We start from the raw sequence: 55,189 nt of genomic DNA on the forward strand, positions 1-55,189 counted from the left end.
ACGGTGTGCGGTCAACCTGCGTTTCTTTGTCTCCCAGCCCCAAAAGCAAAGTCACCGCCGGAAACAGCTGCCGTTTGGGGGCCGGTGGAATGGCCCGCAGCAGAAACCATATGATCGGCAGCGCCAGCAGAGCAACCAACAACCAGGGGCTGGCAAAACCTATGCCATAAATCACGCTCATGTGGCGTGTCCTGCGCGCCGTCCAAGCGCGCCATGCAGCCACAAAAGCCCCGCTTGCGCGCTTTGTTCCGTATGGTGAAGACCCAGCTGCCAGCCTGTTTCCCGGCACAGGTGGTCCAGAGCGTCCCGTCGTTCAGCAAGCCGGTCTAAATACCGATCCCGCAGTCCGCGTGCCTTCAGGGTTTCATGGGCCAGTTCTCCGGTCACACTTTCAAATCTTGTGCGCCCGGCGAAAGGAAAGGCCTCTTCGCTAGGGTCGAGCACCTGCAGCAAGACGCCACGCACGCCTCTGTCGGCGGATTTGGCCAGAGCGGTTTCCAGTTCCTGCATGGGCCCCAAAAAGTCGGAAATACACAGGGCGCGGGCATGGGGTATCAACGCGCGGTGTTCCGGCGGTGCATAAGGGGTATCGTCGTCTTTGGTCCAGGATTCGGCCATCCGAAGGATCTGAATATTGCCGCGCCGGGGCGGCAGCAGCCCTCCGGTCAGGCCCACGCGTTCGCCGCCGCGGACCATTAAAATCGCAGTCGCCAGGGCCAGCAGACGCGCGCGGTCGGCCTTCGTGGGCAAGTGGTCGCTGGAGGCAAACCGCATGGATGCGCCGCGATCAGTCCAGAAATGCACCGTCTGGGCGATCTGCCATTCGCGTTCGCGCACAAACTGCTGATCCCCGCGGGCAGAGCGGCGGTGATCGATCATCCGTCGGGAATCGCCGGGTTGAACGGGGCGATATTGCCAAAAATCATCCCCCATGCCGGACCGCCTGCGACCGTGATCGCCCAGCAGCACGGCCCCGGCCAATTGCTCAGCTTGCACAAGCAGGGGCGGCAGCGGACTTGCGGCTTCTTCGGCGCGCAGCCTCAATTGCCCGCCGGGTCCGCGCAGGGCGGCCTCACGCGACGCGGCGCGCGGGGGAGTGTCTGGGCTCACGCGGCGGCTCCCTGTGGCAGCAGCGCCTCAGCTGTTTCGAGGATCAGTGCCTCGAGGCTTTCGCCGCGCGCACGGGCAGCAAAGTTCAGCTGCATCCGGTGGCTGAGCACCGGTTGCGCCATGTTGAAAACATCAGCAGGGGTTGGGGCCAGCCGCCCTTCGAGCAGGGCGCGGGCGCGGACAGCCAGCATCAGGGCTTGTGCAGCGCGGGGGCCCGGGCCCCAGGCCACGGTCTGCGCCACGTGATCTGACACATCCGCTTCGTCCGGGCGGAAGGCGCGCACCAGATCAAGGATCGCTTCCATCACGCTTTCCCCGACGGGCATTCGCCGCAACAGGCGCTGCGCGGCGATCAGATCGGCGGCGGTGAACACTTCCTTGGCCTCGTCTTCGGTGACCCCTGTTGTGGCCAGAAGAATGGCGCGTTCGGTGTCGCGGTCCGGATAGGGCACATCGATCTGAAACAGGAACCGGTCCAGCTGCGCTTCGGGTAGTGGATAGGTGCCTTCCTGTTCGATCGGGTTTTGCGTTGCCAGCACGTGAAACGGCGCCTCCAGCGGGCGGGTTTCGCCTGCGACGGTGACGTGACCTTCCTGCATTGCCTGCAGCAGGGCAGATTGTGTGCGCGGGCTGGCGCGGTTGATCTCATCCGCCATCAGTAATTGGCAGAACACCGGCCCTTCGAGAAAGCGGAAGGCGCGGCTGCCATCAGCTGCGGTTTCCAGCACCTCGGACCCCAGAATATCTGCGGGCATCAGGTCTGGTGTAAACTGAACCCGGTTGCCTTTCAGGCCCATGACGGTCGAAAGGGCCTCGACCAGTCGGGTTTTGCCAAGGCCGGGCAGGCCGACCAGCAACCCGTGACCACCGCACAAGAGGGTCGACAGCGTCAGATCCACGACCCTTTCCTGTCCGATGAAGCGGCGGGTGATCGACTGCCGCGCGGCCTGAAGGTTTTCCTCTAGAGATTCGATCTCCGCCACCAGATCTTCGGTTGTCTGGCCGGAGGTCTGCTGCGTGCCTGTCCCATGGTCTGCGTCAGTCATGGCGTCCCTTTCTCTGGGGGTGTATGGTCTTACTGTATCGCGCAAAGAGGAAATGGCAAAAGTAATGAGCGGACAAAAACCTGTGACCCCGAACGCAGACGCATTGGCAACGGCTGCAAAAGCAGCGTCCAAAGGCGGCCCCGCGCCGGTTCATTTGTGGAACCCGCCGTTTTGCGGTGACCTCGATATGGAGATCAAACGCGACGGCACGTGGTTCTACCTTGGGACGCCGATTGGCCGGTTCGAGCTGGTCCGGCTGTTCTCTTCGATTCTGAAGATGGAAGACGGCAAATACTTCCTTGTGACCCCGGTGGAAAAGGTCGGCATCCGGGTCGAAGACGCGCCTTTTGTTGCGGTGGACTTTGAGGTTGCGGGGGAGGGCGACGCGCAGAGCCTGACCTTTGAAACCCATGTGGGCGACGTCACGACCGCCAGTCCTGAAACCCCAATCCGGGTGCATTTGGATCCTGAAACCGGTGAACCTTCGCCCTATGTCATGGTCCGTGCGGGTCTAGAGGCGCTGATTGACCGCAAAAGCTTCTACCGATTGGTAGAGCTGGGCGTGCACCGGGAGGGGTGGTTTGGCCTGTGGTCCGAAGGCCAGTTTTTTCCGCTGCTGCCGTCTGAACAGCTAGAGGTCTAAGCGCTGCGGCAACCCGAGAGTTAAAATTGCGTGAACTATGATGCTTTAATGGTGTTGCGTCCAAGGTCCTAAAATATGGATTGAAGAGAGGCAGCCCCATTGGGGCGTAAGTGGAAAATCGGGAGGAAACCATGCCCAAATTCGCGGCAAACCTGTCCATGTTGTTTGCAGAACTGCCCTATCTGGAACGTTTCAGGGCGGCTGCAGAAGCCGGGTTTGAAGCGGTCGAGGTGCTGTTTCCCTATGACGTTGCAGCCAAAGAAACCCAACGCGCATTGTTGTCCAATGGGCTTGAACTGCTGCTGATCAATGCACCGCCCCCAAACTACACAGGCGGAGAGCCGGGCTGGGCAGCGCTGCCCGGCGGTAGCGATCGTTTTCAGCGCGATGTACGTAGGGTGCTGCGCTATTCAGAGGTGCTAAAAGCGCAGCGGATTCACATTATGGCGGGGGTCGCCAGCGGCGATGAGGCCCGCAAGACATTCGTGGAAAACCTGCGCTGGGCGGCAGATTTTGCCCCCTATCAGCAGTTCACCATCGAACCGCTGAACCAAGGGGATCGTCCGGGGTATTTCTTGGACGACTACAACCTTGCCGCCGAAATTCTGGACGAGGTCGGGCGCCATAACGTGCAGCTACAATATGATGCGTATCATGCGCAGATGATCCATGGTGATGCGCTGAAGGTTTGGGAAACCTTTGGGGATCGCGCGTCGCATGTGCAGGTCGCGGCGGCGCCGTCGCGCTGTGAACCGGGCGCGGGTCCGGTGGATTTCGCAGCCCTGTTCACCGCCATTGACAACAGTGGATACGAGGGCTGGGTCAGTGCGGAATACACCCCCAGCACCAAACGTACAGAGGAAAGCCTGGGTTGGATGCCTGCGTTTGAGGCGGCTTAAGTACTGCCCAACCCAAATAGACCCGAAAATCAGCGCGCCCAAGGGGCGCGCTGTTGTCATTATGGGCAGGGGTTAGTGCGCTTCGGCCCAGTTCTGGCCCTGACCCGCATCCACGACCAGTTTCACGTCCATATGCACCGCCGGATCTGCCGCCCCTTCCATGACCTTGCGCGCGGTGGCGATGGTTTCTTCCACGTGGTCTTTGGGGACCTCGAACAGCAATTCATCGTGCACCTGCAACAGCATGCGGGCGGGCAAATGGGCGATGGCATCGGGCATGCGCACCATGGCGCGGCGGATCACATCGGCGGCGGTGCCTTGAATCGGGGCGTTGATCGCGGCGCGTTTGGCAAAACCCGCCCGCGGGCCTTTGGCGTTGATCTCAGCGGTGTGGATCTTGCGCCCAAACAGCGTCTGCACATACCCGTGCTCTTTGGCGAATTCCACCGTCTGATCCATATAGGTGCGGATGCCGGGGAAGCGTTCGAAATAGCGGTCGATAAAGTTCTGCGCCTCTTTGCGCGGGATGCGCAGGTTGCGCGCCAGACCAAAGCCCGAAATCCCGTAGATCACGCCAAAGTTGATCGCCTTGGCCTGACGACGGATCTCGGGTGTCATCTCGCTCATCGGCACGTCAAACATCTCTGACGCGGTCATGGCGTGAATGTCATGCCCTTCGGCAAAGGCCTGCTTCAGCGCGTCGATCCCCGCCATATGCGCCAGAATGCGCAGTTCGATCTGAGAATAGTCGAGCGACAGTAGGACGTTGCCCTCTTCCGGCACAAAGGCCTCGCGGATGCGGCGGCCTTCCTCTGAGCGCACGGGAATGTTCTGCAGGTTCGGATCGCTCGACGCCATTCGGCCGGTGTTTGCGCCGGTCTGCACATAAGACGTATGCACGCGGCCAGTGTCGGGGTTGATATGGTCCTGCAGTGCGTCAGTGTAGGTGGATTTCAGTTTTTGCAGCTGGCGGTAATCCAGCACGCGAGCGGCGAAATCATGTTCCGTGGCAAGGTCTTCCAGCACATCGGCCGGGGTGGACCACTGGCCGGTCTTGGTCTTTTTGCCGCCTTCCAGCCCCATGTCCTCGAACAGGATCTGACCCACCTGTGCCGGGCTCTGGACGTTGAATTCCGTGCCCGCAATCTCGTGCAGCTCGGCCTCGAACCCGGCCATCTTCTGGGCAAAGGCATTGGACATGCGGCTCAGCACATCGCGGTCGACTTTGATGCCGTGACGCTCCATCTGCGCCAGCACCGGCACCAGCGGCCGTTCGAGGGTCTCGTAGACCGTTGTGACCTTCTGCACATGCAGCTGCGGTTTGAACAGCTGCCACAGGCGCAAGGTGATATCGGCGTCCTCAGCCGCATAGGGCACCGCATCGTCAATCGCCACCTTGTCAAAGGTGATCGCCGATTTGCCACTGCCCAACAGGGGTTTGATCGGGATCGGTTTGTGATCCAGATAGCGTTCGGACAGGGTATCCATGCCGTGGCCGTGCAGGCCCCCGTGCAGCGCATAGGACAGAAGCATGGTGTCATCGATCGGCGCTACATCGACGCCATAGCGGATAAAGATCTTGGCGTCATATTTCATGTTCTGCCCGATCTTGATGATCGCCGGATCTTCGAGAACCGGTTTCAGGATCGCCAGCGCCTCATCGAGCGGCATCTGCCCCTCGGCCAGACCTTCGCCGCCAAACAGATCATCGCTGCCCGCCTTATGGGTCAGCGGGATATAGCAGGCCTTGCCTGCTTCCACACAGAGTGAGATGCCCACCAGATCCACCACCATCTCGTCCAGACCAGTGGTTTCGGTGTCCACCGCAACCCAGCCCCGTTCGCGGATCTGGTCGACCCAGGTCTGCAGGGTCGCGGCATCGCGCACGCAGGTGTATTCGGCCTGATCAAAGCTTGGCGCTTCGGGGGCCTCAACCTCGCCTGCGGCAGCCTGCGGCGCGGCCTCGGGGATGGTCGGGGCCTCCATGCCCAGCTGATCAGCCAGACGTTTTGTCAGGGTGCGGAATTCCATCTGGCTCAGGAATTCCAGCAGGACGTCTGGCTCTGGGTCGCGCACCTCGAGGTCGTCGATGGTAAAGTCCAGCTCCATCCCGCAATCCAGCTGCACCAGCTGCTTGGACAGTTCAATCTGATCGCGTTTTTCGATCAGGGTCTGGCGGCGCTTGGGTTGTTTGATTTCCTCGGCGCGGTCCAGAAGCTCCTCTAGAGAGCCAAATTCGTTGATCAGCAAGGCGGCGGTCTTGATGCCAATGCCGGGCGCGCCGGGGACGTTATCAACGCTGTCGCCTGCCAGCGCCTGCACGTCCACCACGCGTTCGGGACCGACGCCGAATTTTTCGTGCACGCCGTCGCGGTCAATGCGCTTGTTCTTCATCGCATCCAGCATTTCCACACCGTCACCGACCAGCTGCATCAGATCCTTATCGGACGAGATAATGGTGCAGCGCCCGCCGGCTTCGCGGGCCTGGCAGGCAAGGGTCGCAATAATATCGTCGGCCTCGAACCCTTCGATCTCTTTGCAGGCGATATTGAAGGCGCGGGTCGCATCGCGGGTCAGCGGGAACTGCGGGCGCAGGTCTTCGGGCGCGGGCGGGCGGTTCGCCTTGTAAAGATCATAGAGATCATTGCGGAAGCTCTTGCCGGAATGGTCAAAGATCACCGCCACATGGGTCGGCGCGTCCGGGCCAGTGTTGCCTTCGACATAGCGGTGCAGCATGTTGCAAAAGCCCGACACAGCGCCAATCGGCAGCCCATCGGATTTGCGCGTCAGCGGCGGCAGCGCGTGATAGGCGCGGAAGATAAAGGCCGAACCGTCGATCAGATGCAGGTGGCAGCCCTTGCCGAATTGTGTTTGTCCCATGGGTGTCTCCTGCGTGTTGTGTTGGCGTGTTTCGTCGGCGTTTTGCGCGTAAATAGGGCGATTGCCGCGCCTGCGGGCAATTGTCTGAAACGACTTATCCTCCATCGCTTCGACCTCTGCAATTGCCCATTGCAGATACACCAAAGGGGATTGCCAAAATGGGGTGCCGTTAGGTAAGGGGGCGGGTGCCTTGACGTGTAGGGCAACCGTAGTCACTGTTTGAAACGACGCGAATTAGCGTCGGTTTGGACGTACCTTTTCTTGGTACGAGTTTTGGACAATTCAATTTTATGCGACTGTTACTTACTCATTTTTGTGCATTGGTTATTACGCTGTCGGGCTTTGCCTGGGCCCATGATGGCGCGGTTACACAGGCTGAAAGCACTGCTGTTTCGACCACAGCAATGCATTGTGCCACGCAACCAGGTCGCCCCCATAGCTGCACGCCGATCTTTGCTTGTATTGGTGAAAAAGGTGAATTTTTTCAAGGGCAAGCGCGCGGCTGGGGAGAGCTGGGTTTATTGCGGGGCCGCACTGGGTCTGGGGCGCATTGTTCTGGCTTTTGGCAGCGCGACGGCGAAGTCGGTGTCGGCAAAGCCAAGATCAACTGCTCCAATGGGACCCGAGCTGAGGTCAATTGGAACGCACGTCACCGCGAAGCCGGGTATTTTGTCGGCAGTGGTTCTGACAGCGAAAACCGTAAGGTTTTGGCCTGGACCGGGCGCGATATTATTGCGCGAATCTCGGCAGAAGGCCTCGGTTTCGATGTGTTTTGTTCGTCCCGCGCCCAAGATTTTGGCCGCAGACTGGACGCTCTTGATGGGTGAGACGAATTGACCCAAAGCATATTTTGCTTCGGGTCAAAGTCATCTCCAGACCAAAGGCGCACTGCAAACGTGGTGCGCCTTTTTCATTCCTTGGTTCAGGCCTTGGACAAACCCTCAGCCGAGCTGGGCGACAGGTTCAGAGCGAAGCAATATCCAGCTTATCGGCAAAATCGCGGTGGACATATTTGCAGCCGCAGTAGGGGCATTCGACCCAGCCGATGTCTTCAGGGATCTGCAGAAACACGCGGGGATGTCCCAATGCGCCTTCGCCGCCGTCACAGGCCACACGGTAGCTGTCCACGATCTTGGTTTCTGGCGCTTCAATGGTCATCGCTGGCGATCCTCTGGCTAATGCGTTAGGGGCTTTATGAGCCATGGTAATTCCGGGAGCAAGGGCCGCGATGACTGAGGACGCAATCCGTTTGGAAGCTTTGCGTAAAACCTACAAAGGTCGCAAAGGGCAGCCAGAGAAACAGGCCCTGAAGGGCATTGACCTGAGCGTGCCGCGTGGATCGGTCTTTGGGCTCTTGGGGCCCAATGGCGCGGGCAAGTCGACCCTGATCAATATTCTGGCCGGTTTGGTGCTGAAAACCAGCGGCAAGGTGACGATCTGGGGCTTTGATCAGGACCGAAACCCACGACAAAGCCGCGCCTCGATCGGGGTGATGCCACAAGAGTTGAATTTGGATCCCTTCTTCACCCCGCGTGGTGCGCTGGAGGTGCAGGCGGGCTTGTATGGGGTGCCGAAATCCGAACGGATGAGCGATGAGATCCTGCGGCTGATCGGTCTTGAAGACAAAGCCGAAGCCTATGCACGCACCCTGTCTGGCGGTATGCGGCGGCGGCTTTTGTTGGGCAAGGCGCTGGTGCACCGGCCTAATATCCTTGTGCTGGATGAGCCCACCGCAGGTGTGGATATTGAGCTGCGCCAGATGCTTTGGGAGAATGTGCGCCACCTCAACGAGCAGGGGATGACCATCATCCTGACCACGCATTACCTCGAAGAGGCGCAGGAAATGTGCGATCAAATCGCCATTATTAATCAAGGCGAGGTCGTGGCGCAGGACAGCACCGCCAATATGTTGTCGCGGTTGGATGCACGCGCCATGGTGGTGCAGCCCGCAGACACCTGCACGGCGCTGCCCACAGGCCCCGGCATCCAGGCCGAAGCCCGGGCAGATGGATCCATCGTCCTGCGGTATCACAGCAACGAAACCCCTGCCGAAGCCGTGCTGGAAGCGGTGCGTGCCGCCGGGATCACCATTCGCGATGTCAAAACCGAAGAGGCGGATCTGGAAGATGTATTCCTTGCGCTGACGTCTTCGAAATGACCTCGGGTCTGTGTATCAGGCCTTTTGAATCGCGTGACGCGGGCGACTGGGGGCGCATTTTTCATGCGGCTGTCCATGCGGTTGGTGCGCGGTTTTATTCCCCCGAGCAATGCGCAGCCTGGAGCCCGGAGGTGCCGCCAGTCGAACGGGTATTAGCCCATGTCGAAGGGAGGCAGGTCTGGGTTGCCGTGGATGACACGGACCGGGCACAGGGCTTCATTGAGCTGGAGCCGGATGGTCACATCGACTGTTTCTATCTTTCCCCTGATTGTTCTGGGCGCGCGGTCGGCGGGCTGCTCTATGCGCAGCTTGAGGCCGCAGCACGCGTGGCGTGCATGCCCCGCCTTTATGTCGAGGCCAGCGAACCTGCGCGTCGTTTTTTCCTGCGTCAGGGGTTTCAGGAAGACGCGCGGCGCGATTTCGACCTGCGTGGCGTCGCCATGTATAATTTTGCCATGTCGAAGCTTTTGAGGGGCTAGGGCGTCTGGGCAGTGAGGTGCCAGTCTTCGGCTTTCACCTCGAGCGTTTCATCGCGGAAATAGAAATGAAAGTGGCGTTGTCCTTGCCCGCGCAGTTTTGTCCATGGGGTGACGTCCATTTCGTCACGCGTGTTCCCGGAGATTTCGTAGAATTCCCCCAAGCTGGTGCCAACCCGCTAAAGCGGCACTGACCGCCGTACCAGCCGTGATCATTGACCGGCGTGATGCGAAAGCGACTACAATTCTGGAAGGTCAACGAGATTTGAGAGACGCCCTCGTAGTGTCCGTATTGATAAGTGTTTGGCGCAAAACTTACCGTTAGAGTCTTTCCTGCTGCAATGGCTTGGGGTTTCGGAGCATTGGGATGCGCGTTCCAATCCACATTGAGCTTTTCAAACTCTGGTAAATCGGCTTCGTGGAAATGCCATGGGGCGTCTTGCTTTGGCGTCCATTGCACCAATTGTTTTTTGCGGGCCCGGTCTGTGTGGCGAATGGCTGTGCTGTCGGTGGCGACGGCAATTTGGCCAAGCCCAAACAGGGGCCATCGCGTCAGACAATTGCGAGTGTTGCGTGTGCTTACTTCTAGAATTTCCAAGTTTGCGTTGCCCAGATGCAGAATGTCGCCGGGTTCTGGGAGATTTGTGAGTTTGTCCAACATCCAAATGAGTCGTGGCTGGCCGGTGGCCTTATCCTTGATCTCAAACACATCTGTCAGGCGGGCGCTGGGAAGGCGGCGAAATTTTAGCATTGGGGACCGAAAGAACCGCGTCAAATATGCGATGAAGCATATCCAGTGTTCCTTGCGCAAAACAAGAGGGGGGCGCTCTTGTGATGTTCGGCAGGACTCGCAATGAGAACAAAACGGGAATATTATACCTCCATGTTTGCTGAGCTTTCCTGCCTGTCCAACTTCACCTTCCTGACCGGGGCGTCGCACCCGGAGGAATATATGCGCGCGGGCCTTGAGACTGGCGTGGAGGCGCTGGCTGTTGCCGATGTGAATTCCGTGGCCGGGATTGTCCGGGCGCATGTCTGGGCGCGGGAAGTGGCGCGCAAGGTCAAAGAGCGTGCCGCTTGGGACGCAGAATACGGAGAGATTGGGCCGCCCCGGCCGCCGCATTTACCCGTGGTGCGCTCCTACCCTGTCACAGCCCAGCCGCGTTTGATCCCGGCGGCGCGGCTGCGGTTTACCGATGCGCCGGATGTGATTGCCCTGCCGCAGACCCGGATCGGTTGGGGGCGGCTGTCGCGACTGTTGTCTGTGGGGCGGCTTCGGGCGGAAAAAGGGGACTGCAGTCTTCAGATTGCGGATCTTCTGGAACATGCGGAGGATCTCCATCTGCTTCTGGTGCCACAGGCGCACCCGCAGCCCGACGGCGCAGGCGGATGGGGGCCGCATATGGATGCTTTGACGCGCTGCTTTGCCGGGCGGATACACCTGATGATGGCTCCGCAATATGACGGCCGGGACCATGCGCGTTTTGCCCATCTGACCGGCTTTGCGCAGACCTGGGGCATCCCAACCCTGGCCTCTGCCGCGCCCTGTCTGCATCACGGCAGCCGTCGCCGTCTGGGCGATGTGCTGACGGCGATCCGGTCTGGGTGCCGGGTCGAGGATCTGGGGCGCGCGGCCCTGTGCAATGGGGAACAGCGCCTGCGCTCCGAGGCCGAGATGCTGCGGATTTTCAAAGGGTTCGAGGATGCTGTCCACCGCGCCGGCGATCTGGCCGGATCGCTAACCTTTTCACTGGACGAACTGCGATATGACTACCCGGATGAGGGGCAGGGGGAAACGCCGACAGAACGGCTTGCCCGATTGGCGCATGCGGGGCTGCGCTGGCGCTATCCGGCGGGGGCGCCGCAGAAGGTGCAGGACATGCTGGAGCATGAGCTGACCCTGATCGGCAAGCTGAACTACGAGCCCTATTTTCTCACCGTGAACGACATTGTCGATTTCGCGCGGTCGCGGAACATTCTGTGCCAAGGGCGGGGATCGGCGGCCAATTCCGTGGTGTGTTATGCGCTGGGCGTGACCTCGGTCAGCCCCGAGATCGGCACGATGGTGTTTGAACGCTTTGTCAGCGAGGCCCGCGATGAACCGCCCGATATTGACGTGGATTTCGAACATGAACGCCGCGAGGAGGTGATCCAGTGGATCTATGAGCGTTATGGTCGCGAACGCGCCGGGCTCTGCGCGACGGTGATCCACTATCGGGGCAAACGTGCCATCCGCGAGGTGGGGCGCGCGATGGGGCTGTCTGAGGACACGATCTCTGCCATGTCCTCGCAGCTTTGGGGATTTTATGCGACCGACGCGGTGATGGACCACCGGCTGCGCGAAATTGGCCTCGATCCGTCGGATCGCCGGTTGCGCCTGACGCTGGATCTGGTCGAACAGATCATCGGCTTCCCCCGCCATCTGTCGCAACATGTGGGTGGGTTCATTATCACCCAGGGCCGTCTGGACGAACTGGTGCCGATTGAAAACGCCACGATGGAGGGGCGGACGGTCATCTGCTGGGACAAGGATGACATTGACGCGCTTGGCATCCTGAAGGTCGATGTGCTGTCGCTGGGCATGCTGACCTGCATCCGCAAGGCGTTTGATCTGATGCAGCGCCACCATCGGCAGGAGTTCAATCTGGCGACCCTGCCGCCCGAAGACCCCGCAGTCTATGACATGCTGTGCCGCGCCGACAGCATTGGGGTGTTTCAGGTGGAGTCACGCGCGCAGATGAACTTTCTGCCGCGTATGAAACCTAGGAATTTCTATGACTTGGTGATCGAGGTGGCGATCATCCGCCCCGGGCCTATTCAGGGCGATATGGTGCATCCCTATATTCGGCGGCGGAACGGGGAGGAGGCGGTGTCGTTTCCCTCTGATGCGCTGGGCGAGGTGCTGGGTAAAACCCTGGGCGTGCCACTGTTTCAGGAACAGGCGATGCAGATCGCCATGGTGGGAGCGAATTTCACGCCCGAACAGGCCGATCGCCTGCGCCGGTCGCTTGCGACTTTCAAGAAACACGGCACCGTCAGCGAATTTCGCGGGCTGTTCATGCGCGGCATGGCGAAGAACGGCTATGACGCGGATTTTGCCGAACGTTGCTTTTCCCAGATCGAAGGGTTCGGGTCTTATGGCTTTCCCGAAAGCCACGCGGCAAGCTTTGCGCTGTTGGTCTATGCCTCGGCTTGGATCAAATGCCATCATCCGGGCATTTTTGCCTGCGCGCTGCTGAATTCGCAACCGATGGGGTTCTACGCGCCTGCACAGATCATTCGCGATGCCCGCGAACACGACGTAGAGGTGCGCCCGATCTGCATCAATACATCCTATTGGGACAATGTGATGGAGCCTGACGGGCGCGGTGGGTTCGCGTTGCGGCTGGGGTTTCGGCAGATCAAAGGCATAAGCGAAGAGGACGCAGGCTGGCTCACGGCGGCACGCGGCAATGGCTACCGCGAGGTTGAGGACCTGTGGCGTAAGGCCGGGCTGATCCCTGCGGTGATTGAACGGCTGGCCGAGGCGGATGCTTTTGCGAGCCTTGGTTTGGGCCGCCGCGAGGCGCTGTGGGCGGCCAAGGCGCTGGCCAAAACCAAACCCCTGCCGCTGTTTGCCCGCGAGCTGGAGGGGGAGGGGATCTATGAACCCGACGCCCAGCTGCCGCAGATGACTTTGGGGGAAGAAGTGGTGGAAGATTACGTGGCCACGCGGTTCTCGCTCAAGGCGCATCCTTTGGCTTTGTTGCGGGACCGGCTGACGCCGCCTTGAAGAGGGGGCTCTGCCCCCTTGGCCTGTGGCCAATTCCCCCGGGATATTTCAGAAAAGATGAAAGCATGGGCCCTTGGTTGCGCGCGGTGAGATGTGTCGCGGCAAATTGGTTCCCCCGGCGCGACTGAGGCTGTAGAAGGCTTGCGAACATGTCCATTTCGAAGCGGAGCCCGAGCCCATGAGCACACCGAAACCTGTCGTCCTTTGTATCCTTGATGGCTGGGGCAGCGCCGAAGCCGGGGCCGCCAATGCGCCGCATCTGGCAGCGACGCCGACCTTTGATGCGATCATGGAGCAGGGCCCGCAGGCACGGTTGATCACCCATGGCCCGGACGTGGGCCTGCCGACCGGTCAGATGGGCAATTCCGAGGTCGGCCACACCAATATTGGTGCAGGGCGCGTGGTGGCGATGGATTTGGGCCAGATCGATCTGGCGATTGAGGATGGGTCCTTCTTTGACAATGAGGCGTTGCAAGCGTTTATCGCCAACCTGAAAGAAACCGGCGGTGCGGCGCATTTGATGGGTTTGGTGTCCGATGGTGGCGTGCATGGCCACGTGACCCATATCCTCGCTGCGATCAAAGCGATCGTTGATGCGGGCGTGCCGGTCTGGCTGCATGCGGTCACCGATGGCCGCGATGTGGCGCCGCAGTCGGCACTGGAATACATTGCACAGCTTGAGGCGCAGATGGCGGGTGGCGCAAAAATCGCAACCGTCACAGGCCGTTACTTTGCAATGGATCGCGACAACCGTTGGGAACGGGTGAGCCAAGCCTATGCTGCCATGATCAAAGGCGAAGGCCAGCATGTGGCTGCCAATGCAGGTAGCGCGGTAGAGGCGAGCTATGGCCGCGAGGCGCTCGATGAATTTGTTGAGGCCACGGTGATCGAAGGGTTTGCGGGCGTGCAGGATGGCGATGGGTTTTTCTGTTTGAACTTCCGCGCTGATCGTGCACGTGAAATCCTACGTGCCATTGGCGAGCCGGGCTTTGCGGAATTTGACACCGGTGTGCGCCCCGCACTGGCAGGCCTTTTGGGCATGGTGGAGTATTCTGCCGGTCACAATGACTATATGACCACCGCCTATCCGAAACGTGCCATTGTGAACACGCTGGGGGAATGGGTGGCGAAGCAGGGTAAAACCCAGTTCCGTCTGGCCGAGACCGAGAAATACCCCCATGTGACCTTCTTCCTGAACGGCGGGGTTGAGACACCTTATGAGGGCGAAGCGCGGTTCATGCCGCTGTCGCCGAAGGTTGCGACTTATGACCTGCAGCCGGAAATGTCCGCCCCGGAGGTGACCGAGAAATTCGTGGAGGCAATCGAGGCTGGTTATGACCTGATCGTTACCAACTATGCCAACCCGGATATGGTCGGTCATACCGGCGACCTGAAAGCGGCGATGGCGGCTTGTGAAGCGGTGGATCAGGGGCTGGCCAAGGTTGTGGCTGCGCTTGATGCCGCCGGTGGCGCCATGATCGTCACCGCCGACCACGGCAATTGCGAACAGATGCTGGACCCGGAAACCGGCGGGGCGCATACGGCGCATACCACCAACCTTGTGCCGGTTGCACTGGTTGGCGGCCCGGGCGGCGCAAGCCTGAAAGATGGCCGTCTGGCCGATCTGGCGCCGACCATTCTGGATCTGATGGGCCTTGAACAACCCGAGGAGATGACCGGGGAAAGCCTGCTGGCATGAGATGGCTCTGCGCCCTTCTGGTGATGCTGGGGCTTGCTGCGCCGGTCTGTTCTGCCGAAGATCCTGCGGTGGCGGCTGAACAGGCCGCCGCGCAATTGCAGGCGGCCGCGGATGGGTTGGCTGCTGCGCAAAAGGCCAGCGACCGGGTCAAGGCGCTGACAGAAACCGTGCGCGCCTATGAGGCGGGCCTTCAGGCCATGCGCGAAGGGCTGCGCCGGGTAACTCGCCGGGAAACCGCGTTGACCCAGCAGCTTCAGGCGCGCGAGGGCGAGGTTGCGGATCTGATCGGGGTTATTACTACGATCGAAACCTCAACCCCGCCGGTTCTGATGTTGCACCCTTCGGGGCCATTGGGCGCGGCGCGCTCTGCCATGATGCTGGCCGAGGTCACACCCGGCCTGCAGGCCCGTGCCGATGCGCTGAAAGGCGACCTGCAAGAGGTGCAAGAGCTGCGCCTGTTGCAGATGAACGCGGCGCAGCAGCTGGAAAAAGGGCTTGATGGGGCGCAGACCGCGCGCATTGCGCTGTCGACGGCCATGGCAGACCGCCAGGATCTGCCGCAACGCTATATTGAAGATCCGGTGCAGACCGCGATCCTGATGTCGTCGGCGGATACGCTCACGGGATTTGCCGATGGTCTGGCGATGATCGCCGAGGCCGAGGATCTGCCGGAAAGCGACGGGGATATCTCGGCGCGGCGCGGGAGTTTGGCGCTGCCGGTCCAAGGGATCTTATTGCGCGGCTATGGCCAGCGGGACGCGGCAGGCATTGCACGGCCCGGTTTCCTGATCGCCACGCGCCCGCGTGCGCTGGTGACCAGCCCGACGGCGGCGACCATCCGCTATCGCGGCCCGCTCTTGGATCTGGGCAATGTGGTGATCTTGGAACCGCAGGCGGACATGCTTCTGGTGGTGTCCGGTCTGGCCGAGGTTTTTGGCGACGTGGGGCAAGTGATCCCCGAAGGCACACCCATTGGGCTGATGGGCGGAGAGACGCCCGAGGCGGGCACGATTTTGCCATTGAGCGGTGAAGGGGCTGGTACTGACCGCACAGAAACGCTCTATATAGAAATCAGAATGGAAAACAGTCCTGTGGACCCGGCGACGTGGTTCCGGACCGGACAAGGTGGATAGGCATTCTATGAAGAAATTTGCGATGGCCGCTCTGGGCGGCACGCTGGCGGGGATCGTGGCGACAACCTATGTTGCAGCCCCCCTTCTGGCGCAAGAGGCCCGGGAGACCAATGTCTACGAACAGCTGGATCTGTTTGGCGATATTTTTGAACGCATTCGTGCGCAATACGTGGAAGAGGTCGACGAGAAAGAGCTGATCGAGGCAGCCATTGGCGGCATGTTGCAATCGCTGGACCCGCACTCCAGCTATCTGTCGCCCGATGATGCCGCCAAGATGCGCGTGCAGACCCGTGGCGAATTTGGCGGTCTGGGCATCGAGGTGACGCAGGAAGACGGCTTTGTCAAAGTGGTCTCACCCATTGATGGCACCCCTGCCGATGAAGCAGGCATCGAGGCCGGCGACTTTATCACCCATGTAGATGGTGAAAGCGTTCTTGGCCTTGCGCTGGATGGCGCGGTTGAGCTGATGCGCGGCCCGGTGGGGTCCGAGATCGTCATTACCGTGGTGCGCGAAGGCGAAGAAGAACCCTTTGACGTCACCATTATCCGCGACACCATCAAGCTGACTGCTGTGCGCACCCGTACTGAGGGCAGCACTGTTGTTCTGCGGGTGACAACCTTCAATGAACAGACCACCCCGAACCTTGTGGCCGGCTTTGAAAAGCAGGTTGAGGAACTGGGTGGCATGGACAATGTAAACGGCGTTGTGCTGGATCTGCGCAACAACCCCGGCGGTCTGCTGACCCAAGCGATCAGCGTATCAGACGCCTTCCTTGAAAGCGGTGAGATCGTTTCGACCCGTGGGCGCAATCCGGAAGATGGCGAGCGTTTCAACGCAACCCCCGGCGACCTGATTGAAGGGAAGCCGATTGTCGTGCTGATCAATGGCGGCTCGGCCTCGGCGTCGGAAATCGTGGCTGGTGCACTGCAGGATCACCGCCGCGCCATTGTCGTGGGCACCAAATCCTTTGGTAAGGGTTCGGTTCAGACCGTGATGCCCCTGCGCAGCGATGGGGCCATGCGCCTGACCACCGCGCGGTACTACACCCCGTCGGGCCGTTCGATCCAGGCGCTGGGTGTCAGCCCTGACATCGTGGTCGAACAGCCACGTCGCAGCCCCGAGGCAGAGGAAGAGGACGAAGCAACCGCAGCACGTCGTCAGCGGTCCGAAGCGGACCTGCGCGGTCGTCTGAACAATGACAGCCTGTCCGAGGACGAGGTCCGCCAGATCGAGGCAGATCGCGAGAAGGCCGAGAAGGCCGCCGAGCTGCGCAAACAGGACTATCAGCTGGCCTATGCCATCGACATCCTGAAGGGTCTTGTGGCGCTGGGTCCGAAGAACTGATCCGGTTCATTATGTCATGTCAGAGGGCGTCCCAAGCGGGCGCCCTTTTTCATTTTGGGGGGCTGTTTTTCGGCACAAAATCCGCAGGCAGCCCGGCCTGCGGCCAGGCAGAGAAGTCGCAGTAGATGATCTGCCAGTCTTGTCCCGTCATGCGAAACCGCAGCCGTGTTGGAAAAGGCGGCTGCAGCTGGGTGCCTGCATAGACCAGCCGTGCTTCGCAAGCCGCATCAATGTTCAGTGTATTGCGAAAGTCTGCGGAGACGCAGCGCTGATCAAACAGGGTCACTCCGAGAAACCGGAACTGATTGCGCAGGGCGACAAACAGATCACGCAGGTCAGAGCGCCCTTTGAGGTGCAATGGGCCCAACGGGCTGCGCAGGCTTTGCGGCAGATGAAACGCACGTTCAAAGTCGCCAAACACCCCATGTGTGAGCGCGAGGCTCACGGGATCGAGGACAGACTCACTGATTTGTTTGGCCGTAATCGAACCGGAAATGGCAACCACCTACTGGACACTCACAGAACAACTGAACAATCGTTAAATTACCACAATTTTCAATAGCATGCAAAGTTACACGTTTTGCGTGAACGTCTTGACAGGAAATCGAAATAGCTGCCCGATTTTCGGCGACACCGCCCTCTTTACCTGCGCTAGAGTAGCTTCATGATGTTTGAATTACCTGATCACGAAACCCTCTATGCTGCGTTGCTGGCGCGCGATCCCGACTATGACGGGCGCGCCTATGTTGGCGTGACGTCGACCGGCATTTTCTGTCGGCTTACCTGTCCTGCCCGCAAGCCTAAGTTCGAAAACTGCCGTTTCTTTCACACGCCAGGCGAATGCATTGATGCTGGGTTTCGTCCGTGCAAACGCTGCAAACCGCTGAGCGCGGCTGCTGGAAATGATCCAATGATTCAAGGGCTTTTGGCTGATTTGGAAGCCGCGCCCACCAAACGCTGGGCAGAGGCGGACCTGATCGCGCGGGGCCTTGACCCTTCGACCGTGCGCCGGGCCTTCCGGCTGCAGTTCGGCATGACATTCCTTGAGATGGCGCGCCAGCGCCGATTGCGCGAGGGGTTTACGACGCTCAAGGCCGGGGAACCGGTGATTGCGGCGCAGATTGACGCGGGATTTGAAAGTGCCAGCGCGTTTCGCGCGGCCTTTGCCACCTTGTTGGGGCAGGCACCGGGACATTTCCGCAAGGATGCTGAACTTCTGGTTGATTGGATTGACACGCCGCTTGGCGCCATGGTGGCCATTGGATGCCGCCATCGCTTGCATCTATTGGAATTTGTCGACCGCAAAGCTCTGCCGCGCGAGGTCGCGCGATTGCAAAAGGAGCAGCCGGGTGGGCTTGGCTTTGGACGCCCTGCGGTGATCGACCAGGCCGCCGAAGAACTGGAGCGCTACTTTGCCGGTCAGTCTGCAACGTTCCAGACGCCGTTGACCTTGCACGGCACCCCGTTCCAGCGGCAGGTCTGGCAGGCTTTGCGTGAAATACCCGCGGGGCAAACCCGCAGTTATGGGGCCTTGGCTCAGGATCTTGGCCGCCCGACCGCCAGCCGGGCTGTGGCGCGCGCAAACGGGTCCAACCAGATTGCCATTATGGTGCCCTGCCATCGCGTCCTAGGCGCGGATGGGTCGCTCACGGGCTATGGTGGGGGGCTTTGGCGCAAGCAGCGGTTGGTCGAAATCGAAAGCGAACTGGCGCGCGCAGTGCAGCTCTGATTAGCCGTCGTGCTGGGTGTCGCGGCAATGGCGACGGAACGCGCCTTTCAGCATGTCGAGTTCCGCGCGCAACAGTTCGACCTCGGCGCGCAGATCATCGGCAACTGCATCGCCCGCAATCAAGGTCAGCTCGCCCAGTGTTTCATTGCTGCTCTGATCGCAGATCAGAAAGCTTTGGACGCCATCGGTCAGTGCCGAGTTCGGCACTTTGAAGGACAGTGACCATTGGTTGCCCTCTGGTTCTGGGGCCAAGTTTACCTCGGTCAGGGGACGATCGAGATGCAGGACCTGAACGGCGGGTGCATCGGTTGCATCTGGCGCTTCGAGAAGCCCTTCCCAAAGCCCGTTCTGAAAGCGGATTTTATGCAGCTTGAGCGTGCTCATCAGGACCTCATTCAAAAAGTCGCACGCAGATAGCGCGCAAAGGTAATGTCGCGGATGATCACCTGATTCATGTCCGGAGCTTCAAAAATCAGGTCCACCCAGGCTTTCTCGAGCCGTTTTTCGTTCATGTCGCTGTGGGCGAGATCAAATTCCGCAGACACTGAAGTCTGGGACTGAGGCAGTTCCTGCACGATCTGAACGGTGTTGGGGCCGTGTTGCAGATTGAGCCGGGCAAAGATTTCAAGCGGGCGCTCGCGCTCGACAATTGCATCCACGCGAATGACGTGCTGGCGTCCCAATCCCTCGAGCGCGGCAGAGGGAAGGTCCAGCACCAGCGACAGGAAAGAGCCATCAAACTGGAACACATCCATCCGCAGGCCAAACGGCGCGAGGTCCTCTTCGCGGGTGTTGCGCAGCTGGCGCAGGGTCAGCTCTGAGATGCGGCAATCGTGGAACAGCTGCACCTCATGGCCAAGCCGGGCCTTGGAGGGAACAGCGGCGACGCCTGCGACAGGCAAGGGGCCGCGCCAGGGTTCCGGCCGCCAAGACCAATCGGTGCCATGGGGGCGGGAAAAACGGTCCGAGCCAATGTGAGGCATGGCAAGCTTCCCGTCGGCGCGGTGGATCAGCTCGCTCAGGTGTTGGCGCAGCTTGCGGGCCTGATTGCGCTGGCTGCGCAGCCGGTGCAACGGCGTGCGGTCGGCCAAAGCCGTGTCCCGACGCCAACGGCGCAGGGCTGTGGTGTGCACCAAGCGGTCCAGAAAGCTGCCCATTGAAATCCTGTTTTGCCTGTGGATGCCCGCCAAGCCTGCCGTTTTGGAGGCGGCGCGGGTCGGTTTCCGTCACAATAAATCAGGGCGACTGGAAAATGAACGGGGAAACTCACAACAGCTGCGGCGGTCGTGACGTGATCAGCCGTTTTGGTCGTCTGCTGACGCGCTGGTGGTTTCGCTTTGCTGCAGCTGCGGGCGCAGGCGAGGCCGTGGCGAGCTGCCTGCCGGATCCACCGTGGGTTTCGACAGCTGGGCCAGCTCGGTTGCGCTGCGGCTTGCGCGCATGAAATCGCGGATCAGCTTTGCACCGCGATCCCCAAGGTAGCTGCTGCCTGCAGGCGCATAGAGCGCGACGGCGACCATATGGCTGTTTTGGACAAAAGCGCCGCGCCAATGGGTCGGGCTGGCGCCGGGGGTCGTGTCGTCCGGCTGCATATGCAGCTTCACCAGCGGGATCTGCGCATCTTCGCGCTGTTCCAGAAGCCGTGCGTCGCTGCGGGCGCGGGTAAAGGCCTTGTGCAGCGCAGTGGCAGAAGGCGTCGCTGTATTGGCGGCAACAGATCCAATGGAAGCGGTGACAATAACCCCTTCCCCACGACCCAGCCGACGCGCGCCGCGCATACGGTCACAGCGTGCAAGCAGGGCGAAACCGCCTTTGCTGGTGTGCTGTTCCATCTGCGAGTCAAAACAGAACCCGTTTGGGGCCGCGAGCACAAGCTGGCCTTCGTCGAACGCGGTGGTCACCACAGGGTTGGCCCGGCCAAAAAAGCCGCCGCGTTGCCCGCTGTTTGCGGTTGAGGGGTCGGGTGCAAAGGCAAACTGACTGCCTTCCATGCAGCAAGCCAACACCAGTGGCATCATCACCGCGGCAACGGTCAGGCCCAGACGTCGGAACGTAAGCCCGCGCGGCGTAAGTGCTTTTGAACCGGTCGTCCCTGTCATGTCTGTCCCTTGTGTGGCCCCGCGACCTGATTTCTTTCGGGCGAGGGCCATGATCAAATGCGTCAATTTTATTCCAATTAACGTTTGCAAAAGGTGTAGACCTCCCGGTTTCAACGGGCAAGGACATTCCCGGCCAAAGGCTGGCAACAAAGACGCGCTGTGAAAGAAGGCTTGAAGATCAGCGGATTGGTGCCTACCTCCTGCGGTCTTTACCGGCTAAGTTGACGTTAAGGCGTCACAAAGCGGTGTTTCCTGTCCCTGCGGTCAGGGTGCGAAATGCCAGAGGCCGACAACCGATTCGAGAGAGGACGGGGTATGGAGCCCAGCCTGTTTGCCTTCATTTGGCGCTATTCGCGCCCGCAGCAGATTGGTCTGCTGTTGTTCACGTTGGCAAGTTTTCCCTTTCTCTATGCCACGCTGGAACTGCCCAAGCGAATCGTAAATGACGCCATTGGCGCGCCGGTGTCCGTGATCGATGTCTTCGGCTGGCAGCTGCATCCGGAACAATACCTGCTGGTCTTGTGTTTCGGATTTTTGGCTGCCGTCTTGGCGTCGGGGCTGATGAAAATGCGGCTCAATACGCTCAAAGGTATCCTGTCCGAACGGCTCTTGCGGCGGCTGCGGTATCAGATGATCGCACGTATGATGCGGTTCCCATCAACGTATTTCCGGACCACCTCTCAGGGCGAAATGGTCGCTATGGTCACCGCCGAAAGCGAACCCATGGGCGGGCTGATGGGCGATGCGGTGGCACAGCCGGTGTTTCAGGCGGGCCAAATGCTGACCATTGTCAGCTTTCTGTTCATGCAAAGCGTCTGGTTTGGCCTTGCATCGGTGGCGTTGATCCCGTTGCAGGCCTGGCTGATCCCCTTGTTGCAGCGCCAGATCAACCTGCTGAACAAAGACCGCATCCGCGAAGTGCGCGCCCTGTCGGCAGAGATCGGTGAAACGGCGGCGGGTCTCAGCGATCTGCGCGCCAATGGCGGCTGGCGGTATCGGCTGGCCCAGGTTTCCAATCGGCTGGGGCATCTGTTTGAAATCCGCCGCCGGATCTACATGAAGAAGTTCTTCATGAAGTTCCTCAACAACCTGATCGGCCATCTGACGCCGTTCTTTTTCTATGCAATCGGCGGGGTGCTGGCGATCCGCGGGGAAATCACCGTCGGCGCGCTGGTGGCAGCTTTGGCCGCCTACAAAGACCTGTCGTCGCCGTGGAAAGAACTGCTGACCTATTACAATCAGGTGCAGGACATGTCCCTGCGCTGGCAGGTGATGACCGAAAAATTTTCCCCTGCGCAGATGATCAAGCCCGAGTTGTTCGATGGCGAACCAAAGGACATTCCGCATCTGCGCGGCGATATTGAGCTGCGCGATGTGGTGGTCAAAGACAGCGAAGGCAATTCGGTTTTGGATGGTCTGACCCTGACCTTGCCTGCGGGGGGGCGGGTCGCAGTTCAATGCAGATCGGAACGGGAACGCGCGGCTTTTGCCCAGCTGTTGACCCGTGAAATTCTGCCCTCGAGCGGCACGGTGACCATTGCTAACCACCCGCTGAACGACCTGCATCAAGGGGTGATTGCGGCGCGGATTGGCTATGCCTATTCCGACCCTTACCTGTTTGATGGGTCTGTCGGGGACAATGTGCTGATGCCGCTGCGCAACCGCCCTCGGGGCGATGCAGCGCAGGAGCTGATGGGACGGATCGAGGCGGTGAAGGCCGGCAATAGCCCCGATACGCTGGATGCGGACTGGATTTCACCGGAACTGGCCGGGATTGCGGATCAGGACGGCCTGCGGGATTGGTGGTTCCAACTGGTCGAGGCCATGGGCATTGATGGTCAGCTGTTTCACCGCACCCTGCACACGCGTTTGCAGGAAAACCACCGCGGGTTGGAAGAACAGATCACAGCGCTGCGTCCGCAGATCGAAGCCAAGCTTGTCGAGAAGGGCATCCGGGACGCGATTTTCCGCTTTGTGCCCGAGCGCTACAACCCGACCCTGACCCTCGCGGAAAACCTGCTGTTTGCTTTCCCGGTTCAACCGGTGCCCGAAACGCTGTTCACCGACCCCGACGGCCCGTTTCAGCGGCTTCTGCGCGCCGAAAAACTGGATCTGGAGGTGCGCCAGATCAGCCTTAACCTGCTGGATATGCTGGAACGGACCTTTGGACGCGATGGCACCAACCACCCGCTGTTCCAACGCATTGGTCTGGACGAAGCCCTGTATCGCCGCATTCTTGCGGCGGCCGAGCGGTTGCGCTCGCAACGCATATTGACCGACGAGGAAAAAGCGCTGCTGTGCACGCTGCCTTTCCTGCTGACCGAAGAACAATTCCGTCCGGGCCTGCCCGAGACTTTCAAAGATCTGATCCTCCGCCTGCGCAAAACTCATGGCGATCTGCTTTTGTCGCAGTGCAAAGGCGTGTTCCGCCGACTGCGGGTTGACGAATACGCCCGCAAACTGACCGTTCTGGAAAATGCCCTGTTTGGCCGGGTTTCCGATTTTGCAGGGGCGCGGTCAGAGGCCGTTGAGGATGCAGTGGCCGAAGTGCTGGCGGCCCATGATCTGCGCGCGCGTCTTGCGCTGATGCTCTATGATCTGCCGACCGGTCTCGGCGGGAGCTTGCTTGAACCCGTCTTTCGCGAACGCGCCGCGTTTACGCGCGCGGCGATCAAGCGACCGGATGTACTGATCCTGGACCGTGCCCTGGCCAGCCATGATGCCGAAAGCCGTCTGGGTACGCGCCGCAAATTGCAGCAGCTGTTGCCGCATACCACCATGATTTACATGGAAGATCATTTTGCCCATCCGGAACGCTATGATGTGTTCATCGAAATCAAGAAGGGGCGGCTGGACGGTATCCCTGCATTGCGCCAACCGGTCAACGAAGGGGATGTTGCTGATTTTGATCGAAAGCTTGCCGAACTGCGCAATGTGGAGCTGTTCTCCAAACTGGATCCGCGCAATCGCCGTCTTCTGGCCTTTTCGGCGCAATGGTGCCCGGTCGCTGCGGGCGAACCTGTCTTCCTGAGTGGTGAACCGGGGGATGCGGTCTATCTGTGTTTGTCGGGGCGCGCGGAAATCCGCTGGGCCGGGCGCGATGAGGCATTGGATGATGTGCTGCCGGGGCGTCTTATTGGCGATCTCGCGGTGATCCTGAATGCCCCGCGTCAGCTGGATCTGGTTGCTGGCGAAGACAGTCTGTTTCTGCGCATCGGGGCAGAGGAATACCGCGCCGTGATCGAAAGCGATGCCAGCGTCGCGGTGGAGTTGCTGAAAACCGTCTCCACCCATCTTTTGAATGTCACAGATGCCTTGCGGCAGGTGCACGGCGGTCCGGAGGCGTTAGAAAACGGCGATACAGGCCGCTCTGAGCCCTCCTGATTGCAATTGACGCAAAGTCGCCTTATCTGAGGGGCAAATGCCCCCCTTGAGCAGAGGCTCCTGATGAACTGGATCACCAATTACGTCCGGCCGCGGATCAATTCCATCTTCTCGCGCCGCGAAGTGCCCGAGAACCTTTGGAAGAAATGCGACTCCTGCGGCACCATGTTGTTTCACCGCGAACTGAGCGACAACCAGAACGTCTGCACCAGCTGCGGCCACCATATGAACATCACCCCGCGCGAGCGTTTTAACGCGTTGTTTGATGGCGGTGTGTTCGCCGAGGTCGACGTGCCGGAGCCGATCACCGACCCGCTGAAGTTCCGCGACCAGAAGCGCTATCCCGACCGGATGAAAGCGGCGCAGAAGAAGACCGGCGAAAAAGAAGCCATGCTGGTCGCTGCCGGTGAAATCGGCCGCACCCCGATCGTGGCCGCCGCACAGGATTTCTCGTTCATGGGTGGCTCCATGGGCATGTATGTGGGCAACGCCATCATTGCTGCCGCAGAAGAAGCTGTGAAACTGGGCCGCCCGCTGGTTCTGTTTTCTGCCGCAGGCGGCGCACGTATGCAGGAAGGCATCCTATCCCTGATGCAGATGCCGCGCACCACGGTCGCGATCCAGATGCTGAAAGAAGCAGGCCTGCCCTACATCGTTGTGTTGACCCACCCCACCACCGGCGGTGTGACCGCGTCTTATGCGATGCTGGGCGACGTGCATATTTCCGAACCCAATGCGCTGATCTGTTTTGCCGGTCCCCGCGTGATCGAACAGACCATTCGTGAAAAACTGCCCGAAGGCTTCCAGCGCGCAGAATACCTGCTGGATCACGGCATGCTGGACCGTGTGATCCCCCGCACCGAGATGCGCGACGAGCTGATCACCATTATCCGCATGCTGATGAACCTGCCGCCGCAGGTGGTGGGCGATCTGCCCGCACCAGAGCCCGCCGCTGCGGAAGAAGACGGAAACACACCCGAGGCTGCCGCCTCTGAGGAAGAAAAGGCAGGCTGAGCCTGCTAACCTGACACCAACACGGGCCCGCCTTATCAAAGGGCGGGCCTTTTTCGGTTCAAGAGCTGAGACCATGACCCAACAGAACTCTGACGCGATCCTCGCCCGCATGATGGCGTTGCACCCCAAGATCATTGACCTGACGCTGGACCGGGTCTGGCGCCTGTTGGCTGCGCTGGACAATCCGCAGGAAAAGCTACCGCCGGTGGTCCATATTGCGGGCACCAATGGCAAGGGGTCGACCCAGGCGATGATCCGCGCGGGTCTCGAGGGCTGGGGCAAATCGGTGCACGCCTATACCTCGCCGCATCTGGCGCGGTTCCACGAACGTATCCGTCTGGCAGGCGCGCTGATTTCCGAGGATCACCTGACCGAAATCCTCGACGAGTGTTATGTCAAAAACGGTGGTGAAAACATCACCTATTTCGAGATCACAACGGTGGCAGGGCTGTTGGCGTTTGCGCGAAACCAGGCGGACTACACTCTGCTCGAGGTCGGCCTTGGCGGACGTCTGGATGCCACCAATGTCATCACGCCGGAACTGTCGGTGATTACTCCGATTTCCATCGATCATGAACAATTCCTGGGCAATACCCTGACCAAGATCGCGGGCGAAAAGGCAGGCATTATCAAACGCGGCGTGCCAGTTGTGGTCGGCCCTCAGTCTGAAGAAGCCATGGATGTGATCGAGGCGACGGCAATGCGCCTTGGTGCGCCGGTGATCGCTTATGGCCAGCATTGGCATGTGAGCGAAGAACGAGGCCGTCTTGTTTATCAGGATGAACGCGGCCTGTTGGACTTGCCGCTGCCCGCGCTCTTGGGCAAGCACCAGGTCCAGAACGCAGGTATCGCGATCGCTGCCCTGCGCCATCTGGGGGCGGATGAGGCTGCCTGCGAAGCGGCGATGGTGGATGCCATCTGGCCCGCGCGGATGCAGCGCCTGAAAACCGGCCCACTGGTCGATGCCGCGGGCGAAGCCGAGCTGTGGCTGGACGGTGGCCACAATGCAGCGGCTGGCGTGGCTTTGGCAGAGGTTCTGGCAGGTCTGCCCAAACGCCCGACACATCTGATCTGCGGCATGCTGAACACCAAGGATGTGACCGGCTATATGGCGCCACTGGCGCAACAAGCCACCAGCCTGACAGGAGTGTCCATCCCCGATGAGATGAACACGCTCTCCGCCGAGGAAACCTGCGCAGCGGCAGCCGAGGTCGGCCTTGACGCAAGTACCGCCGAGAGCGTCGACGCTGCGCTGCGCGCAATTGTGGCCAAAGACCCCTCCGCACGCGTTCTGATTTGCGGATCCCTTTACCTTGCAGGCCATATCCTGCGCAGCAACGGTTGACCCAAAGGGGACGCGGCCATTGGACCGTGTCCCTGTTTCTTCTTTTGGCGGCAAATACTCCGGGGGTGAGGGCGCAAGCCCGAGGGGGCAGCGCCCCCTATTCCCGGCCCCAATCCTTGTCCTGCATCTCCCGCAGGCGCGAGGCCGTGCGCTCAAACTCGAACACCCCTTCACCTTCCAGATACAGGTATTCCGGCTCCGCAGAGGCCGAACAGATCAGCCGCACCTTCGCCTCGTAAAGCGCATCAATCAGGGTCACGAAACGCTTGGCCTCGTTGAAGTTGCTGCGGCTGAGCGCAGGGATATCATCCAGAACAAGCACTTTGACTGCCTCTGCCACCGCCAGATAGTCACCGGGGCCCAACATCGTGCCGCATAGATCAAAGAAGCTTGCACGCGCCACGCCATTGCGGAACGCAGGCAAGGTGACCTCGCGGCCCTTGACCGTCAGCGTCAGCGGGCTGGCAGCGCCGCCGGTGAGGTCTGTCCAGATGCCGTTCATCTCTGCGCGGGTTTCCGGCCCCAGCGGCGTGAAATACACCCGGCTGCCGGTCAATCGATCCTGCCGGTAATCGGTGGGAGAGACCATCTCCCAGACATCCAGCTTTTCTTTGATCAGCGCGATAAAGGGCAGGAACAGCTGTCGGTTCAGACCGTCTTTGTACAGGTCATCTGGCACCCGGTTCGAGGTGGTCACAACTGTGACGCCTGCCTCGAACAGCGCCTCGAACAGGCGGCCAACAATCATCGCATCGGTAATGTCGGTGATCTGCATTTCGTCAAAGGCCAGCAGCCGGACGGATTTTGCAACTTCGGCAGCCACGGGTGCCAGCGCGTCTTCGACCCCGTTTTGGCGGGCTTCGTGCATTTGCGCATGAATTTCCTGCATGAAGGCATGGAAATGCACGCGGCGACTGGGCACATCCGGCAGGCTGTCGACCAGCAGGTCCATCAGCATGGATTTGCCGCGTCCCACCCCGCCCCAGAGATAGAGCCCAGAGACTGGCTCGTGCACGGCTTTGCGGAAAAAGCCGCGTTTCACCGGCTCGGCGCGCAGGCCTGATGCGATGCGATCAAAATGGGGCAGAACCGCCTCTTGGGCCGGATCCGGGCGCAGCTCGCCCGCGGCGATCTTGGCCTGATACTGGTTTGAAATATCCGTCATGGCACGTCAAATACCCTGCGATGGCGCGCATTTAAAGCGCCGCTTTCAGGGAGTTTAGCGCCATTTGGTTCAGAAATCCTGATGTGAGCGTCCAAACATCCTGAATTGACCCATGGGGTGAAACCAAAGATGGTGGCGACAACCTCCGACCTGCCCCAGAAGGGACCTCTTATGGACCAGCCCAAAGCAAATCTGTTCACGCCCGTTCTCATCGTGGGCTGTCTCATTATCATGGTGAGCTTTGCCGTGCGGGCGTCCTTTGGTGTGTTCCAGATCCCGATTGCCGAAGAATTCAACTGGCTGCGGGCCGAGTTCTCGCTGGCGATTGCGATCCAGAACCTTGCCTGGGGCATTGGTCAGCCGATCTTTGGCGCGCTGGCGGAAAAGATCGGGGATCGCAAAGCCATTGTGCTGGGTGCCATCGTGTACGCTGCCGGTCTGGTGCTGAGCGCAGGGGCGACGACGCCGTTTGAGATGCAAGCCTATGAATGGCTGGTGGGCTTTGGCATTGCGGGCACCGGTTTTGGCGTGGTGCTGGCGGTTGTGGGCCGGGCAAGTTCGGATGAAAACCGGTCGATGTCTTTGGCGATTGTGACGGCTGCGGGCTCTGCCGGGCAGATCGTCGGCGCACCGGTGGCGGAATTCCTGCTGACACAGATGAGCTGGCAGATGGTGTTCTTTGTCTTTGCGGGGGCTGTTCTGGCGTTGATCTTGTCCCTGCCGCTGATGCGTGCGCCCGAGATGGCCAGCAAATCCGAACTGGAGGAAAGCCTGGGCCAGATCTTGGTCAAGGCCTTCAAAGACCCCAGCTATACAATGATTTTCCTTGGCTTCTTCAGCTGCGGCTATCAACTGGCCTTTATCACCGCGCATTTCCCGGCCTTTGTGACCGAGATGTGCGGCCCTATTATGCCGGGCGGTATTCTGCATTCGGTCGGTGTCACCACCACCTCGGCCCTTGGGGCGGTGGCGATTTCGCTGATTGGCGCGGCCAATGTCGGCGGCACGCTGCTGGCTGGTTACTTGGGCAAACGCTACACCAAGAAATACCTGCTGGCGGGGATCTATACCGCGCGTACCGTGGTTGCGGCATTGTTTATCCTGCTGCCGATCACGCCCATGTCGGTGATCATCTTCTCGGTTGCGATGGGATCGCTGTGGCTGGCCACTGTGCCGCTGACCTCGGGGCTGGTCGCCCATATCTACGGCCTGCGCTACATGGGCACGCTTTATGGCATTGTGTTCCTGAGCCACCAGATCGGCGGTTTCCTTGGCGTGTGGCTCGGCGGGCGCATGTATGATGTTTATGGCGACTACACCATGGTCTGGTGGATCGGCGTGGGCGTCGGCGCGTTCAGCGCGATTGTCCATCTGCCGATCCGGGAAAAGCCGCTGCAGGCACAGGCGGCTTAAGCGGCGGCTTCTTCGGTCAGCAGACCTTCAGCCACCAAACGCGCGGCAAAAGCCTCGGGCTGGTCAAACAGATGGGTGTGCCAACCCCGCGCTGCGGCGGCCTCGATGTTTTCGGGGCGGTCGTCGGCAAACAGTAGGGATGCACCAGCAAGACCGGACCCCTCTTCCAGTTTCTCATAGATCGCCGCATCCGGTTTGATGCAGCCCAGATAGCCCGAGATATAGGGTTGGTCGAATTCGGTCAGCACCGCGTATTCGCGCGCTGCCAGTTCAAAGGTGCCAATGCCAAAGTTCGACAGGGCAAAGACCTGTACGCCCTTGGCTTTCAACGCCCGCAGCAGGCGCGCAGTGTGGGGAATGTCTGGGCTGGCCATCTCTAACCAGCGGTCGTGCCACCAGCGGATTTCAGTCGCCCAGTTGGGGTGCGCCTCGGCCAGCGCGTAGACGGTTTCCTTCCACGGTGCGCCGGCATCAATGTCGAGGTTGGTCTGATGCATCGGCACCTCCGCAAAGAAGGCCTTGCGGCGTGCCTCGCCGATCTGGGCGTCATAAAAGGCTTCTGGCTCCCAATGGATCAGGACGCGGCCAATATCGAAAACAACGGCTTGGATGGTCATAGTTATCTACCTTTTGAAAACTTATCCGGTGTTGCGGGGATTGGGGCGCGTTGGCGGTTTGGATACCCGTGTTTCGCGCCATAGGGACAGAAGGCCAGCGCTGACGATCAGGCCCGACCCAATCCAGACCGGCAAGCCCGGCCATTCGCCAAAGATCAGAACACCCCAGATCACCGCCATCGGCATGGCAACATATTCAAAAGGCGCAACAAGAGCGGCCTCGCAGAGCCGGTAAGACTGGCTGATCAAATAGACGGCGACCGATCCGGCGACGCCGGAAAGCAGCATCAGAAACAGCTCGAACGCATTGGGCCAGACCCAGGGGCGCAGGACCACATCAAAAATCGGCACGCCGGTCTGCCATTGTCCCTGTCCAAAGGCGAGCCCGGCGAGGGCGCTGAAGATCAGGAACCCAAAGGCCGGAAAAAACGCCATAGTCGCCGCTTTGTCCGCGCCGCCAATATGCCGGGTCAGAACGTGCAGAATGGCATAGGAGCTTGCCCCGATCAGCGGCAAGAGCGCGATGGGCTGGAATGTTTCGGGCCCCGGTCGCAGAATGATCAGAACGCCAAGAAACCCAATGGCCACCGCACCCCATCGCCACGGGCCCACATGTTCGCGCAGGAACACCGCCGACAGGACGGTGACGACCAGAGGCGTGACAAAGGTGATGCTGACGGCCTCGGCCAGTGGCATCAGGGCAAGGCCGGTAAAGTAGGTGATATTGGCAATCAGAACAGCGGTCACGCGGGCCAGATGCAGCGGCAGATGCGCGGTGCGCAGGATGTGCAACCCGCCGTCAATGGGCACCAGCACAAACATCACAAAGGACAGCGCCACAATCGAACGGGTGAACACCATCTGATACAGCGGGTAGTCTCCCGAGAGGAACTTGAACAGCAGGTCAATAACGGAAAAGCCAACAGCGGCACCGGCAGCGGCAGCCATGCCAAAGAGCTTCAGTCGCTGCTCCATCCAGGTGTCCTTTGATCAGGCGTCTTTTCGCGCTGACCCTAGGTCGGGCAGGGGCGGCAGACAAATGCTTCCGCCCCTTTGGTACAATTTAGAAAGGATGCGCCCTTAACGGTGCGCCTGCGATTTTGCGGCGCGGATCTCGCGTTCCAGCGCATCGAGAAACCGCGAACGATCGGCTTTGGAAAAGGCCTTGCCGCCGCCCTGCATGCCCAGCGGATTGGCCGCGCGCAGGTCGGCCATCAGGTCGCGCATGGCCAGCTGCTGGCCGATGTTGGCCTGGGTGAAAGCCTCGCCATTGTGGCGCAGCACGCGGGCGCCGGCCTCGATGCATTTTGAGGCCAGCGGGATGTCGCCGGTTACGACCACATCGCCCGGCCCGCAACGTTCGGCGATCCACATGTCGGCCACATCCGCGCCTTCCGAGACGATAACCGTTTCGACCAGCGGATTGGGCGAGGGGCGCAGACCGCCGTTTGACACAACGAACATGCGCCACCCATGACGGGTGGCGACACGTTCGGCCTCGGCTTTCACCGGGCAGGCATCGGCGTCAATATAAAGCGCGCTCACTCGGCGGCCTTATCTGCCTTCTCCCCGGCCTTTTCTTCGGCTTTCTTCTCCGCCTTGGGGGCGGCTTTCTTGGCCTTGGAGGAGCGCGCGTGGACCTTGTATTCTTCGGGGATCGGCATGCGGTTGAACGCATCCAGACCCGCGATTTTATAGGCCTCTGCGAGGGTCGGGTAGTTGAAGGTGTTCTGGACGAAGTAATCCACGGTGCCCTGCAGGTTCAGAACGGCTTGGGCAATGTGGATCAGCTCGGTTGCGCCTTCGCCGACAATCTGCACGCCCAGAACCCGGCGGGTCTTGAGGCTGAACAGCATTTTCAACATGCCATGTTCCAGACCCATGATGTGCCCGCGCGAAGTTTCGCGGAACCGGGCAACGCCGACCTCGTAAGGCACGCCGCGCTCTTTCAGCTCTTCCTCGGACATGCCGCAGGTGGACATTTCCGGAACCGAGTAGATGCCGTAAGGGTACCAGGGGCTTTCCGGCACGGTCGGCACTTCCATTGCGTGGCAGGCTGCAACGCGCCCCTGCTGCAAGGAGGTTGACGCCAGCGACGGGTGGCCGATCACATCGCCAGTGGCATAGATATGCGGCACGGCGGTCTGATAGGTTTTACGTTCCACCTCAAGACGGCCACGGTGGTCGGTTTCCAAACCCACAGCCTTGAGGTTCAGCTTCTCGGTGTTGCCCATGCGACCAGCCGCAAACAGCAGCATCTCGCCACGGATGTGACGGCCGTTTTCTAGGGTTACCTCAATGTGGGAGCCTTCGTCATCGATCGTCGAAATCGCCGACCCCAAACGCAGATCGACACCGTTTTCGCGGATCTGATGGGTGAACTCATCGATCAGCGTGCGGTCGATGAAATCAAGGAAGCTGTCGCGCGGTTCGATCAGGGTGACGCGCACATCCAATGCGGCAAACATTGTGGCGTATTCAACGCCAATGACGCCTGCGCCCACAACAACCAGCGAACGCGGGATTTCGTCCATTTCGAGGAACTCATCGCCATCCACAACGGTCTTGCCGTTGAAAGGGACATAGTCCGGGCGATAGGTGCGGGTGCCGGTGGCGATCAGGAACTTTTCGCCGGTCACGCGGGTGGTGTCGCCTGCCTCGATTTCCACCTCGACCTCATTGGGGCCGACAAAATGCGCCATGCCCGCCAGTGTTTCCACGTGGTTGCGGTTGAACTGGTGTTCCAGCACGTCAACTTCGTAGTCGAGGGTCATATGCAGGCGCGCCTTCAGGTCGTCTGCTTTGATCTGGTCTTTCACCCGGTAAGAGCGGCCATAGAAGGACCGCTCGCGCCAGCCAGTGAGGTTCAGCACGGTTTCGCGCAGGGTCTTGGACGGGATGGTGCCGGTGTGCACCGACACACCGCCCAGACGATCCTTGCGGTCGATCACCAGTACCCGGCGCTTGAGCTTTGCGGCCTGGATTGCCGCAGTGCGTCCCGACGGGCCGGAGCCGATGATGATCAGGTCATAGTCAAAATCAGTCATGTGTCTTTACTCCCCATAAAGGGCCTCCGCATGGAAGGACACGTGGTCCTCCATGAAGGTGGAGACAAAGAAATAGCTGTGGTCATAGCCCTTCTGCAGACGCAGGGTGGCATGTTGACGTTTGGTGGCGACGGCGTTCGCCAGTGCCTCGGGTTTCAGGAGGTCAATGAACTGGTCATTGGTGCCGGTGTCGACAAGAACAGGACCGTCAAAGCCAACTTCTGCCATCAGAAGGCTGGCGTCATGTTTGGCCCATGCGGCCTCATCATCACCCAGATAGGCAGACAGCTGCTTGCGGCCCCAGTCGCTGGCGGTCGGGTTGGAGATCGGCGCAAAGGCCGAGACCGATTTGAACCGGCCCGGCAGGTTCATCGCCAGCGTCAGCGCGCCATGACCGCCCATGGAATGGCCGGTGATCGCCTGGCGGTCCATATCGAGGTTGAATTTCTCGCCCAGCAGGGTGGGCAGTTCTTCGGCGATATAGTCCCACATCTGGAAATGCGGCGCCCAAGGTTCCTCAGTCGCGTTCACATAGAAACCAGCGCCCTGACCCAGATCGTAGGCGTCGTCATTGGCCACCCCTTCGCCGCGCGGGCTGGTGTCGGGGAACACAATCGCAATGCCCTGCTCGGCGCACCAGGCCTGCGCGCCTGCTTTGGTCATGGCGTTTTCATGGGTGCAGGTCAGACCCGAGAGATACCACAGCAAAGGCACAGGGCCGTCCTTTGCTTCTTCCGGCAGGAACAGACCGAAGGTCATCTCGCAGTTGGTGGATGTGCTGGTGTGACGATAGACGCCCTGTGTGCCGCCAAAGGCCCGGTTCTCCGAGACGGTTTCCATGGGGTGACCTCCTTCTAATGTCTTTGCCCCTTCGCTACCTGCGTGGGCGACGCAAATCCAGTGTCGTCACGTCAGCATTTGTGCTTTTCGCGTCATAAGGTTGCAAAACATTGAAGGCTGCGTTTCCGATTGGCACGTCAGGGCAGGGTATTCACCCATGCGACGACCAACGGGAAAGAGACAATCGACACCACGGTAGAGATCAGGATCGCCGCAGATGCGCGCTGCGGAGCCACGCCATAATGCTGCGCCAACATGAAAACATTGCCCGCAACAGGCAATGCGGCGGCGGCGATGGCAATCCCTGCCACATAGGTCGGCACCGGCATCAGCCACAGAACGCCCACCGCAACCAGTGCCGGATGGAGCGCCAGTTTGGTAAAGGACAGCCAAGCCGCGACCTGCACCCGCTCTGCCGATTTGGAAGCAAGCGACGCGCCAATGGCAAAGAGCGCTCCGGGCGTGGCCGCGCCGCCCAGAATAGCCAGAAAATCATTCATTGGTCGGGGGATCGGCAGTTCAGAGGCCGACCACGCAAGACCTGCGACAATCGACAGAATCATCGGATTGCTGACCAGCCCCATGCCCACCAGCCGCAGGGTGGTCAGGCTGGCACCTGCGCCGCGATGGGTGTTGATCACCATGACGATCAGCGAGGAGAACACCACCAGATCTACGGTCAACACGGTCATCATCGGCGCCACAGCAGCCTCACCGAACAGCAGCACCATCATCGGCAGACCTAAGAACCCCACATTGCCAATGGCGGCGCATTGGGCCTCGACCGCGGCGGTCGACATGTCCTGACGGCGGATGAAGGCGATGAAATTGGCCACCAGATAGGTCGCCATGGTGCCCGCCAGATATCCGATGATCAGATTGGGCTGAAAAATATCGTCAATCGACAGGTTGGCCGCAAAGCGGAAAATCATCGCCGAGAGCGGGAAGAAGAACACAAACCGGGTCAGATAGGCCGTGGCTTCTTCGGTGAAAAACCGACTGCGCCCGGCCCAAAAACCCAGGCCAATAATGGCAAAGAACGGAAGCGTGCGCAGAAAAATCTCGATCATGGGGCCAGTGGTAAAGACTTTTGACCACTTCGCCTAGTCACCTATTACATGTCGCGTAAAACGGGTGGCCGGTTGTGATCCCTTTGAGCGAATTGCGCCGCAGGTCACTTAGTGCGTGGTGAATTCCCGGTCATGATCGCGAAACCCCTGATGGCAGCTGATGCAGGCCTGCACCATGGGTGGCAGGGTCTTGCGCAGTCGGATGACATTTCGTGTTGCGATCCCACGTGCGGCCTTGTGGGCTGTGACAGCACGGGCTTTGAAATCTTTGGGGTGTTGCCAAATCTCGGGCAGCGCATGGGACTGCAGCCCTTGGCGATTTTTCTTGAATGCCTTGGGAATGGCCTGTGTCGTGTCGATCAGGCTTTTGCGGGCGGCGCGGGCCAGTTTGGGGTCAAAGACGTGACGCCCTGCGGCCATATCGCTCAGCAGTTCCATTGCTTCTTTCTGACGGTTCATCAGGGCAATGCGCTGGGCCATTGCCGGGTGCATCTGGCGCGGCTCGCTGGCGTGGGTGCCATTGGACGCGGGGACAAAGAGAGTGGCCAACAACAGCAGCGGCAGGATTGATCGAATCGCAAAATAAGAACATAAAGAGAACAAACTGCCCTCTCTGCTCTTGCTGCTCTTCTTGTCCCGGTCGATCTGATGGTCCATCGCCGTATCCTTTCCCTCTGGTTCCCGCATCTTGGGGCCGACCGCATCCTCCGTGGAGCGCGCGGCCATATTGACGCGCCATTGGCCGTCGTGGCCGAAGTGTCCAATGCACAGGTTATTTGTGCGTTAAGCCCGGCGGCAGAAACGGAAGGTCTGTATGTCGGCCAGCCTTTGCGCGATGCCCATGCCCTGTGTTCACACCTGCTGACACGTCCGCAGGACAAGTTGGCCGAGGCCCGGTTTCTGGCGGCATTGCAGCGCTGGGCAGGTAAGTTTTCGCCTTGGGTTGCGGTGGCTGATCCGGACGGTCTGACGGTGGATCTGACGGGGTGTGCGCATCTTTTTGGTGGCGAGTCCGAGTTGATCCTGCAGGTTGAACGCGATTGCGCTGAGATGGGGTTATCCGTGCGGCTGGGGCTTGCGGATACGCTGGGGGCGGCCTGGGCTTTGGCGCGCTATGGCGGGGCCGAAGTGGGGTCGGACCGCACAGGTGACGCCATCGACCAAGAGGCCCGCGCCACGCGGTCCCGCGCGCATCCGCGCAAAAAGGGCAAAACCCGTCACTGGACCCGCGGCGGCACCGCACCTGAGGTCGCGGTTCATGGTGGCGCGGGGCGGATTATCCCGGCCGGTCAGGCCTATAGCGCGCTCAGCCCCTTGCCTGTTGCGGCGCTTCGGTTGGAGGCAGGCATCGTGGCGCAGCTGAACCGGCTGGGGCTGCGGCAGATTGGGGATCTGCTGGGGCAGCCGCGCGCCAGTCTCGCCCGGCGCTTTGGGCGTGGTCTTGTTGATCGGTTGGATCAGGCGATGGGCTCAGCACCGGAGCCGATTTCCCCCGCCCGTGCTCCGGATCATTTCGCCGTGCGCATGGGATTTCCCGACCCGATTGGGCTGATCGAGGATCTGATGGCGGGAGTGGACCGGATGTTGCCCCGGCTCTGTGCACGGCTTGAAGCACGCGGCAAGGGCGTGCGGCTTTTGCGGCTGGAGGCGCATCGCGCGGATCAGGAAACCGAGGTGCTGACACTGGGGCTGGCCCGTGCCACACGCGACCCCGCCCGCATCCGCCCGCTTCTGGAGATGAAACTGGATCAGATCGATGCCGGATTTGGCATCGACATGCTGCGCCTAGAGGGGCTGCAGGTCGAAGCGCTGCATGATCGCGCGCCCGCCGGCCATGCGGATGCGCGCCGGGCCGCCCGCACCCGCCAGGAAGACGGCACAGCGCTCGAAGATCTGATGGGGCGGCTGGGCGCACGGGTGGGGCTGGAAAACCTCACCCGCCTGCATCCAGCCGACAGCCATATTCCTGAAAAGACGTCCAAAACTCTTGCCGCAGCGTGGTCAGAACCTGCGCAGGACTGGCCCACGCCGCCGCGTCCCCGCCCGCTGCTGCTGTGGCCCCCCGAGCTGGTCATGGCACCCGATGTGCCGCGTCTGGACGGTACATTTCGGTGGCGTGGGCGGGACTGGCAGCTGGCCGGTGCCACAGGTCCAGAACGGATCGCGCCGGAATGGTGGCTGGATGACCCCAACTGGCGCAGCGGGGTGCGGGATTACTGGTGTGTCGTGACCACCTGCGGCGCGCGGCTGTGGCTGTACTTTGCGCATGGGGGCACGATGTCGAGGGGATGGTTTTGTCAGGGCAGCTTTGCATGAAACGCTTCGATGGTGGGCGAAGTGATTTCCTTGGGCAGATGTGCCTGCTGCGGCTAAGCTGAGGGCATGGTAACCCCACGTTTCGATATCATTGGTCAGGCTCTTGGTGATGCCAGCCGGACCCGTATGCTTTGCGAGTTGATGGAGGGGCGGGCCTTCACCAACAAGGAACTGGCCAGCGCCGCCAGCGTGACCCCGCAAACCGCCACGGCGCATTTGCGCATGCTGCAGGATGCAGGCCTTGTGGTGTCAGAAAAACGCGGCCGCTGTGTGTTTCACCGGCTTGCAGGCCCCGAGGTTGCACAGGCGCTTGAACAGCTGGCGGCCTTGGCGCCCCGTGACAGTCTGCACCGCGCGCAGAAACGCAAAGCGGGCGGGCTGGCGCAGTTGCGCAGCTGTTATGACCATCTTGCCGGGCCATTGGCGGTGGCCATGACGGAGAGCTTGCAAGTGCGCGGGCTGTTGCGGCGTGACGGCGGCCGCTTTGTTGCCCAAGACAGCGCGGTCTGGGCCGGGCTTGGCGTGACGCTTGCGCCAGACAAAGGCGCGCGCCCCTTTGCCCGTCCCTGCATGGACTGGACCGAACGACGCGATCACATTGCAGGCCCCATGGGGACACAGATCCTCAACCACGGGTTAGAGGCAGGTTGGCTGCGCCGCGCTGGGCAAAATCGAGAGCTGCTGCTGACCACGCCGGGGGCGCGGGCGTTCCACCAGATGCTGGGGCTGCCGGTGGCCGATCTGCCACATGTGACGCAAGAGGCTTGATTTGCAGCGCAAGAGCGACGACCCTTGGGGGCATGAGCTACCAACCCATTGAACCTTTTCCCCGTCAGACCTTTCCGACACAGGTGCATTTCGACCGGAGCGAACTGTCGGTGATCATGTCCCTTTATGGCCGCATGGTCGCTGCCGGAGAGTGGCGGGACTATGGCATGTCATCGCTGCGAGAACTGGCGGTTTTTGCCGTGTTTCGGCGCACCGCTGAACATCCGCTGTACCGGATCGAGAAACGCCCGAAACTGCGCCACAAACAGGGGCAATACGCTGTTGTCGGCACGGATGGTCAGATCCTGAAACGTGGCAAGGACCTCAAAGCGGTGCTGCGCGTCCTGGAACGCAAGCTGATCCGGTCAGTCGAATAACCGCTTATGGGCCGTCACCGGCCCGTCGCCCTGTTCCGCGATCCGTGTGATCGCTGCGTCGAGGGGTTCCAGGGCCACGGCCATGGCATGCACATTGGCATGAAGCAGCGTGTCCGGGTCCCGCACCCAGGCCACATGGCCTTTCCAGAACAAAAGATCGCCGCGCTGATAGGCGCTGCCCTCGGGCAGGCGGGTGCCAAGAGCGCGCTCTTGCGGGCCGCTGTCGCCGGGGCAGGGCAGACCACAGGCAAGGCACGCCACCTGCACCAGTCCCGAGCAATCGATACCAAAGCGGCTGTTGCCGCCCCAGAGATACGGCGTGCCGATCAGCGTCTCTGCAACAGCGACGGGGTCTGCAAGGGGATCGCCGATCGCGCGCAGATGTGCCTTGGGGACATACCCCTGATCGGTTTTGGCAAATCTATCGCCTGTGCTCTGCACCCGCAGCTGCGTGCCAAATGAAAAACTGGCGCGGTCTGGGGATTTAAAATCCTCGGCCTCGTAGGCATGTGTCGCAGGTGCACTGACCCAATGGGTTGCCCGCGCAGTGTCCCGCACAGCATCCGAGGGCAGAAAACCGCGATAGCCGTCCTTTGCAGCCGCCACCTCGACCCACCCTTCGGTGCGCGCCAACACAGTGACGTCATCTCCGAACAACAGCTGTCGGTCACGCGGCCCATTGGGGGTGCGCAGCAGGTCGACAACGGGATGTGCGATAGACAGGCTCACAGGTTCAGCATGTCTGGCAGGGCCGCAAACAGCGCGCGGGTGCCTTGGCCAACACCGCCTTTCCGGCGGGCGGGCTGGTTGGACTGGCACCAGCCGTAGATATCGAAATGCATATAGCGCGCCTCATCCGTGAAGCGGCGCAGGAACAGCGCGGCAGTGATCGAACCGGCAAACCCGCCCGACGGTGCATTGTCCAGATCCGCAATGCTGGGTTCAATCTGTGCTTCGTATGGGGCGTGGAAGGGCATGCGCCAGACCGGATCAGCCATCTCTGTCGCCGATTTGGACAGGGCCGCGGCATCGCCTTCGTCATCGGTGTAGAACGGCGCAAGGTCGGCGCCCACCGCAACACGGGCCGCACCCGTAAGCGTTGCCATTGAAATCAGCAGATCCGGCTTATCCTCTGTCGCCAGTGCAAGCGCGTCTGCCAGCACCAAGCGCCCTTCGGCGTCGGTGTTGTTGACCTCAACCGTCAGCCCCTTGCGCGAGGTCAGGACATCGCCGGGGCGGAACGCGGGGCCAGAGACAGCATTTTCAGCCGCCGGGATCAGAACGCGCAGGCGCAGCGGCAGTTTCGCGGTCATGATCATCGACGCCAGCCCCAAAACATTGGCCGCGCCGCCCATGTCTTTCTTCATCAACCCCATGCTGCCGCCGGGCTTGAGGTTCAGGCCCCCGGTGTCAAAACAGACGCCCTTGCCGACCAGCGTCAGGGTCGGGCCAGAGCTGCCCCACAGCATCTCGACCAGACGTGGGGCACGGTTTCCGTCACCGGCGGCGCGTCCCACAGTATGGATCAGCGGGAAGTTCTGGGTCAGCAGGTCTTCACCGGTGATCGTCTTGACCGTCGCCCCATGGGTTTCCCCCAAGGTTTCAACGGCCTGCTGCAGCGCGCCAGGCCCCATGTCTTCGGCAGGGGTGTTGATCAGGTCGCGGGTCAGCCACTCTGCGGCGGCGAGAGCTTCGACAGTCGCGACCTCGATCCCGTTTGGGGCCACCAGCTGCGCACCAGAGGGCGTGCAGGATTTGTAGCGATCAAAGCGATATTGGCTCATCAACCAGCCGAAAGCTTCGGTTTCGAGGTCAAACCCTTCGGGCAGCGTGTCGGTCAGGGCGTAAGTGCCCGCAGGCAACTTTTCAGCCGCAGCCGCTAGGGCAAACCGCTGGCGTTTGCGTTGTGCGGCGGTGCCAAATCCAACCAGCGCCCGTTCAATATGACCTTCGGTGTTGGCGATGGTCAGGCATTGCCCCCAGCCGCCCGTGAACCCCTGCACTTGCGCCCAGTTGCGCACAGCCTCAGGTTGGCCGACGAGAAATTCTTCGCAGTGATCGGCAGAGACCACATGAACCGCAATGGCCTGATCTGAGGGCAGGGCGAAGGAAGGCGTCGGCATGGAGGATACTCCGATCAAAGGGCGTAAGGGTTCTTTTGCCCACAGAGTATCCGCCATAGCTGCAGCCGCAAGCCCCAGCGGGCCTCAAAGCTGTGTGAAAATCATGTTCACTGCTAGCTAAGCATATGTTTTCAAAACAGCTGTGCCCAGGTCGCTAAAAGCGCCCGGGCACAGATCCAGTCTGGACGAAGTGGATTAGACCGACAGGTCTTGCTGTTCCCAGACGGCGGTCAGAGACCGCTCCCCCACGCGGATCAGACGGAACAGCGTTGCCGCTGTGGCCGGATGGTCGCTTGCGTCGATCGCGACGGTCACGTCGCGTGCAATGCTGGCCATATCGGTCAGACCGATCTGCTCTGAGATCGCGATCAACGACCGCGCGCTTTTGCGGAGTTTCTCCACATCGTTTTGTCGCCAAAGACGTTCACAATGCGTCAGACGCACGGCAAGCTCTTCAATGGCGCGACAGACAACGTCCTCTGCGCTGACTTCGCCCAGCTGTCGGTAGAGTTCCGAAAGCTTTTGCGAGTCCAGATGGACGTTTTCCCTATGATTGACTGTAAGAATATTAGCCACCACGATTCACCCCGTATTCGGTATGCCCCCACGGCACGGAACCAATCTGACGTTGAACGGTTGTCAAAAGGTTGCTGACGGATCTTGATATCTGTCGAATTTGGTAACAATTGCGGCAAAGAGGGGCGCACCGCGCGTTTGCAAGGAAAGACGAAAACATGAATCATGCCAAACCTTTGCCCGGATATCTGGTCACGCGCTATCAAGGGTGGAAAGCCACCGGTTATGCAGAAAACCAACATTGGTATCGCCGCCTTGCCGAAGAAGGACAGCGCCCGCGTGCGATGGTGATTTCCTGCTGTGACAGCCGGGTGCATGTGACCTCGATCTTTGGCGCTGATCAGGGCGAATTTTTTATTCATCGAAATATCGCCAACCTGGTTCCCCCCTATGCGCCTGATGGGGATCATCACGGGACCTCTGCCGCAATCGAATACGCGGTGACAGCTTTGAAAGTGTCGCATCTTATTGTGCTGGGGCATTCCCAATGTGGTGGTGTGCAGGGCTGTATTGACATGGCCAAGGGCAATGCCCCGCATCTGGAAGCAAAGACCAGCTTTGTTGGTCGATGGATGGAGATCCTGAAGCCAAAGTTTGAGCAGGTGGCTGACATCCAAGATCCCGTCGAACAAGCCCGCCGTTTCGAACGCCAAGCTGTTGTTGCTTCATTAGAAAATCTGATGACCTTCCCGTTTATTGACAGCGCGGTACAGGCCCGAGAGCTGAGTTTGCATGGGCTGTGGACCGATATTGGCGAAGGCGATCTGGAGTATTATGACGCGGTGCAGGACAGGTTCCTCGCGGTCTGATGTCCGGTGGTCCAGGGCAGCTATTTGCCTTGCGCCCGAAGCATCTGTGCAGCCCGTGCGTAGCCACCCGAAGCGCCGTCCACAAAGTGCATATGATCTGCGCGCATGGCCGACGGTACGATGCAGGTCACCATCGCTTCGTCCTGTGCAAACAGCCCATAGCGCACCAGCCCCGCAGCCCTTGCATCGGCAAGCAACCCTTCGATCTGATCGTGCGTTTCTTGCGGGCAGTCCAAGGTCAGTTTCAGCCCGTCGTCATACTTGCGGAAATCCGCGTTGGCGGCGATTTCGGCGCGGTAGCTGACGGGGTCAAAATTACCCAGTTTTCGACCGCGCCAAAACAGCACTGCAACCAGTGCAGTGCCCAGTGTCAGGGTGACTTTTCGTAAAATCGCCGCGGTTTTGCCGCGGCCCAAACGGGCCTCCAGCATCAGGCCTTTGGGTGGGAATCGGAAACCCGGCCCCTCTTTTGGCAAGGGGTGGCCGCCGCGATCCAGGCCATTGGCCAGTTGCAGAATCGCCTGAGTGACCTCGGCAACCGCCGCAAAGGGGGCTGTGGGCTCTGGTTTCACGAGCACCGATAGGATCATGTCATTGCGGGCTTTGACCGAATCCCAGCGACACGACAGCCCCGTCAGATCCGGCGGTGTGCCATCGCTTTGCGTGCTCAGCGTGCGGTCGTTTCCCTTCATCTGGCTTTCCAGCCAATTGAGCCCCCCGCCATCAAACATCGCATAGTCGACATCGCGCGACGCGCCAAAGCGTGCCACGCGAACGTCCTGCCCGCTGGCGCGCACATCTGCGACAGGGGCCAAAGTGGCGCGCAGATCAATCGCAAATTCTTGGGCCACCCAGGCCTGCAGACGGGCCAATTCGCGTGCGGCCAGATCCGCGCAATCCGGCGGCAAGGCGAAACCGGCCCCATCGCCGCCGAAAACAAAGGGAAAAGCCCGATCCGGCAACGTATTGCGCAGCGCCGCAATCGCGGCGGCCCCAATCATGTTGACGGTTTTGAACTGCCCCCGATCGATCAGCGCAGTGGAGTCTACAATGTCGCAACATCCAAGCAGCCAGTCGTCTGGCAATGGGGTGAACGCGTCCTGTTGCAAACCTGAGAACTCTGCAAAAAGCGGCAGGTCATCGTAGAAGGTATCTGGGTTGGATTGGGTGTCTTTCATGGTCTCACAGGGCTTGGGGGCTGCCATGGTCTATGTGGTGCAGAGCGAAAGCAGGGCAAGTTCAAAGGGAATCACGCTTTCGTTGGATCCAATTTCGCAGGAAATTTCGGAGCCGATAGCGATCAAATTTTGCGGAAATCGACGAAAACACCGGAAAACCTCCACCAGCGCTGCAATCGCGGCTTTTCTAAAGGGATGAGGTTCTATATCACACGTCAGCCGGTCACGAGGCCGGATCATAGTTGGAGAAACAAAATGGGTTATCGCGTCGTTGTCGTCGGCGCCACGGGCAACGTGGGCCGTGAAATGCTGAACATCCTGGCCGAGCGCCAGTTTCCTGTGGACGAATTGGCCGCACTGGCGTCTCGTCGTTCGCTGGGGACAGAGGTGACTTTTGGCGACAAGACGCTGAAGACCCAGGATCTGGATACCTTTGACTTTGCGGGTTGGGACATGGCGCTGTTTGCTGTGGGCTCTGAGGCAACCAAACAGTACGCGCCCAAGGCGGCAGCGGCTGGCTGTGTTGTCATCGACAACTCCTCGCTCTACCGCTACGATCCGGAAGTTCCGCTGATCGTGCCGGAAGTGAACCCGCAGGACGTTCACGGGTACAACCAGAAAAACATCATCGCCAACCCCAACTGCTCGACTGCGCAGATGGTTGTGGCCCTGAAGCCGCTGCATGACCGCGCGACCATCAAACGTGTGGTTGTGTCCACCTACCAGTCGGTTTCCGGTTCGGGCAAAGAGGCGATGGAAGAGCTGTGGGAACAGACCAAAGCGGTCTACAATCCTACCAAAGATGTCCCGCCGACCGTCTACACCAAAGAGATCGCGTTTAACGTGATCCCGCACATCGACGTTTTCCTCGACGATGGGTCCACCAAAGAAGAGTGGAAGATGGTTGCCGAGACCAAGAAAATCGTCGATCCGGCGATCAAGGTCACCGCGACCTGCGTGCGTGTGCCCGTGTTCGTTGGTCACTCTGAATCCATCAACATCGAATTCGAAGACTTCCTCGATGAAGATGAAGCCCGCGACATCCTGCGCGAAGCGCCGGGCATCATGGTGATCGACAAGCGTGAAGACGGTGGCTACGTCACGCCGAAAGAATGCGTTGGCGATTTCGCAACCTTCATCAGCCGCATCCGTCAGGACTCCACTTTGGACAATGGTCTGAACCTGTGGTGTGTGTCCGACAACCTGCGCAAAGGCGCGGCCCTGAACGCCGTCCAGATCGCAGAGCTGCTGGGCCGTGAGGTTCTTAAGAAGGGTTGATACCGCTAACCCTGACGAGAATTCGAAAGGCGCTCTTCGGAGCGCCTTTTTTTGTGCCTGCGCAGTGGGTTGGGGTGAGGTGCGATTTTTCGTTTCTTTCAAAACTGTTGCGGGAAGATTGGTCGTATTTGAGATGTTTGAGGGGTTAAAATATTTCATAAATTTGAACTCGGCTGCCTTCAAAAGGCTGTATCCTCGACCGTCCAAGGACCCATTTGTGCCTTAAAATGGGAGTTGTTTGTTAATGAGTGTTTTTGGAGGGTAAAACGTGAAACAGGATGGGGACTATACACCTGAAACCGAAGTTCACGACGATCTGTCTTACAAGCAAACGCCATGGGCCAGCGCGCGACAAAGGCAGGGGCTTGATTCTGAAGCCCTGGTTCAGTTGCGGGTGAACCTGAATGAGTCGTTTGGTCTCGCCAGTAACTGGCCGAGCCTGAGGCAATTGCTGCGACAGAAGGGCTTTGATATGCGCCCGCGCGCTGGCCGACTGCGTTTGGTGGATCTGCAAAGCCAGGTGGAAATTTGCACCTTTGGCAAGCTGGGTCACCCGCGCCTAGAGCTGGAGCGCCGGTTCGGTTCCCTGCCGAACGCGCACTGACGTTAGGGATCGACGACATCGCGGTCCGGGGGACGGTTTTTCTAGACTCCGCCCCTCGGGCATTTTGTAGCTAGGGTTTTATCAGCAGAACTTGGACATCGGCCACATTGGTGCCAGTCCCGCCCGTGCGGATCAGATTTCCGGCGGCGTGAAGCGCATGATGACTGTCATTATTATCCAAAAGCGCCTGAGGATCTTCGCCGGCGGCCGTTATCCGGGACCAGCTTGCGGCATCGACCAAAGCGCCCGCAGCATCCGTCGGACCGTCCCGCCCGTCGGTTCCGCCAGAGAGAAAGACCCAATCGCCATCGTCGTTCTGGCACAGGCGCGCAATATGCAGGGCAAGTTCCTGATTGCGGCCCCCCCTGCCATTCCCGCGCAGGCGAACCGTGGTTTCACCGCCAAACAGCAGCGCGGTGGGGCGATCAGCCTTTGACGCGCGCAGAGACGCCGCGATTTTCTGGGCGGCCTCTTCGACATCGCCTGTCAGCGCATTGTCCACAATCTCTGCCTGCCATCCCTGAGCCTCCGCGCAGGTTTTCATCGCCAGCAAGCTCTGTTGGTTCGAGCCGACCAAATGGTTCTGAGCCTCCGGTAAGGCCTCGCGCTGCGGTGTCGCGGCCTCGAGGCATGTTTGAACGGCATCGGGCAGTTGGCGCAGCAGGCCGTGGGTACGCAGCAAGTCGCGGGCATCCGTTGGAGTGCCCAGAGGGGCAACCGTGGGGCCCGAGGCAATGGCCCGCAGGTCGTCGCCGATGACATCCGACAGCAGAAACGCGTGCACTGTGGCTGGGGCTGCGGCGTGCAGCAGTCCACCGCCCTTCAGCGCGGACAGCTGCTGGCGCACAAGGTTCATCTCTGTGATTTCCAGCCCCGAAGCAAGCAGCAGCGCATTGGCTGCAGATTTATCCTGAAGGCTCAGACCTTTGCGCGGGGCGACCATGAGGGCCGATCCACCGCCCGAGATCAACGCCAGAACCTGATCCCCTGCTTTGGTCTGCGCCAGCAGTTCCAAAACGGCGTGACCTGCTGCGGCGCTGGTTTCATCTGGGACCGGATGCGCGCCCGCGATGACCTGTGCACCGGGCAGGTTGCACAGGTTTTCGGGGTTTGTGACCACCAAGGCAGCGGTTGGTGTTGGCAGAATTTCCAGCGCTGCCCGCATCATCGGCACGGCAGCTTTGCCCACTGCAATCACAAACCGGTGCGCTCCGGGGGGCAAAGGGGGCAGGGGGTGCCGGTCCAGCTGGCGTTTGACGGCGGCTTCTGGATCAGCGGCTGCAATCGCGGCTTCAAACAAGGTCATTGCCGTTTCGCGCAGGCTGCTCATGATTTGCTCTCCTCCTGTTTGCACCCACTTTGTGGAGCAGAGGGCCTTGCCGCAAGGGGCTTTGCCGGGGCTTTCAAATTTCCCCCAAAAATCCTTCATGCGTTCGGGCAATTCTTTTGCGTTGGCCTGAGCTTGCACACAGGGTTTGATGGGGCGAACAACAGTGAATGGCGAAGCGATGACCAAACCGACCTATTACGCCCCGCAAGGTGGGCTGCCGCCGCAGACGCAGCTTTTGACCGACCGGGCCATGTTCACGGATGCTTATGCCGTGATCCCCAAGGGCACGATGAGCGATATTGTCACCAGCTTCCTGCCGTTTTGGGACAAGGCGCGGTTCTGGGTGATCGCCCGTCCTCTGTCTGGCTTTGCCGAAAGCTTTTCGCATTACATCGCCGAGGTGCAGCCCGGCGGTGGCAGCACCCGTCCCGAGACCGATGTCGGCATTGAACATGTGCTGTTTGTGGTTGAAGGCGGCATGACGCTGACGCTGAATGGTGAGCAACATCAGCTTGCGGAAGGTGGCTATGCCTTCCTGCCGCCCGCGGCAGAGTGGTCGGTGGCCAACAGCACGGATGCGCCGGTCAAGTTTCACTGGATCCGCAAGGCGTACCACGCGGTCGAAGGTCTGGATGCGCCCGAAGCCTTTGTTACCAATGAAGCCGATGTGCCCATGAATGCCATGCCGGATACGGATGGCAAATGGGGTACACAGCGCTTTGCCGATCCCGAAGATCTGCGCCACGACATGCACGTCAATATCGTCAATTTTGAACCCGGTGGCGTGATCCCCTTTGCCGAAACCCATGTGATGGAACACGGGCTTTATGTGCTGGAAGGCAAGGCGGTGTATCGGCTGAACCAGGATTGGGTCGAGGTCGAGGCGGGCGATTACATGTGGCTGCGCGCCTTCTGCCCGCAGGCGTGTTACGCAGGTGGTCCGGGTCGCTTCCGCTACTTGCTTTATAAGGATGTGAACCGGCACATGCCGATGACCCCATTTCGTTGATGAAAAGGGCCGCGTGATGTGGCCCTTTTGTTTTTACGCGTCCTTGGTGCCCGAAAGGCCGCCCGAGATTTCCTCGGTCGCCTCTGCCGCAAGTTCTTCAGGGAGGATCAGGTTCAACACAATTGCCAGAACGGCCGCAGGCAGCAGGCCGCTCGACAGCAGGATCTTCAGCGTCGACGGCAGATGTTGCAGCGCGCCAGGCTCCAGCTGCAGGCCCAGACCGATCGAGATGGAGATCGCAAAGATCACCCCATTGCGCCGGGTCCAGCTGACATCGGACAAGATCGAAATCCCGGCAGAGACCACCATGCCGAACATCACAATCACGCCGCCGCCGAGAACTTCGATCGGGATGGTGCGAATGACCGCGCCGACTTTGGGCACCAGCCCACAAAGGATGAGGAACAGCGCGCCAATGGTCACCACATGGCGGCTCATCACGCCGGTCATCGCAATCAGGCCGACGTTCTGGCTGAAGGATGTGTTCGGCAGGCCGCCAAAGATGCCAGAGACTGCGGTGCCAAAACCATCGGCAAAGGTCGCACCTTCGATTTCCTTGTCGGTGGCTTCGCGCCCTGCGCCGCCTTTGGCAACGCCGGATACATCGCCCACGGTCTCAACCGCGGACACAAAGGCCATCAGGCAGAAGCCAAGGATCGCGGCGAACGACAGCTCGAACCCGTATTTAAAGGGCTGCGGCAGGGCAAAGCTTGCGGCGCGCTCCCACGATAGGGACACGGCCTCGACCGTCAGCATGCCGGTGGCCAGCGCAAAGACATAGCCCGCAAACAGCCCGATCAATACGGCGGATACCGACAGCATCCCACGGGCAAAGAACTTCAGCCCCAGTGTCACAAGGATCACCACAATCGCGGCAGACCAGTTCAGGAGCGAGCCATATTCCGGCGTGCCAATGGCCGGAACGCCGCCTGCCGCATATTGGATGCCCACTTTCACCAGTGCCAGACCAATCATGGTAACCACCAGCCCGGTGACGAGCGGCGGCAGCGCAAAGCGGATGCGGCCAATAACCAGCCCCAGGGCGGCATGAAACAGCCCGCCAATCAGAACGCCGCCAAAAAGTGCGGCCAGCCCATCAACCCCTTTGCCCGCCACCAGTGGAATCATAATGGGGAGAAAGGCAAAAGACGTGCCCTGCACGATCGGCAGCTTGGCCCCAACCGGGCCAAGGGTCACCGTTTGCAAGAGGGTGGCAAGACCCGCAAACAGCATCGACATCTGGATCAGATACAGCAGTTCGGGAAAATCCGGGCTGTTCGAACCAAAACCAAACCCGGCCGCGCCTGCAACAATAATGGCAGGTGTCACATTGGACACAAACATGGCCAGCACGTGCTGGATGCCAAGGGGAACCGCCTTCTCGAACGGCGGCATATAGTCAGGGTCGCGCAATTGCGACGGTGTTCCTAAGGAAGTCTCGGTCATTTGAAATAGTCCCTGTTGGGAGAGCCGCCCCCGCCTCGTTTGATGGGCAGGGATCAGCCCCTTGGATTATGGCATCGGGCTAGCCCTCCGCCGGCGAAGTATCAGTGGCGATTTCGGTGACGACCCAAGGGGTGTCGAACCAGTGCTCTTCGAGATTAGCGCCTGCGCCAATGCGGTCGATGACAATGTATTGGCCCTGCGCCTGGTAAGGGGCGAGCACCCCATGCCATGTGCCGCGATGCAGGTTGATCGCCTGGCCGGGCTGGCTGAGGAAGGCATGGACCTGACCGGGGCGATCGCCCAGATCGTTTGCGACGATCACCAGCATTGGCACGCCGTTCAGGGGCACAAAAGCCTGGCTGCCTTCGGGGTGGCGCTCGACCAGTTCCACCGCATAGGGCAGGTCGCGCGGTTTGCTGTCAAACAGGCTCAGCCCCGCCTGCCCATCGCTGAAATCGAGGGTGGCGCGGTCGTGGTGACGACCGCACATGCCTTGGTTGATGATTTTGTCGGGGGTGCTTTCCGCGACCTCCAGCACATCGCCGAAGGGGGCGAAAGCCTCTGCCGTCAGGGGCTTGGCAATCAGATCGCGGCTCATGCGAACAGGTCCTGCAGGCGGAAGTGGGCGATGCGCTCGACCTGTTTGCAGGCCTCGGCAAATTCGGTGTCGCGGTCGTTGTTGATGCGGCGCTTAAACGCCTCGAGGATCGACGCCTTGTTGTGATCGCGCACCGCGATGATGAAGGGGAAACCGTGTTTGGCCACGTAGTCTTCGTTGAGCGAGGTAAAGGTCCAGCGTTCGCCATCGGTCAGCATATCTAGGCCGGCTGAGGCCTGTTCAGATGTGCTCTCGGATGTCAGGCGGCCCGCCTGCGCCAGCTTGCCCGCCAGATCCGGGTGTGCGGTCAACACGCCCAGCCGTTCTTCTTCGCTGGCCACACGGAACATGCGGCACAGCGCATTATGGACGCCAATGGCGCAATCATGGGCCGGGCCCAGCTCCAGATCAAAGGCGCGGTCGGCGATCCAGGGGGAATGTTCAAAAATGCCGCCGAACTGTTCAACAAACCGCGCGCGGTCCATCTGGCTGGGGCGTTCGCGGCGGCTGTGCGGGTGGGTTTCAGCCCAGTGCTGTGCGATCTCAACCCGGCGCGGGCACCAGACATCGTCAAAGGACTGGATGTGGTCAATAAACCGCTTCAGCGCCGCGATCTTGCCGGGACGGCCCACCAGACGGCAGTGCAGGCCAATGGTCATCATCTTCGGCGCGCCTGCCTCCCCTTCGGCATAAAGCGCGTCAAAAGCATCCGTGAGATACTGGCCGAAATCGTCGCCCGTGACCCAGCCGGGCGCGGTGGCGAAACGCATATCGTTGGCTTCCAGCGTATAGGGAATGATCAGCTGATCGCGGTCCTCAACCTCCAGCCAATAGGGCAGGTCGTCGTCATAGGTGTCCGAGATATAGTCAAAGCCGCCCTCTTCGGCGACCAGTCGCACGGTATTGGCAGAACAGCGCCCGGTGTACCAGCCGCGCGGGCGTTCACCGACCACTTCGGTATGAAGCCGAACGGCCTCTGCGATGGAGGCGCGCTCTTCTTCCTCGGGCATGTCTTTGTGTTCGACCCATTTCAGACCATGCGAGGCGATCTCCCAATCTGCGTCTTTCATCGCCTGAACCTGTTCGGGCGACCGGGCGAGTGCGGAGGCAACGCCATAGATGGTCAGCGGGATATCCGCGCCGGTGAAGAGGCGGTGCAGCCGCCAGAAACCTGCACGCGCGCCGTATTCATAGATCGATTCCATGTTCCAATGGCGCTGGCCGGGCCATTGGGCGGCGCCGGGGATGTCGGACAGAAACGCCTCGGAGGCCGCATCGCCATGCAGCAGGCAGTTTTCGCCGCCTTCTTCATAGTTCAGCACAAATTGAACGGCGACTTTTGCGCCGCCCGGCCATTGGGGGTCGGGGGCGTTCGGGCCATAGCCGCGCATGTCTCGGGGGTAACGGTTCGAAGGGGGTGCGGAATTCACGGGGACGTCTCCAGCAAAGCTGTTGTTTTCTACGTTATATTACAAAGGGTGCTTGGGTGTTCTCATGCATTTTTTGAAAGAGCTATTCCACGCGGATGCGTGCATATTGGGCAGAGAGGCGCCAATATGGCGACAACACAGGCTTTTTGACACGCAAAAGGAGGCCGCGATGGCCGGATTTCTCACCACTCACGTCTTGGATACTGCACGTGGCCTCCCCGCGGAGGGGATCAAAATCGCGCTTTATAAGGTGACGGGCAATTCCCACAAGAAAATCGCCGAAACCGTGACCAATGCGGACGGGCGCACGGATACGCCAATCCTGCCTGCGGAGAAGTTTAAGACCGGCACCTATGAGCTGATCTTTTTCTGCGGTGAATACCTGCGTGAAACCGGCCAGGCCGGGGCTGATCCGTTGTTTCTGGATCAGGTGCCGATCCGTTTTGGCATGAGCGAAGACGACCACTACCATGTGCCGCTGCTGCTGTCGCCTTATGGCTATTCCACCTATCGGGGCAGCTGAGGGAGCCTCCGGCGGGGATATTTTTGAAAAGATGAAAGGCCAAAGATGAAAGGCCGGGGATCCTCCCGGCCTTTGGTTATGTTGTTGGCAGTTCGGCCAGAATGTGGTCGACCATAAAGTCGAGGAACAGCCGAACTTTGGGGTCTTGATGGCGGCGGTGCATATAAAGGCAGGCCAGTTGAATGGGCAGGGGCGGTTCGTTTTCCAGAACCGGCACCAAGCGCCCTGCGTTCAGATGTTCTGAGACCTCGAAGCTGGGTTTCATCACAATGCCGTGCCCATCGAGCGCCCATTGAGTCAGGACCTCGCCGTGGTCGCTTTCAAAGGGGCCGGTGACCGCGATGCGCTGCGGGCCCTCGGGGCCATCGAGCGTCCATTGGAATTCCGGCGCGCCGGGAAAGCGCAGGTTGAGGCAATCGTGGGCGTCTGTCTTTAGTTCTGCGCTCGACTTTGGGGTGCCGCGTTTGGCGATATAGTCGGGTGAGGCACACAAGAGGCGCGGGCAGTCGGCGATTTTGCGGATTTTGAGATTCGAATCCTCGGGCACGCCAAGGAAAAAGGCCGCATCCAGACCTTCGGCCGCCAGATCGAGTTTGCGGTCTGACAGGCGCAGGCGAATATTGATCAGCGGGTAGGCCGCGCGGAACTTGGGAACAGCCGGGGCAATGAAGCGCTGGCCCAGACCCAGCGGAGCCGCCACATATAATGTGCCCTGCGGGATCTGCGTGACGTTTGAGATGTCGGCTTCGGCTTCTTCTACCGCTTCGAGGATTTTTACGGCACCCTCATAGAAGATCTTCCCCTGCTCGGTTGGGTTCAGCAGGCGGGTGGTGCGCTGGAACAGGCGGACCTTGAGATGATCTTCGAGTTGCGAGATCCGCGAGGAGGCCACAGCTGCAGAAATGCGCATATCGCGGGCAGCAGCAGACATATTGCCGAGTTCGTAGACGCGAACGAAGGTGCGGATGTTGTTCAGATAGGACATGGGTTACTTCCGGGTGGGCCGCCTCGGATAGGCGCGGATAAGATTGTCAGGCAGATTTTGAAACAGCTTGGAATTTTTCACCGATACAGGAAAATAAGGGGCTGCACTAGGCTACCCGCGGAAAAACGCCCCGGAACTATGAGGAAGAAAATATGGAAGAGCTTTTGATCATGTGGGACTGGCTGGCCTTTGCGGTGCGCTGGCTGCATGTCATCACGGCCGTCGCCTGGATTGGTTCCTCGTTCTATTTCATTGCGCTGGATCTGGGGTTGAACCGCAATATCGAAGGCCCCGCTGATGGCGAAGAATGGCAGGTGCATGGGGGGGGATTCTACCACATCCAGAAATACCTTGTCGCGCCTGGCCAGATGCCCGAGCACCTGACCTGGTTCAAATGGGAAAGCTATTCCACCTGGCTGTCGGGCGCTGCGCTGTTGATGATTGTCTATTGGGCGGGCGGGGAGCTGTATCTGATTGATGCGGCCAAAGCCGATTTGGCGCTGTGGCAGGGGATTTTGATCTCTGCAGCCTCGCTGGCGGTGGGGTGGCTGATCTATGATGCCCTTTGCAAATCCAAGCTGGGCGAGAGGCCGACCGTGCTGATGCTCCTCTTGTTTGTCATGCTTGTGGCGATGGGCTGGGCCTATAATCAGGTCTTTACGGGCCGCGCGGTGCTGCTGCATCTGGGCGCGTTCACCGCCACAATCATGACCGCCAATGTGTTCTTCATCATCATGCCGAACCAGCGCATTGTGGTGGCGGACCTGAAGGCGGGCCGCAAGCCGGATGCGAAATACGGTAAAATCGCCAAGCTGCGCTCGACCCACAACAACTACCTCACCCTGCCGGTGATCTTCCTGATGCTGTCGAACCACTACCCGCTGGCCTTTGCCACCGAGTACAACTGGGTCATTGCGGCGCTGGTGTTCCTGATGGGGGTGACGATCCGACACTATTTCAACACCCGCCACGCGCGCGCAGGCAATCCAACCTGGACCTGGTTGGTCACTGCGCTGCTGTTCTTTGCGGTTATGATCCTGAGCCAGGCGGGGCTGGAGCAGGACAGCTATGAGGAAAGCGAAGCGCGCGCGCTGACCAAAACGGAGCTGGCTTTTGCCAGCTCTGAGCATTTTGAAGAGGTGATGAATGTGGTGCCGGGCCGCTGTTCCATGTGCCATGCGCGCGAGCCATTTTACGATGGCATCCGTCGAGCACCGAAAAACGTGCTCTTGGAAACCCCGGCGGATGTGGCGAAATACGCGAGCCAGATCTATCTGCAGTCGGGCGTGACCCATGCAATGCCGCCCGCAAATGTCAGCTATATGGAGCCCGAAGAGCGTGCCTTGATCCGCAGGTGGTATGTGGATGGGGCTGCCAAATTGCCGCTCTCGCTGGCCGCGAACTAAGCGCGGGCAGGGCGGGGGCTCCCGCCTGTGTCTGAGGCATTGAAATGCCTCTTCCCCCGTTGGGCCGAGCGCCGCTTGCGCGGCGCGGTTGCGCCAGGTGCTGCGCCCCGCCCTTCCCGAATGGCCGAGCCCCGTGCTGTCCGGCCCCAAATGTTTTCAAAGGACAAAAAGATCCATGACATCTGTTGCGACATCTAAAACGCTGCTGCGTGGCCGGACCTTGAGCTTTGACCGGGAACCGCAAGGCCCCGACGATCACGCGGCATACACATATATAGAAGATGGTGCCCTTCTGATCGAGGATGGGGTGATCAAGGCCCATGGCGCCTTTGATGAGGTCGCGCTGCAGGCTGGTGAGGCCAAGGTGATCGACCACCGCCCCCACCTGCTGATGCCGGGTTTCATCGACACCCATCTTCATTTTCCGCAGGTGCAGGTGATTGCCTCCTGGGGGGAGCAGCTGTTGGATTGGCTGAACACCTATACTTTCCCGGCAGAGACGCGTTTTGTGGACCCCGATCATGCGGCGGCGATGGCAACGGCCTTCTTTGATCTGCTCACCGCGCATGGCACCACCACCGCCGTTGCCTTCTGCTCTGTGCATCCGCAGTCGGCGGAGGCGTATTTCACGGAAGCGTTGAACCGCAACATGCGCATGATCGGTGGCAAGGTGATGATGGACCGCAATGCCCCCGATGGGCTGCGGGACACAGCGCAGCAGGGCTATGATGAAACCAAGGCCCTGATCGCGGCCTTCCATGGTCGCGGGCGCCTGTCTTATGCCATCTCACCGCGCTTTGCGATTACGTCGACCCCGGCGCAACTGGAGGCAGCCGGTGCCTTGGTTGCTGAACATGGCGACTGCTACATGCAGACGCATTTGTCCGAGAACCGCGACGAAATTGCCTATACGCTCAGCCTCTACCCGAACGCCCCCGACTATCTGGGTGTCTATGAGAAATATGGCCTTCTGTCAGAGCGTGCGCTGCTGGGTCATGCGATCCACTTGGAGCCGCGCGAAATCGATCTTCTGACCGACACTGGGGCAAAGCCGGTGTTCTGCCCGACGTCCAACCTGTTTCTGGGCAGCGGTCTGTTTGATGATGCGGGTCTTCGCGGCCGCGGCATCCAGAATGGGATCGCCACCGATATTGGGGCGGGCACCAGCTATTCCATGCTGCAAACTCTGAACGAGGCCTATAAGGTCTTGCAACTGCAGGGGCAGAAGCTTGACCCGCTGCGCGCCTTCCACTGGATCACACGTGGCAACGCAGATGTGCTCGGCATGTCCCATAAGATTGGCACGCTGAATGCGGGCACGGAAGCCGATGTTGTTGTGTTGAACGCCAAGGCAACCGCAGCGATGGATCTACGTGCGCACAGCTGTGGCACATTGAGTGAGGAACTCTTTGTATTGCAGATGCTCGGTGATGATCGCGCGGTGGTGCAAACCTATGCCGCCGGGGTGGCGCAGAAGCCCGTCATATAAAGGGGTCATTGTCTGGGGGATTGGTACGGCACAACGGGCATCGCTGCGGGCGGTGCCCGT

At 60.3% G+C, this 55,189-nt stretch carries 51 protein-coding genes (1 of these 51 running past the window's edge); 24 read left to right on the forward strand and 27 right to left on the reverse strand.

The genetic code is table 11. From position 1 onward, the window contains the following. From TRM7557_RS13245 to TRM7557_RS13255, 3 genes are all read right to left on the reverse strand, one after another. Positions 1-181, reverse strand: the beginning of a protein-coding gene (locus TRM7557_RS13245; protein WP_058290664.1) for a DUF4159 domain-containing protein. 2,591 nt of this gene lie to the left of the window's left edge; only the first 181 of its 2,772 coding nucleotides appear in the window; the start codon lies at positions 179-181; its stop codon lies beyond the left edge, outside the window. Beyond that, positions 178-1,044 (reverse strand): DUF58 domain-containing protein, encoded by an 867-nt coding sequence (locus tag TRM7557_RS13250; RefSeq protein ID WP_082626611.1) that lies wholly within the window; start codon positions 1,042-1,044, stop codon positions 178-180. Before TRM7557_RS13250 ends, TRM7557_RS13245 begins: the two co-directional genes overlap by 4 nt. Before the next feature lie 62 nt (positions 1,045-1,106). Then, positions 1,107-2,156 carry an AAA family ATPase gene (locus TRM7557_RS13255; RefSeq protein ID WP_058290665.1) on the reverse strand — a complete coding sequence of 350 codons (1,050 nt, stop codon included), beginning with the start codon at positions 2,154-2,156 and terminating at the stop codon, positions 1,107-1,109. A gap of 64 nt (positions 2,157-2,220) precedes the next feature. On the opposite strand from TRM7557_RS13255, the gene TRM7557_RS13260 reads away from it, so the two are divergent. Further along, positions 2,221-2,799 (forward strand): DUF1285 domain-containing protein, encoded by a 579-nt coding sequence (locus tag TRM7557_RS13260; protein WP_058290666.1) that lies wholly within the window; start codon positions 2,221-2,223, stop codon positions 2,797-2,799. Between the two features lie 131 nt (positions 2,800-2,930). Further along, the gene (locus TRM7557_RS13265) at positions 2,931-3,698 is read left to right on the forward strand and encodes a hydroxypyruvate isomerase family protein (RefSeq protein ID WP_058290667.1); all 768 of its coding nucleotides are present in this window, start codon (positions 2,931-2,933) and stop codon (positions 3,696-3,698) included. 72 nt (positions 3,699-3,770) lie between these two features. Here the strand turns inward: TRM7557_RS13265 and polA are convergent, their stop codons facing one another. Further along, complete coding sequence (polA, locus tag TRM7557_RS13270; protein WP_058290668.1) at positions 3,771-6,578, reverse strand: DNA polymerase I; 2,808 nt, start codon at positions 6,576-6,578, stop codon at positions 3,771-3,773. Positions 6,579-6,823: 245 nt separating this feature from the next. On the opposite strand from polA, the gene TRM7557_RS13275 reads away from it, so the two are divergent. Further along, complete coding sequence (locus tag TRM7557_RS13275) at positions 6,824-7,405, forward strand: hypothetical protein (RefSeq protein WP_131727555.1); 582 nt, start codon at positions 6,824-6,826, stop codon at positions 7,403-7,405. 136 nt (positions 7,406-7,541) lie between these two features. Here the strand turns inward: TRM7557_RS13275 and TRM7557_RS13280 are convergent, their stop codons facing one another. Further along, positions 7,542-7,736 carry a zinc-finger domain-containing protein gene (locus TRM7557_RS13280; RefSeq protein WP_058290670.1) on the reverse strand — a complete coding sequence of 65 codons (195 nt, stop codon included), beginning with the start codon at positions 7,734-7,736 and terminating at the stop codon, positions 7,542-7,544. A gap of 70 nt (positions 7,737-7,806) precedes the next feature. Between TRM7557_RS13280 and TRM7557_RS13285 the strand changes: the two genes are divergently transcribed. After that, positions 7,807-8,736 (forward strand): ABC transporter ATP-binding protein, encoded by a 930-nt coding sequence (locus tag TRM7557_RS13285; protein ID WP_058290671.1) that lies wholly within the window; start codon positions 7,807-7,809, stop codon positions 8,734-8,736. After that, a complete protein-coding gene (locus tag TRM7557_RS13290) occupies positions 8,733-9,215 on the forward strand; it encodes a GNAT family N-acetyltransferase (protein WP_074941769.1) in 483 nt (160 codons plus the stop codon). The genes TRM7557_RS13285 and TRM7557_RS13290 overlap by 4 nt, the downstream gene beginning before the upstream one ends. A 34-nt stretch (positions 9,216-9,249) precedes the next feature. Here the strand turns inward: TRM7557_RS13290 and TRM7557_RS19880 are convergent, their stop codons facing one another. Continuing rightward, complete coding sequence (locus TRM7557_RS19880; RefSeq protein ID WP_131727556.1) at positions 9,250-9,963, reverse strand: hypothetical protein; 714 nt, start codon at positions 9,961-9,963, stop codon at positions 9,250-9,252. A 132-nt stretch (positions 9,964-10,095) separates the two neighbouring features. On the opposite strand from TRM7557_RS19880, the gene TRM7557_RS13295 reads away from it, so the two are divergent. The 4 genes from TRM7557_RS13295 (at position 10,096) to TRM7557_RS13310 (ending at position 17,161) form a co-directional block, all read left to right on the forward strand. Next, entirely contained in the window at positions 10,096-12,984 is a 2,889-nt protein-coding gene (locus TRM7557_RS13295; protein ID WP_058290754.1) for an error-prone DNA polymerase, read from the forward strand. Positions 12,985-13,162: 178 nt separating this feature from the next. Further along, complete coding sequence (gene gpmI / locus TRM7557_RS13300) at positions 13,163-14,683, forward strand: 2,3-bisphosphoglycerate-independent phosphoglycerate mutase (protein ID WP_058290672.1); 1,521 nt, start codon at positions 13,163-13,165, stop codon at positions 14,681-14,683. Beyond that, positions 14,680-15,816, forward strand: a complete 1,137-nt coding sequence (locus TRM7557_RS13305; RefSeq protein ID WP_058290673.1) for a murein hydrolase activator EnvC family protein — start codon at positions 14,680-14,682, stop codon at positions 15,814-15,816. The genes gpmI and TRM7557_RS13305 overlap by 4 nt, the downstream gene beginning before the upstream one ends. 7 nt (positions 15,817-15,823) lie before the next feature. Further along, positions 15,824-17,161 carry a S41 family peptidase gene (locus tag TRM7557_RS13310; protein WP_058290674.1) on the forward strand — a complete coding sequence of 446 codons (1,338 nt, stop codon included), beginning with the start codon at positions 15,824-15,826 and terminating at the stop codon, positions 17,159-17,161. A 49-nt stretch (positions 17,162-17,210) separates the two neighbouring features. Here TRM7557_RS13310 and TRM7557_RS13315 read toward each other — a convergent pair whose 3' ends face one another. After that, on the reverse strand, positions 17,211-17,606 hold the full coding sequence (locus TRM7557_RS13315; protein WP_058290675.1) for a hypothetical protein: 396 nt from the start codon (positions 17,604-17,606) through the stop codon (positions 17,211-17,213). 219 nt (positions 17,607-17,825) lie between these two features. On the opposite strand from TRM7557_RS13315, the gene TRM7557_RS13320 reads away from it, so the two are divergent. After that, positions 17,826-18,890 (forward strand): bifunctional transcriptional activator/DNA repair enzyme AdaA, encoded by a 1,065-nt coding sequence (locus tag TRM7557_RS13320; protein ID WP_058290676.1) that lies wholly within the window; start codon positions 17,826-17,828, stop codon positions 18,888-18,890. On the opposite strand, the gene TRM7557_RS13325 is transcribed toward TRM7557_RS13320, so the two are convergent. The 3 genes from TRM7557_RS13325 to TRM7557_RS13335 form a co-directional block, all read right to left on the reverse strand. Further along, positions 18,891-19,274: a hypothetical protein gene (locus TRM7557_RS13325; protein ID WP_058290677.1), complete on the reverse strand. Its 384-nt coding sequence runs from the start codon at positions 19,272-19,274 to the stop codon at positions 18,891-18,893. It abuts the gene before it with no gap. An 11-nt stretch (positions 19,275-19,285) separates the two neighbouring features. Then, positions 19,286-20,047 carry a DUF6478 family protein gene (locus tag TRM7557_RS13330; RefSeq protein ID WP_058290678.1) on the reverse strand — a complete coding sequence of 254 codons (762 nt, stop codon included), beginning with the start codon at positions 20,045-20,047 and terminating at the stop codon, positions 19,286-19,288. Positions 20,048-20,185: 138 nt separating this feature from the next. Then, complete coding sequence (locus TRM7557_RS13335) at positions 20,186-20,989, reverse strand: hypothetical protein (protein WP_058290679.1); 804 nt, start codon at positions 20,987-20,989, stop codon at positions 20,186-20,188. Between the two features lie 315 nt (positions 20,990-21,304). Here TRM7557_RS13335 and TRM7557_RS13340 point away from each other — a divergent pair, with 315 nt between their 5' ends. The 3 genes from TRM7557_RS13340 (at position 21,305) to TRM7557_RS13350 (ending at position 26,732) form a co-directional block, all read left to right on the forward strand. Then, positions 21,305-24,373: an ABC transporter transmembrane domain-containing protein gene (locus tag TRM7557_RS13340; RefSeq protein WP_058290680.1), complete on the forward strand. Its 3,069-nt coding sequence runs from the start codon at positions 21,305-21,307 to the stop codon at positions 24,371-24,373. Between the two features lie 63 nt (positions 24,374-24,436). After that, complete coding sequence (accD, locus tag TRM7557_RS13345; protein ID WP_058290681.1) at positions 24,437-25,387, forward strand: acetyl-CoA carboxylase, carboxyltransferase subunit beta; 951 nt, start codon at positions 24,437-24,439, stop codon at positions 25,385-25,387. A 73-nt stretch (positions 25,388-25,460) separates the two neighbouring features. Then, on the forward strand, positions 25,461-26,732 hold the full coding sequence (locus TRM7557_RS13350) for a bifunctional folylpolyglutamate synthase/dihydrofolate synthase (protein ID WP_058290682.1): 1,272 nt from the start codon (positions 25,461-25,463) through the stop codon (positions 26,730-26,732). Positions 26,733-26,829: 97 nt separating this feature from the next. Here TRM7557_RS13350 and zapE read toward each other — a convergent pair whose 3' ends face one another. After that, a complete protein-coding gene (zapE, locus tag TRM7557_RS13355; protein ID WP_058290683.1) occupies positions 26,830-27,897 on the reverse strand; it encodes a cell division protein ZapE in 1,068 nt (355 codons plus the stop codon). 171 nt (positions 27,898-28,068) lie between these two features. On the opposite strand from zapE, the gene TRM7557_RS13360 reads away from it, so the two are divergent. Beyond that, positions 28,069-29,310: an MFS transporter gene (locus TRM7557_RS13360; protein ID WP_058290684.1), complete on the forward strand. Its 1,242-nt coding sequence runs from the start codon at positions 28,069-28,071 to the stop codon at positions 29,308-29,310. Here the strand turns inward: TRM7557_RS13360 and TRM7557_RS13365 are convergent. From TRM7557_RS13365 to TRM7557_RS13395, 7 genes are all read right to left on the reverse strand, one after another. Beyond that, positions 29,307-29,927 carry an HAD family hydrolase gene (locus TRM7557_RS13365; RefSeq protein WP_058290685.1) on the reverse strand — a complete coding sequence of 207 codons (621 nt, stop codon included), beginning with the start codon at positions 29,925-29,927 and terminating at the stop codon, positions 29,307-29,309. The genes TRM7557_RS13360 and TRM7557_RS13365 overlap by 4 nt on opposite strands. A gap of 21 nt (positions 29,928-29,948) precedes the next feature. Beyond that, a complete protein-coding gene (locus tag TRM7557_RS13370; protein WP_058290686.1) occupies positions 29,949-30,902 on the reverse strand; it encodes a DMT family transporter in 954 nt (317 codons plus the stop codon). 105 nt (positions 30,903-31,007) lie between these two features. Then, positions 31,008-31,472, reverse strand: a complete 465-nt coding sequence (locus tag TRM7557_RS13375) for a YaiI/YqxD family protein (RefSeq protein ID WP_058290687.1) — start codon at positions 31,470-31,472, stop codon at positions 31,008-31,010. Continuing rightward, the gene (gene sthA, locus TRM7557_RS13380; RefSeq protein ID WP_058290688.1) at positions 31,469-32,974 is read right to left on the reverse strand and encodes a Si-specific NAD(P)(+) transhydrogenase; all 1,506 of its coding nucleotides are present in this window, start codon (positions 32,972-32,974) and stop codon (positions 31,469-31,471) included. Before sthA ends, TRM7557_RS13375 begins: the two co-directional genes overlap by 4 nt. A gap of 6 nt (positions 32,975-32,980) precedes the next feature. After that, positions 32,981-33,814: an S-formylglutathione hydrolase gene (fghA, locus tag TRM7557_RS13385; protein WP_058290689.1), complete on the reverse strand. Its 834-nt coding sequence runs from the start codon at positions 33,812-33,814 to the stop codon at positions 32,981-32,983. Positions 33,815-33,951: 137 nt separating this feature from the next. After that, positions 33,952-34,884, reverse strand: coding sequence for an AEC family transporter (locus tag TRM7557_RS13390; RefSeq protein ID WP_058290690.1), 933 nt, complete (start codon positions 34,882-34,884; stop codon positions 33,952-33,954). 108 nt (positions 34,885-34,992) lie between these two features. Further along, entirely contained in the window at positions 34,993-35,436 is a 444-nt protein-coding gene (locus TRM7557_RS13395) for a c-type cytochrome (protein WP_165592461.1), read from the reverse strand. 96 nt (positions 35,437-35,532) lie between these two features. Between TRM7557_RS13395 and TRM7557_RS13400 the strand changes: the two genes are divergently transcribed. From TRM7557_RS13400 to TRM7557_RS13410, 3 genes are all read left to right on the forward strand, one after another. Further along, complete coding sequence (locus TRM7557_RS13400) at positions 35,533-37,200, forward strand: Y-family DNA polymerase (protein WP_058290692.1); 1,668 nt, start codon at positions 35,533-35,535, stop codon at positions 37,198-37,200. Positions 37,201-37,266: 66 nt separating this feature from the next. Next, on the forward strand, positions 37,267-37,968 hold the full coding sequence (locus TRM7557_RS13405; protein ID WP_058290693.1) for an ArsR/SmtB family transcription factor: 702 nt from the start codon (positions 37,267-37,269) through the stop codon (positions 37,966-37,968). 32 nt (positions 37,969-38,000) lie between these two features. Beyond that, a complete protein-coding gene (locus tag TRM7557_RS13410; protein WP_058290694.1) occupies positions 38,001-38,345 on the forward strand; it encodes a DUF2794 domain-containing protein in 345 nt (114 codons plus the stop codon). On the opposite strand, the gene TRM7557_RS13415 is transcribed toward TRM7557_RS13410, so the two are convergent. From TRM7557_RS13415 to TRM7557_RS13425, 3 genes are all read right to left on the reverse strand, one after another. Next, positions 38,334-39,074: a C40 family peptidase gene (locus TRM7557_RS13415; protein ID WP_058290695.1), complete on the reverse strand. Its 741-nt coding sequence runs from the start codon at positions 39,072-39,074 to the stop codon at positions 38,334-38,336. The genes TRM7557_RS13410 and TRM7557_RS13415 overlap by 12 nt on opposite strands. Further along, on the reverse strand, positions 39,071-40,468 hold the full coding sequence (locus TRM7557_RS13420) for a leucyl aminopeptidase family protein (RefSeq protein WP_058290696.1): 1,398 nt from the start codon (positions 40,466-40,468) through the stop codon (positions 39,071-39,073). The genes TRM7557_RS13415 and TRM7557_RS13420 overlap by 4 nt, the downstream gene beginning before the upstream one ends. A gap of 195 nt (positions 40,469-40,663) precedes the next feature. Next, positions 40,664-41,044, reverse strand: coding sequence for a hypothetical protein (locus tag TRM7557_RS13425; protein WP_235811474.1), 381 nt, complete (start codon positions 41,042-41,044; stop codon positions 40,664-40,666). Positions 41,045-41,202: 158 nt separating this feature from the next. Here TRM7557_RS13425 and TRM7557_RS13430 point away from each other — a divergent pair, with 158 nt between their 5' ends. Continuing rightward, on the forward strand, positions 41,203-41,853 hold the full coding sequence (locus tag TRM7557_RS13430) for a carbonic anhydrase (RefSeq protein ID WP_058290697.1): 651 nt from the start codon (positions 41,203-41,205) through the stop codon (positions 41,851-41,853). Between the two features lie 20 nt (positions 41,854-41,873). Here the strand turns inward: TRM7557_RS13430 and TRM7557_RS13435 are convergent, their stop codons facing one another. Further along, entirely contained in the window at positions 41,874-43,058 is a 1,185-nt protein-coding gene (locus TRM7557_RS13435) for a DUF3095 domain-containing protein (RefSeq protein WP_235811475.1), read from the reverse strand. A 228-nt stretch (positions 43,059-43,286) separates the two neighbouring features. Here TRM7557_RS13435 and TRM7557_RS13440 point away from each other — a divergent pair, with 228 nt between their 5' ends. Beyond that, complete coding sequence (locus TRM7557_RS13440; RefSeq protein WP_058290698.1) at positions 43,287-44,309, forward strand: aspartate-semialdehyde dehydrogenase; 1,023 nt, start codon at positions 43,287-43,289, stop codon at positions 44,307-44,309. A 268-nt stretch (positions 44,310-44,577) separates the two neighbouring features. Then, positions 44,578-44,913 carry a hypothetical protein gene (locus TRM7557_RS13445; RefSeq protein ID WP_058290699.1) on the forward strand — a complete coding sequence of 112 codons (336 nt, stop codon included), beginning with the start codon at positions 44,578-44,580 and terminating at the stop codon, positions 44,911-44,913. Between the two features lie 70 nt (positions 44,914-44,983). Here the strand turns inward: TRM7557_RS13445 and TRM7557_RS13450 are convergent, their stop codons facing one another. Next, positions 44,984-46,243: a glycerate kinase type-2 family protein gene (locus TRM7557_RS13450; protein ID WP_058290757.1), complete on the reverse strand. Its 1,260-nt coding sequence runs from the start codon at positions 46,241-46,243 to the stop codon at positions 44,984-44,986. A gap of 178 nt (positions 46,244-46,421) precedes the next feature. On the opposite strand from TRM7557_RS13450, the gene TRM7557_RS13455 reads away from it, so the two are divergent. Further along, a complete protein-coding gene (locus TRM7557_RS13455; protein WP_058290758.1) occupies positions 46,422-47,252 on the forward strand; it encodes a bifunctional allantoicase/(S)-ureidoglycine aminohydrolase in 831 nt (276 codons plus the stop codon). A gap of 33 nt (positions 47,253-47,285) precedes the next feature. Here the strand turns inward: TRM7557_RS13455 and TRM7557_RS13460 are convergent, their stop codons facing one another. The 3 genes from TRM7557_RS13460 to puuE all read right to left on the reverse strand — a co-directional run bounded on the left by TRM7557_RS13460 (position 47,286) and on the right by puuE (position 50,687). After that, a complete protein-coding gene (locus TRM7557_RS13460; protein ID WP_058290700.1) occupies positions 47,286-48,698 on the reverse strand; it encodes a uracil-xanthine permease family protein in 1,413 nt (470 codons plus the stop codon). Between the two features lie 79 nt (positions 48,699-48,777). Further along, positions 48,778-49,296, reverse strand: a complete 519-nt coding sequence (locus TRM7557_RS13465; protein WP_058290701.1) for an ureidoglycolate lyase — start codon at positions 49,294-49,296, stop codon at positions 48,778-48,780. After that, positions 49,293-50,687 carry an allantoinase PuuE gene (gene puuE, locus TRM7557_RS13470; protein ID WP_058290702.1) on the reverse strand — a complete coding sequence of 465 codons (1,395 nt, stop codon included), beginning with the start codon at positions 50,685-50,687 and terminating at the stop codon, positions 49,293-49,295. The genes TRM7557_RS13465 and puuE overlap by 4 nt, the downstream gene beginning before the upstream one ends. A gap of 208 nt (positions 50,688-50,895) precedes the next feature. Between puuE and uraH the strand changes: the two genes are divergently transcribed. Next, positions 50,896-51,249, forward strand: coding sequence for a hydroxyisourate hydrolase (gene uraH / locus TRM7557_RS13475; RefSeq protein WP_058290703.1), 354 nt, complete (start codon positions 50,896-50,898; stop codon positions 51,247-51,249). Positions 51,250-51,325: 76 nt separating this feature from the next. On the opposite strand, the gene TRM7557_RS13480 is transcribed toward uraH, so the two are convergent. Further along, entirely contained in the window at positions 51,326-52,234 is a 909-nt protein-coding gene (locus TRM7557_RS13480) for a LysR family transcriptional regulator (RefSeq protein WP_058290704.1), read from the reverse strand. Positions 52,235-52,386: 152 nt separating this feature from the next. Here TRM7557_RS13480 and TRM7557_RS13485 point away from each other — a divergent pair, with 152 nt between their 5' ends. Both TRM7557_RS13485 and guaD read left to right on the forward strand, forming a co-directional pair. Then, the gene (locus tag TRM7557_RS13485) at positions 52,387-53,640 is read left to right on the forward strand and encodes a urate hydroxylase PuuD (protein WP_058290705.1); all 1,254 of its coding nucleotides are present in this window, start codon (positions 52,387-52,389) and stop codon (positions 53,638-53,640) included. A gap of 175 nt (positions 53,641-53,815) precedes the next feature. After that, the gene (gene guaD / locus TRM7557_RS13490) at positions 53,816-55,129 is read left to right on the forward strand and encodes a guanine deaminase (protein WP_058290706.1); all 1,314 of its coding nucleotides are present in this window, start codon (positions 53,816-53,818) and stop codon (positions 55,127-55,129) included. Positions 55,130-55,189: the final 60 nt, after the last annotated feature.

The organism is Tritonibacter multivorans (assembly GCF_001458415.1).
GTDB lineage: Bacteria > Pseudomonadota > Alphaproteobacteria > Rhodobacterales > Rhodobacteraceae > Epibacterium > Epibacterium multivorans.

Excerpts from the sequence above, each read along its gene's own strand:
- TRM7557_RS13280 (WP_058290670.1), bottom strand. The coding sequence starts at position 7,736 with ATGACCATTGAAGCGCCAGAAACCAAGATCGTGGACAGCTACCGTGTG.
- TRM7557_RS13260 (WP_058290666.1), top strand. The coding sequence starts at position 2,221 with ATGAGCGGACAAAAACCTGTGACCCCGAACGCAGACGCATTGGCAACG.
- fghA (WP_058290689.1), bottom strand. The coding sequence starts at position 33,814 with ATGGAAACCGTCTCGGAGAACCGGGCCTTTGGCGGCACACAGGGCGTC.
- TRM7557_RS13390 (WP_058290690.1), bottom strand. The coding sequence starts at position 34,884 with ATGATCGAGATTTTTCTGCGCACGCTTCCGTTCTTTGCCATTATTGGC.
- TRM7557_RS13435 (WP_235811475.1), bottom strand. The coding sequence starts at position 43,058 with ATGGCAGCCCCCAAGCCCTGTGAGACCATGAAAGACACCCAATCCAAC.
- TRM7557_RS13465 (WP_058290701.1), bottom strand. The coding sequence starts at position 49,296 with ATGAGCCGCGATCTGATTGCCAAGCCCCTGACGGCAGAGGCTTTCGCC.
- TRM7557_RS13365 (WP_058290685.1), bottom strand. The coding sequence starts at position 29,927 with ATGACCATCCAAGCCGTTGTTTTCGATATTGGCCGCGTCCTGATCCAT.
- TRM7557_RS13325 (WP_058290677.1), bottom strand. The coding sequence starts at position 19,274 with ATGAGCACGCTCAAGCTGCATAAAATCCGCTTTCAGAACGGGCTTTGG.
- TRM7557_RS13290 (WP_074941769.1), top strand. The coding sequence starts at position 8,733 with ATGACCTCGGGTCTGTGTATCAGGCCTTTTGAATCGCGTGACGCGGGC.
- TRM7557_RS13255 (WP_058290665.1), bottom strand. The coding sequence starts at position 2,156 with ATGACTGACGCAGACCATGGGACAGGCACGCAGCAGACCTCCGGCCAG.
- TRM7557_RS13485 (WP_058290705.1), top strand. The coding sequence starts at position 52,387 with ATGGAAGAGCTTTTGATCATGTGGGACTGGCTGGCCTTTGCGGTGCGC.
- TRM7557_RS19880 (WP_131727556.1), bottom strand. The coding sequence starts at position 9,963 with ATGCTAAAATTTCGCCGCCTTCCCAGCGCCCGCCTGACAGATGTGTTT.
- TRM7557_RS13460 (WP_058290700.1), bottom strand. The coding sequence starts at position 48,698 with ATGACCGAGACTTCCTTAGGAACACCGTCGCAATTGCGCGACCCTGAC.
- puuE (WP_058290702.1), bottom strand. The coding sequence starts at position 50,687 with ATGCGCGGCTATGGCCCGAACGCCCCCGACCCCCAATGGCCGGGCGGC.
- TRM7557_RS13295 (WP_058290754.1), top strand. The coding sequence starts at position 10,096 with ATGTTTGCTGAGCTTTCCTGCCTGTCCAACTTCACCTTCCTGACCGGG.
- TRM7557_RS13305 (WP_058290673.1), top strand. The coding sequence starts at position 14,680 with ATGAGATGGCTCTGCGCCCTTCTGGTGATGCTGGGGCTTGCTGCGCCG.
- TRM7557_RS13430 (WP_058290697.1), top strand. The coding sequence starts at position 41,203 with ATGAATCATGCCAAACCTTTGCCCGGATATCTGGTCACGCGCTATCAA.
- TRM7557_RS13320 (WP_058290676.1), top strand. The coding sequence starts at position 17,826 with ATGATGTTTGAATTACCTGATCACGAAACCCTCTATGCTGCGTTGCTG.
- TRM7557_RS13285 (WP_058290671.1), top strand. The coding sequence starts at position 7,807 with ATGACTGAGGACGCAATCCGTTTGGAAGCTTTGCGTAAAACCTACAAA.
- TRM7557_RS13310 (WP_058290674.1), top strand. The coding sequence starts at position 15,824 with ATGAAGAAATTTGCGATGGCCGCTCTGGGCGGCACGCTGGCGGGGATC.
- TRM7557_RS13455 (WP_058290758.1), top strand. The coding sequence starts at position 46,422 with ATGACCAAACCGACCTATTACGCCCCGCAAGGTGGGCTGCCGCCGCAG.
- TRM7557_RS13450 (WP_058290757.1), bottom strand. The coding sequence starts at position 46,243 with ATGAGCAGCCTGCGCGAAACGGCAATGACCTTGTTTGAAGCCGCGATT.
- sthA (WP_058290688.1), bottom strand. The coding sequence starts at position 32,974 with ATGACTGATTTTGACTATGACCTGATCATCATCGGCTCCGGCCCGTCG.
- TRM7557_RS13410 (WP_058290694.1), top strand. The coding sequence starts at position 38,001 with ATGAGCTACCAACCCATTGAACCTTTTCCCCGTCAGACCTTTCCGACA.
- TRM7557_RS13350 (WP_058290682.1), top strand. The coding sequence starts at position 25,461 with ATGACCCAACAGAACTCTGACGCGATCCTCGCCCGCATGATGGCGTTG.
- TRM7557_RS13265 (WP_058290667.1), top strand. The coding sequence starts at position 2,931 with ATGCCCAAATTCGCGGCAAACCTGTCCATGTTGTTTGCAGAACTGCCC.
- guaD (WP_058290706.1), top strand. The coding sequence starts at position 53,816 with ATGACATCTGTTGCGACATCTAAAACGCTGCTGCGTGGCCGGACCTTG.
- TRM7557_RS13330 (WP_058290678.1), bottom strand. The coding sequence starts at position 20,047 with ATGGGCAGCTTTCTGGACCGCTTGGTGCACACCACAGCCCTGCGCCGT.
- accD (WP_058290681.1), top strand. The coding sequence starts at position 24,437 with ATGAACTGGATCACCAATTACGTCCGGCCGCGGATCAATTCCATCTTC.
- gpmI (WP_058290672.1), top strand. The coding sequence starts at position 13,163 with ATGAGCACACCGAAACCTGTCGTCCTTTGTATCCTTGATGGCTGGGGC.
- TRM7557_RS13370 (WP_058290686.1), bottom strand. The coding sequence starts at position 30,902 with ATGGAGCAGCGACTGAAGCTCTTTGGCATGGCTGCCGCTGCCGGTGCC.
- uraH (WP_058290703.1), top strand. The coding sequence starts at position 50,896 with ATGGCCGGATTTCTCACCACTCACGTCTTGGATACTGCACGTGGCCTC.
- TRM7557_RS13400 (WP_058290692.1), top strand. The coding sequence starts at position 35,533 with ATGGTCCATCGCCGTATCCTTTCCCTCTGGTTCCCGCATCTTGGGGCC.
- TRM7557_RS13335 (WP_058290679.1), bottom strand. The coding sequence starts at position 20,989 with ATGACAGGGACGACCGGTTCAAAAGCACTTACGCCGCGCGGGCTTACG.
- TRM7557_RS13440 (WP_058290698.1), top strand. The coding sequence starts at position 43,287 with ATGGGTTATCGCGTCGTTGTCGTCGGCGCCACGGGCAACGTGGGCCGT.
- TRM7557_RS13340 (WP_058290680.1), top strand. The coding sequence starts at position 21,305 with ATGGAGCCCAGCCTGTTTGCCTTCATTTGGCGCTATTCGCGCCCGCAG.
- polA (WP_058290668.1), bottom strand. The coding sequence starts at position 6,578 with ATGGGACAAACACAATTCGGCAAGGGCTGCCACCTGCATCTGATCGAC.
- TRM7557_RS13480 (WP_058290704.1), bottom strand. The coding sequence starts at position 52,234 with ATGTCCTATCTGAACAACATCCGCACCTTCGTTCGCGTCTACGAACTC.
- TRM7557_RS13420 (WP_058290696.1), bottom strand. The coding sequence starts at position 40,468 with ATGCCGACGCCTTCCTTCGCCCTGCCCTCAGATCAGGCCATTGCGGTT.
- zapE (WP_058290683.1), bottom strand. The coding sequence starts at position 27,897 with ATGACGGATATTTCAAACCAGTATCAGGCCAAGATCGCCGCGGGCGAG.
- TRM7557_RS13405 (WP_058290693.1), top strand. The coding sequence starts at position 37,267 with ATGGTAACCCCACGTTTCGATATCATTGGTCAGGCTCTTGGTGATGCC.
- TRM7557_RS13360 (WP_058290684.1), top strand. The coding sequence starts at position 28,069 with ATGGACCAGCCCAAAGCAAATCTGTTCACGCCCGTTCTCATCGTGGGC.